The organism is Stenotrophomonas sp. 704A1 (assembly GCF_030549525.1).
Taxonomy (GTDB): Bacteria; Pseudomonadota; Gammaproteobacteria; order Xanthomonadales; family Xanthomonadaceae; genus Stenotrophomonas; species Stenotrophomonas tuberculopleuritidis.
In genome coordinates this window covers 1127619-1181832 of sequence record NZ_CP130831.1, presented here as the reverse complement: position 1 = coordinate 1181832, position 54214 = coordinate 1127619, and the positions used below count along the sequence as shown (strand labels likewise).

Sequence of the window (54214 nt, the reverse complement as noted above, 5' to 3'; positions counted from 1 at the left end):
ATCGAAGGCATAGACCAGCTGGGCCACGCCGGTGTCCGCGGCGAATTCGCAGCGGACGAAGCGGAAGCGGGAAACCTGGTGTTTATCGAAAGCAGTCATGGTGTATCCGGTCAGGCACGCCCCCGCGCAGCAGCGCGGGGCATGTCGGTGGGCGGGTGCAGCGCGCGGAAGGCGGCGATCATTCGATCACGTCCTCGCGCGGCATCGCGCGCTGGTTGTAGGTGTTGGACATCACATAGCCGTAGGCACCGGCATCGGCGATCAGCATCACATCGTCCGGCGCGGTCGACACCGGCAGCTTGCGGCGCTTGCCGAACACATCGCTGGATTCGCAGATCGGGCCGACCACATCGAAGGCGGCCTCGGCATAGCCGCCCTGGCGGCTGAGGTTCTCGATGTCGTGCCAGGCGTCGTACAACGCCGGACGCATCAGCGTGTTCATGCCCGCGTCCAGGCCGACACGGCGCACGCCGTCCTTCTCCACCACCTGGGTGGCGTGGGTCAGCAGCACGCCCGACTCGGCCACCAGGTAGCGTCCCGGCTCGATCGCCAGGCGGAACGCCGGGTGCAGCGCCTTGACCTCGGCCAGGCCCTCGGCCCAGGCCTCCAGGTCGAACGGCTCATCCTCATCGCTGTAGGGAATCGGCAGGCCGCCGCCGATGTCGATGGTCTGCACGCTGCCGATGCGACGGGCGAAACCGGCCAGCTCATCGCACATCAGGCGCCAATGCTGCGCGGTTTCCACGCCGCTGCCGAGGTGCGCGTGCAGACCGACCACGCGGCTGCCCAGTTCGGTGGCAGCGCGCACGAAATCGTCCACGCGGGCAATCGGCAGGCCGAACTTGGAGTCCTTGCCGCCGGTACGGACCTTGGCGTGGTGGCCCTCACCGCGGCCCAGGTCGACGCGCAGCCACAGCTCGCGGTTGCGGAACAGGTCCGGCCAGCGCTGCAGCGCCTCCACGTTGTCCACGGTGACGGTCACGCCGAGCGCGAACGCGGCCTCGTACTCGCTGCGCGGGCAGAAGCTGGGGGTGAACAGCACGCGCTTGGGCGACAGTTCCGGGATTGCCTGGAACACATGCTTCAGTTCGCCGTGCGACACGCACTCCAGGCCGAAGCCCTCCGCTTCCAGCAGCTGCAGGATCGCGGGGTGGCTGTTGGCCTTGATCGCGTAGTAGCGCTGGTCGATCGGCTTGATCGCGGCCAGCGCGCGCGCGCGGGCACGCACGGTCGGCAGGTGATAGACATAGCGCGGTGTACCGGCATCGGCCAGCTGCAGCAGGTGGGCACGCTGGCCCCGCCACCACGGCGTGCCGCGCGGGCGCACGGTGCCGGCAATCTCACGCCAGCGCGGACCGAACACCTCGGTCTCTTCCACCGGCATCGCGCCGCTGTCGATCAGCTCGGCATGCAGGATCGGCAACAGGCCATCGGCATCGGCTTCGTCGATGACGAAGGTCAGGTTCAGGTCGTTGGATGACTGCGAGATCATGTGCACGCGTTCGCGACCGAAGGTGGCCCACACGTCCGACAGCTTGTGCAGCAGCGAACGCATGCCCAGTCCGACCAGGGTGATCGCCGCGCACGGCACGATCACCTTCACCTTGCAGATCTGCGACAGGTCGGCCGACAGCGCGGCCAGCACATCGGTATTGACCAGGTTCTCCGACGGATCCAGCGATACGGTCACGTTGGTTTCGGCCGAACCGATCAGGTCCACCGACAGACCGTGCTTCTTGAACAGCGCGAATACATCGGCCAGGAAGCCGACCTGCTGCCACATGCCGATGCCTTCCATCGACACCAGCACGATGCCGTTGCGGCGGCTGATCGCCTTCACCCCCGGCACCGGCGCGGCATTGCCATCGATGCTGGTACCCGGCAGTTCCGGGCGCTCGGTATCCAGGATGGCCATCGGCACGCCGGCGTCGCGGCATGGCTTGATCGAACGCGGATGCAGCACCTTGGCACCGGTGGTGGCGATTTCCTGCGCTTCGTAATAGTCCAGGCGGGTCAGCAGGCGTGCATCCGGCACGTCCTTCGGATTGGCGCTGAACATGCCCGGCACATCGGTCCAGATTTCCACACGGCTGGCACCCAGCAGCGCGCCGAAGTAGGCGGCCGAGGTATCCGAGCCGCCACGGCCGAGGATGGCGGTGCCACCATCGGCGTGCCGCGAGATGAAGCCCTGGGTGATCAGCATGCGGGTCGGCTGCGCGCGGAAACGCTGCATCCAGTCCGCATCGGCGCGCCACTGGCAGTTCACCGACAGCCGCTGCGACCAGTCACTCTGGTTCGGCTGCGGCGGCATCGCGTCCAGCCACTGGCGGGCATCCATCCAGCCCATGTCCAGGCCCGCCGCACGCAGGTACGCCGCGCCCAGCGTGGACGACAGCAGCTCGCCCTGGCCCAGTACCTCGGCCTGCCACGGCAGTGGCCGGGTGGCGGCGCGTGGATCATCCAGCAGTCCCTGCAGCGCGGCCAGGCGCTCGGCCAGCACGTCGGCGCCCAGCCCCAGTTCCTGCAGGAACGCCTGGTGGCGTTCGACCAGGGCCGCCACGCGGTCCCGGCTGTCGGCGGCGCCATCGGCGATCGCGGTCAGTTCGTTGGTCACCCCGGACAGCGCCGACACCACCACCAGCACACGCGAGCCGGTCTCCTCCGCCCGTTTTTTCGCCAGCGTCCCGATCGTGTCCCAACGGTGGCGACGCGACACCGAGGTGCCGCCGAACTTCAGTACGATCCAGCGATCGACAAGGGGGGAAGCTGACATGGATAGGCTATGTGTAATGTGGGGAAGCCGCCCCTGGGGGCGGAACCTTCGATTCTAAGCCCAATACCCCCGCCAATGGCCGTCTACCGCTACCTCCAGCTCGATGTCTTCGCCCACCGTCCCGCCACCGGCAACCCGCTGGGTGTGGTGCTGGATGCCGATGGACTGACCACCGACCGCATGCAGGCCCTGGCGGCCTGGCTGAACCTGTCCGAGACGGTGTTCTTCCTGCGGCCCACCGCGAGCGATGCGGATTACCACATCCGCATCTTCACCCCCGGCAGCGAACTGCCCTTCGCCGGCCATCCCAGCGTGGGCGCGGCCTGGGCTGCAGTGAGCGGCGGCCTGGCCCGGCCCCGCGACGGCACCCTGCTGCAGCAGTGCGCGGCCGGCCTGCTGCCGGTGCGGGTAAGCGGCACCGCCGAAGCACTGCACATCCAGCTGCAGAGCCCGCCGGCGCGGCGGCTGGCCCGTGCGCCGGGCGCCGTCCCCGAGGCACTGCTGGCGGTGGCCGCCCCCGGCCATGCACCGGAACTGTGGGACAACGGCCCGCGCTGGTGGCTGCTGCCCCTGCGCGATGCCGCGGCCGTCCGCACGCTGCAACCGGACATGGCCGCGCTGCGCGACTGGAGCAACGCCACCGGCGCGCTGGGCGTGGCGGTGTTCGCCGACGAGGTGGGTCCGGACCACACCCGGGTGGTCCGCGCGTTCTGCCCCGCCGACGCGGTGAATGTGCCGGAGGACCCGGTGACCGGCAGTGCCAACGCGCTGATCGGCGCCTGGCTGCTGCAGCATGGCGTGCTGCCCGGCGGCGGCCGCTATGTGGCCAGCCAGGGCCGCGAGGTCGGCCGCGACGGGCGCGTGCACGTGCAGGTCGATGCGCAGGGCACGGTGTGGATCGGCGGCCAGGTACAGGCGGTGATCGACGGGCACATCCACTGGTAGCGCGGGGCCATGTCCGGCGGCCTCGCAGCGCCGCGCTGCGCGCTCGCGTGACATGGCCCCGCGCTACCATTTCCCCATTTCGCTGGAGCTACCCCTGATGTCCGCACGCCGTTTCCTGCAACTGGATGTATTCTCCCCGCGCGCCGGCGCCGGCAATCCGCTGGCGGTGGTGCTGGACGCCGAGGGCCTGGACGACAGCCACATGCAGGCCATCGCCCGTTGGACCCGCCTGCCGGAAACCACCTTCGTGTTCCCGCCGCAGGCGCCAGGCACCAGCTACCGGCTGCGGATGTTCAGCCCGCAGAAGGAAGTGCCGTTTGCCGGCCACCCCAGCGTCGGTACCGCGCATGCCGTGCTGCATGCCGGCCTTGCCGTGCCGCAGGATGGCCTGCTGGTACAGGACGGCATTGCCGGCGCGCTGCCGCTGCAGGTGAGCGGTGAGGGCGAACAGCAGCGGATCGCGATCCGCACGCCGCGCGCACAGCTGGCGGAAACCGCGCAGGCCAGCGATGACCGCCTGCAGGCCGCCCTGCGCGGCTGGCCGCTGGGCGCGCTGCCACCGGCCCGCATGCAGGGCGGGCGCAGCTGGTGGGTGGTAGCAGTCAGCGACGAGGCGGCGCTGCGCACGCTGCAGCCGGATTGGGACGCCATTGCCACGCTGGCCGAATCCACCGACAGCATGGGCGTGTTCGCCTACGCGTTCGCCGACGGCAGCGAAGGGTACGACCTGGCCGTCCGCGCCTTCGTCGGCAACGGCCGGCGTTTCGAGGATGCCGCCTCCGGGGCGGCCAATGCCGTGCTGGCCGCCTGGCTCGACCTGCGCGGTGCGCTGCCGCGCGGCCACCAGCCGTTCGAGGTCAGCCAGGGCCGCGAAGTCGGCCATGATGCCCGGCTGACCCTGCGCGTGGACGAAGAGGGCGAGGTCTGGTCCGGTGGCCAGGTACAGACGGTGATTGCCGGCACCATCGACTGGTAACTGTGCGGCGTGGCAGCGCCGGGCTGTGCCCGGCGTTTTTCCGCTGCGCTCGCCGGGCATGGCCCGGCGCTACCCGCCCTCAAGCCAGCTCGGCTTCCAGGCTGATCGGCACGGCACTCAGCGCCTTGGACACCGGGCAGTTCTGCTTGGCGTCGTCGGCGATCGCACGGAACTGCGCCGCATCGATGCCCGGCACCACGGCCTTCACTTTCAGCCGGATCTGCGACAGCTGCGGACCGCCTTCCATCGACAGATCGACCTTGGCTTCGGTGTCCAGCGAGGTCGGGGTGAAGCCGGCATCGCCGAGCTTGGCCGACAGCGCCATGGTGAAACAGCCCGCGTGCGCGGCGGCGATCAGCTCTTCCGGGTTGGTGCCCTTCTCATCGCCGAAACGGCTGTTGAAGCCGTAACGGGTCTTGTCCAGCAATCCACTCTGCGGCGTGCTCAGCTGGCCCTTGCCCGATTTCAGGTCACCTTCCCAATGTGCGGTAGCGTGTCGCGAGATTCCCATGTCCTGCTCCTGTGGCGATGAACCGTCACCTTGGCATGCACCGCGTTAGTGCTGCGTCGCCCCGTGCTGCGCCGCGCGCCTGTCCCGGGTCATCGGCTGGACACTTCCTCGCCAGCGCCGCAGCTGTTTTTCCCTTGTTTTCAGTCATTTCCGCACGCCGGCCGAGGCATCGGCGAGGTCGGTGCAGTGCACCACGCGCCCCCATCCCGCACTGCCGGCCATGTACTGAATCGGCCTGGATATGAAAAAACATGCACTTTCCGCGCTCCGGGCTATTGGCGGCGCCCGAGAGTTGCCCTACATTGCGCTTGCCGACGGGGTTCGGCGCCGACCAAACAACCAACCGTTCACGGAACAGGAAACCATGGCAAAGACCGCTAAGAAGGCTGCCCCGAAGAAGGCAGTGAAGAAAGTCGCGACGAAGGCAGCCGCCAAGCCGGCCGCTCCGAAGCCGATCAAGGAAGTGCTGACCAAGTCCGGCCTGGTTGCACACATCGCTGAAGCCTCCGGCGTTGTCGCCAAGGACGTCCGCGCTGTGCTGGCCTCGCTGGAAAGCGCCGTCGCCTCCTCGGTCCACAAGAAGGGCGCTGGCTCGTTCACCCTGCCGGGCCTGCTGAAGATCAGCACCGTCAATGTGCCGGCCAAGCCGAAGCGCAAGGGCATCAACCCGTTCACCAAGGAAGAACAGTGGTTCGCTGCCAAGCCGGCCACCACCAAGCTCAAGGTGCGCCCGCTGAAGAAGCTCAAGGACGCTGCGCTCTAAGCGCGCGCCCTGCTTCGGACTGCTGACGGGACGGCTCTGGCCGTCCCGTTTTTTTTTGCGGCGCCTGCAGCGCGCCGCGAGTCCCCGGGGGCGCGCCCATGCCCCGGCCCACGTTGCCTCACCCGGCGCCGCCGCAACACAGCGTTTCCGGCCACCGCGCAATGGTCCGCACAGGCCCGCTGCCATTGGCTGCAACGCGCGTATTCCGGCGCCGGAACGAACCGGGTGGAACACTGCGTGCAGCGCCGGCCGTCGCCGCCGGCCGCTGGCTTGCCTATGGTGGAGACACCCCCTGCCACTACCGCGAGCCCACCCCATGGCCAGCCCGTCCACCCGCTACCGGATCTCGGTGACCCCGATCGAAAAGGACGGGCACCCCTGCACCGGGCGCTGCACCATCGAACTGGAACATCGCGCCAGCCGCGACCTGATGCGGCTGCTGGAAGCGGCGCCACGCACCGCCGGCCTGAGCGGTGATGAGCGCGCCACCCTGGTGGTCGCCACGCAGCTGCTGCGCGACATCGTGCAGCGCCACGCCGACACCGACGGTCACGCGCTTGCGGCGGTGGCCGCACAGGTGCTGCCGGCGCTGGACGCGCTGGAACAGCTGCCGGCATCGCGCTGAGTCCTGCGCAGCCGATACACTGCCGCCTTCCAGGTTGCCTCGGGGAGGAGGCACACATGCGCAGCGCCCTGTGGTGGATGATGCCGTTGACCCTGCTCGGGTGCTCGAACCCGCCCCCTGCGGCCAGCACCGCGCCCAGCGCCGCCGCATCGGTTGCCGAAGCGACGGCTGCACCGGAACTGCAACCGAACCCGGATTCGCCGGCACAGGCGGCAGCCGCAGGCGTTGACCCGCTGTACGCCGCCGTTGCCGCCGGCAGCGAATCACCGGCGACGCTGCTCAACCGCTACATGCTGGATCTGCTCAACCACAACCGTGCCGGCAGCGATGCCGCCTGGGCCTATGCACCGGCCGATCCGCAGCGTGCCGACGACGCGGTACTGCGGCGGCTGCCGGACGTGCGCAGCCTGCGCCTGGACAGCCAGACCCCGCTGGCGCGTGACACCACCCTGCCGCCGCGCCTGCTGGAAGTGCCGGTGAGCGTCCGCGCCGTCACCGCCCAGGGCACCTTCCGCTACCACGGCTGGTACCGGGTGCAGCCCAGCGCCGATGGTCGCGCCTGGCGCATCCAGTCGGCCCAGCTGCAGCCCACGCTGGACTGAACCGCCGTTGCGGCATGCACCCGCGATTCAGCAGGCAAAGCTACTCTGTAGACCTCCCCGATTCCCGTTCCGGTCACCACCATGCGCCTGCGATCCCTGATGACCCGCCTCGCCGCCTCCACCGTGCTGATCGCTGCGGCGATCGGCGCGCAGGCCGCGCCTTCCATTTCCGGCCGCGAACTGTCGGTCGGTGCCAGCGACGTGCAGCAGTATCTGGACGGCAGCTTCCCGCGCACCCAGGATGCCCTGGGCGGACTGATCGCGTTGACCATGAGCCACCCGCAGCTGAGCCTGCCGGCGGGCGAGCGCCTGAACCTGGGCATGGACGTGGCGCTGGCCACCGCCGGCGGCAGCCCCGCCCCACTCGGTACGGTGAAGCTCAGCAGCGGCCTGCGCTATGACGCGCAGACCCAGGGCTTCCACCTGCAGCAACCCAGCGTCGATGATTTCACCCCAGCCAACCAGGGCGGTCGCCTGGACTCGCGCACCCGCGCCCTGCTCAACGCATGGTTGAGCGATTACGCGCAGCGCGAACCGATCTACAAGCTCGACCCGGCCGTGGCCGGCCTGCTTGGCGCCCTGCAGGTAGAGGCCGCGCAGGTGAAGAACGGCAAGCTGGTGGTCACCTTCAACCAGAACCTGGGCAACCTGGTGCCGGCCGGGATTCTCGGCAAGTAAGGCAGCGCCGGGCCATGCCCGGCACTACCGCATTACGCTGCCAGCGCCTTGACCACGGCCTCGCTGAAGGCCGGGATGTCATCCGGCTTGCGGCTGGTGATCAGCGTGCCATCCACCACCACGGCCGCATCGCGCCAGCGCGCGCCAGCGTTGACCAGGTCCTGCTGCAGCGACGGCCACGACGTCACCTCGCGGCCCTTGGCCAGGCCGCTGTTGATCAGCAGCCACGGACCATGGCAGATCGCCGCCACCGGCTTGCCGGCCTCGGCCACGCCGCGGATGAAGCCCAGCGCCGCCTCGTCGGTGCGCAGCGTGTCCGGATTGATGACGCCGCCTGGCAGGACCAGCGCATCGAAGCGCTCGGCGTCGGCCTGGTCCAGCGCCAGGTCCACTGCCACCACCCCTCCCCAGTCCTTGTCCTTCCAGCCCTTGATGGTCGCCTCCTTGGCTGGCGACACGACCGTGACGATCGCCCCCTGCTCTTCCAGCAGGCGCTTGGGTTCGATCAGTTCGGACTGTTCAAAGCCGTGGGTGGCGAGGATGGCAACCTGCTTGCCGGCGATACGTTGTGCCATGTCATGTGCTCCGGGAAAGGGAGCACTCAGGGTCGGCGAAGGGCCATTGAACCGCAGTGACCCGGCCGTGCACGGCAGGTGGAGGCGTACCCCGGTAGCGCCGGGGCATGCCCGGCGGCGTTTGATGTCCCCGCGTTCCGCGCTCGCCGGGCATGGCCCGGCGCTACCCCATCAGCGCTTGGGCTGCAGCATCGTCCCGGTGCACTTGGGCGAGCCGCAGCGGCACTCCCAGATCTTCTTCAGCTTGGCCGTATGGCGCTCGGCCAGGGTGATGCCGTAGTTGTAGGTCAACTCTTCGCCGGCCTTGATATCGCGCAGGGCCTCGATGAAGACCTTGTCGCCCCGGCTGTCACCGTCCTCGTCTTCCTCGATCACGGCCTCGCAGTTCGGATCACAGCTGTGGTTGATCCAGCGCGCGTCGTTGCCCTTGTAGTTGGCATCGATCACCCAGTCGTCGTTGAGGGTGAACAGGAAGGTATGACCACTTTCGACGTCACCGCTGTCGTCGGCGTCGACATCGCCATGGCTGCGCAGCAGGCCCTTGTACTGGATCACGCGCGCGCCCTGCTGGATCGGGGCTACGGCGAACACGCCGTTGCCATGGATGGCGGACTTGCGGGCTTGGATCTTCTTCGGCATCGGCAAGGGACGTTTGAGACGAAAGGAACCCCGATTCTCGCCCATTCCGGGTGATTGCGAAAATCACCCCCATGCCCCAGCATTGGCACCCCCGGCCCGGCCCAAGCGCCCGCTGAATGGCCGGGTTGGATGCCGGCCAATAAAAGCGTACAATTTCAGTCCGCTTTAAGAACCACTCGCATCCCCATGTTGCGCGTCACCAAGCTCACCGACTACGCCACCGTCGTACTGACCGTGCTCGCCGCCCGTCCGGGCGAGGTGCTCAGTGCCACCGAGCTGGCCGAATTCACCGGTCTGGAACCGCCCACTGTCAGCAAGGTGCTCAAGCCCCTGGCCCAGGCCGGTCTGGTCGAAGGCCTGCGCGGTGTGCGCGGTGGCTACCGGCTGACCCGCCCCGCCGTGCAGATCTCGCTGTTCGAAGTGGTCGAGGCCATGGAAGGGCCGCTGGCCCTGACCGAATGCAGCCACGACCATCACCAGTGCGGCATGGCCCCCAAGTGCGGTGCGCGCAGCAGCTGGCGGCTGATCAACGACGTGGTCTCCGAGGCCCTGCGCGATGTCAGCCTGGCGCAGATCCTGCCCCCCCTTCCCCTTGTCGACGAAGAACAGCGCCGCACCATCGCTGTCGACGTCGTCTCCTGATCCGTAGGCAGCCCCCCATGGCCACCGAAACCATCGAAACCGTCGCCAGCGACGACACCCCCAACCGCGAGATCCACGAGCAGCTCGGCCGCAAGTATTCGGCCGGCTTCATCACGGACATCGAATCGGATTCCCTTCCTGCCGGCCTGGACGAGGACACCATCCGCGCCCTCTCGGCCAAGAAGGAAGAGCCGGAATGGATGACCCAGTGGCGCCTGGACGCCTACCGCCACTTCCTGACCATGCCGATGCCGAACTGGGCCAAGCTGCAGATCGCGCCGATCGACCTGCAGGCGCTCAGCTACTACTCCGCGCCGAAGGGTCCGAAGTACGCCTCGCTGGACGACGTGCCGAAGGAACTGCTGGACACCTACGACAAGCTGGGCGTGCCGCTGCACGAGCGCGCCAAGCTGGCCGGCGTGGCGGTGGACGCGGTGTTCGACTCGGTGTCCGTCGGTACCACCTTCCGCAAGGAACTGGCCGAGAAGGGCATCGTGTTCTGCTCGATGTCCGAAGCGATCAAGGAACACCCGGAGCTGGTGCGCCAGTACCTGGGCACGGTGGTGCCGGTGGGCGACAACTACTTCGCCGCGCTCAATTCGGCGGTGTTCTCCGATGGCAGCTTCGTGTTCATTCCCAAGGGCGTGCGCTGCCCGATGGAACTGAGCACCTACTTCCGCATCAACGCCGGCCACACCGGCCAGTTCGAGCGCACGCTGATCATCTGCGAGGACAAGGCGTACGTGTCCTACCTGGAAGGCTGCACCGCGCCGATGCGCGATGAGAACCAGCTGCATGCCGCGGTGGTCGAGCTGGTCGCGCTGGAAGATGCCGAGATCAAGTACTCCACCGTGCAGAACTGGTACCCCGGCGACGAGAACGGCGTCGGCGGCATCTACAACTTCGTCACCAAGCGTGCCGAATGCCGTGGCGCGCGCAGCAAGGTCACCTGGACCCAGGTCGAGACCGGTTCGGCGATCACCTGGAAGTACCCGTCCTGCGTGCTGCTGGGCGACGACTCGGTCGGTGAGTTCCACTCGGTGGCACTGACCCACCACCGCCAGCAGGCCGACACCGGCACCAAGATGATCCACGTCGGCAAGCGCACCAAGAGCAAGATCATCAGCAAGGGCATCAGCGCCGGCCGCGGCCAGAACACCTACCGCGGCCTGGTCAAGGTCGACCGCAATGCCGACGGCGCGCGCAACTACACCCAGTGCGATTCGCTGCTGATCGGCAAGCAGTGCGGCGCCCACACCTTCCCCTACATCGAGGTGAAGAACCCGGGCGCCACCGTCGAGCACGAGGCCACCACCTCGAAGATCTCCGACGACCAGCTGTTCTACTGCCGCGCCCGTGGCATCAGCCAGGAAGACGCGGTGTCGATGATCGTCGACGGCTTCTGCAAGCAGGTGTTCCGCGAGCTGCCGATGGAGTTCGCAGTGGAAGCCAAGAAGCTGCTGGAAGTCTCGCTGGAAGGCTCGGTGGGCTGATCGCCCGCCCTGCCCTCGCACAACGCATTCCTCTTACCGGCGGGCCACGGCCCGCACCACGGAAATCCCCACCATGCTGAAGATCGAAAACCTCCACGCCCGCATCGGCGACAAGGAAATCCTCAAGGGCCTGTCGCTGGACGTGAAGCCCGGCCAGGTGCACGCCATCATGGGCCCCAACGGCGCCGGCAAGTCCACACTGGGCAATGTCCTGGCCGGCCGCGACGGCTACGATGTGACCGAAGGCAGCGTGCAGTTCGACGGCGTCGACCTGCTCGATCAGGACCCGGAAGCGCGCGCCGCTGCCGGCCTGTTCCTGGCGTTCCAGTACCCGGTTGAAATCCCCGGCGTGAACAACACCTACTTCCTGCGCGCCGCGCTGAATGCCCAGCGCAAGGCGCGCGGCGAGGATGAACTGGATTCCATGCAGTTCCTCAAGCTGGTGCGGCAGAAGCTGGCCGTGCTGCACCTGAAGGACGAGCTGCTGCACCGTGGCGTCAACGAAGGCTTCTCCGGCGGTGAGAAGAAGCGCAACGAGATCTTCCAGCTGGCCGTGCTGGAGCCGAAGCTGGCGATCCTGGACGAGACCGATTCGGGCCTGGACATCGACGCGTTGAAGAGCGTGGCCGACGGCGTCAACGCACTGCGCGCGGCCGACCGCTCGTTCCTGGTCATCACCCATTACCAGCGCCTGCTGGACTACATCAAGCCGGACGTGGTGCATGTGCTGGCCGATGGCCGCATCGTCAAGAGCGGCGGCCCGGAACTGGCACTGGAACTGGAAGCGCATGGCTATGACTTCCTGAAGGACCGGGTCGTGCCCGAGGCGGCGGTCTGATGAGCGCCCTGCTCGACTCGATGGCCCAGGCCTTCAACGGCAGCGATGCGCGCCGCGAAGTGCTCGACAGCGTGCTGCGCGACGGCCTGCCCGGCGCACGCAGCGAGACCTGGAAGTACACCTCGCTGCGCCAGCTGGAGCGCCGCGCGTTCGCACCGGCACCGCTGAGCCCGACGCTGCTCGATGCCGCGCTGCTGGACGACATCCCGGCGCCGCGCCTGGTGTTCGTCAACGGCCGCCTCAACGACGCGTTGAGCGACGTGCAGAACCTGCCCGCCGGCGTGCAGCTGGAAACGCTGTCGTCGGCGCTGACCGCAGGCGAGGATGCCGTGCGCTTCCTCGGCCGCCGCTACGAACGCAGCGACGAAGTGTTCGCCCGCCTCAACGCCGCCCTCGCCGATGAAGGCGTGGTGCTGCGCGTGGATGCCGACGTGCAGGTCGAGGTGCCGGTGCAGCTGGTGTTCGCCAGCGTTGCCGCCGACACCGATCTGGCCTGGCACCATCGCCACCTGATCGAACTGCGTACCGGCGCCAGCCTGGGTGTGGTCGAGCACCGCTTCAGCGTGGGCGATTCGGCGCACCTGGACAACACCGTGCTGCACGCCCACGTGGCCCGCGATGCCGTGCTCAAGCACGCCCGCGTGCAGGCTGGCAGCGCGCGCCAGACCACCTTCCTGCGCACCGACGCGGTGCTCGCACGGGACGCGCAGTACCACCGCGTGGACCTGGAACTGGGTGCCGCGCTCAGCCGCCATGAACTGAACGTGCGCCTGGAAGGCGACAATGCCCAGCTGACCGCCAACGGCGTCCTGCTCGGCAACGGCCGTCGGCACGTCGATACCCGCCTGGGCATCGACCATATCGCCCGCGACACCAGCGCCGAGCTGCAGTGGCGCGGCGTGGCCGCCGGCCGCAGCCGCGTGGTGTTCCACGGTGGCATCCAGATCCGCGCCGGCGCCGACGGTACCGATGCCAACCTGTCCAACAAGAACCTGCTGCTGTCGGCCGACGCCGAGATCGATACCCAGCCGACGCTGGTGATCGATGCCGATGAAGTGAAGGCCGCACACGGTGCCACCGTCGGCCAGCTCGACGCCAACGCGCTGTTCTACCTGCGTTCGCGCGGACTGCCGCAGGCCCAGGCGCAGGCGCTGCTGAGCGCCGCGTTCTGCCACGAGCCGCTGAAGGTGCTGCCCGATGCGCTGCGCGAGCAGCTGGCTCGCCGGCTGGACAAGGCACTGGCCGAGGCGGGCGTGGCATGAACCTGTCCACCCCGCGACCGATCGAAGCACGCACCGACGCACCCGACTGGGCGCGCGTGCGCCTGGACTTCCCGCTGTTGATGCGCGAGGTGCACGGCAAGCCGCTGGTGTATTTCGACAACGCCAACACCGGCCAGAAGCCGGTGCAGGTGATCGGCGCGGTGGACGAGTTCTACCGCCGCTACAACGCCAACGTCAGCCGTGCGGTACACGCACTGGGCACCGAAGCCACCGATGCCTACGAAGGCGCGCGCAACACGCTCGCGCGCTTCCTCAACGTGCGCAGCAGTGACCTGGTGCTGTGCAGCGGCACCACCTTCGCGATCAATCTGGTTGCCTATTCCTGGGCGCTGCCGCGCTTGAAGGCCGGCGACGTGATCCTGGTCTCGCGCATGGAACACCACGCCAACATCGTGCCCTGGCAGCTGGTTGCCCAGCGTACCGGCGCGACCATCCGCGTGGCCGAGATCACCCCCGACGGCGCGCTGGACCTGGACGCGCTGCGCGCGGCGATGACTCCCGAGGTCAAGCTGCTGGCCGTGGCCCACGTGTCCAACGTGCTGGGCACCGTGAACCCGGTGCGCGAGATCTGCCGTGAAGCACGCAAGCGTGGCATCGTCACCGTGGTCGATGGCTCGCAGGCCGTGCCGCATCGCAAGGTCGATGTCACCGCCCTCGGTTGCGACTTCTACGCCATCACCGGCCACAAGATGTGCGGCCCGACCGGCACCGGCGCACTGTGGGCGCGCCGCGAACACCTGGACGCGATGCCACCGTTCCTGGGCGGCGGCGAGATGATCAAGGAAGTCAGCTTCGACGGCACCGTCTTCAACGACGCCCCGCACAAGTTCGAAGCCGGCACCCCCAACATCGCCGGTTTCATCGGCCTGGGCGTGGCCGCGCACTACCTGCAGGACATCGGCCTGGAGCACGTGGAAGCACGCGAAGCCGAACTGCTGGCGCACTTCACCGAAGAGCTGCGCAAGGTTGATGGCCTGCGCATCATTGGCGAGGCACCGGAGAAGGCGGCTGTGGTGTCATTCCTGATCGACGGCGCGCACGCGCACGATCTGGCTACCCTGCTGGACCTGGAAGGCGTAGCCGTGCGTTCGGGCCAGCACTGTGCGCATCCGCTGCTGCAGTACTACGGGGTGGCCGCGACCTGCCGTGCGTCGTTGGCGTTCTACAACACGCATGAAGAGATCGAGCGGTTCATGGCTGCATTGACGAAGGTGCGGAAGTTGCTGGGGTGAGGATTCGCCAGAGCCGGGGAAATACGGGAACGCCGCACGGGACTGCGGCGTTTTTTTATGCGCGTGGGACGCAAGCCAGCAGAGGTGAAACTGGGAAATGCAGACTGATGCCAGCAATGGGTCGTTTCATTGTAATGCCAAACCATTCCACCATCAGCGGCCTTGAGACACCGTCTTCTACATGTCAACAAGCATGGATACCCCGGAAGCAATCAAGAAGACGTACATCATCACTCCCCCCCTCAACACCCACCGCTCACCCTGATGGAGCGCCTGTCCTTTGGAAGTGAGGGCGAGCACTGCGATACCACGCAAGCACCTAAGGAACCAGTCAACCTTTATGATTCCGGCTGCAGCAAGCACTTCTGGCCGTTCGCGCTCGATTTTCAGCAACATCCTGTGAGCCGCAAATGCGTTTATCCACATGGCACCCAGAATGATGGAAGCCCAAACGGGGTAACTCTCAACAAGCCATTTCATTTACCTACCCCATTGAGAATTGTGTCATCAAACATCACTTAAACACCCGTGTAAGAGCCTAGACTCGTGCTTGCGCTGAATGTCAAATCCAAGCCCGTGCCGGGGTCAAACTTCAACGCCGCAGATGCGGGACCAGCAGCGAAAGATCCGACTATATCGACTGGGGCATCCACCCCTCCCCACCGAAAACCAACCTTTACAAGATCTGCCGCAGGGAGCCCAGTTAAAGACTTGGATAGCCCGGCCCTCACCCCAACTCCAATCGGAACTATGCCCAAGGCATCCTTTTTGCTTTCCCAATCACGAGTGTAACGAAGTCCTGCTCCATAGGCAGCCACAGCTTCTGTTTCATAGCTCATTTCTGCACCTTGAATGAACAATCCTCTTTTTGCATTCTTTGCGGCGCCCTTTTTGTGAACTCGAACCACCACTGGACACCTGAGCCCCTCCCAAGGTTCCCATCCGTGAGCCGGGAGCCACTCCTACCCCCTTGATCGCGCTTCCGACAGTAGCCACCCGTGGGCTGCGAACCTTTTCATCTGGGGCACGCCCATCCGGATCGGTGAACCTGTAGGGGTTACCGTTTGCATAATAGTAGCGACCGAATGCCACTTCTGTAGCAGAGATGGGATCGACAGACAGAAACGCACTCGTCTCTGGATCGTAATACCGCTGCTCCATGTAACTCAGCCCCGCACCTGAGTCTGTCGCATGCCCCGTATATCCCGGCCCATCCTTCAACAGCCGATTGACTACCGCCCCATACGGCTCATACACCGTACGCTCGATGACATTGCCGCCCGCATCAGTGATCGCCACCGGCGAACCCAGTGCATCGGTGTGGATGTACTCGACGACTTCCTGGCCAGCCGCCGGGGCCACGCAGGCCGCCAGCAGAACCACCGCGAGTACCGCTCGAATCAACAACGAGCTGATTCCCTTCATGTCTTACTCCCAAAGTACGCCGCGGGTGACCGGGAAGCTTGCAGACCACTCGGAACAGCCGCCGGCGTTGCACGCACGTACTCGGTAGTTGCTGGCGCAGTACGTGCCGTTCCTTGATTGCACGTAGGTCTTGGGACCCGCATACAGTGTCTTGCCGCCAGTAGCGGGCGCGAGCTGGTACTCCGTGGCGCCTGCGGAAGCAGACCATCCCACCGTGCATTGGATCTGGTAAGGCCCTGTCTTGCTACTCAGCAATTCGACCAGGAAAATGTGCATTCCGGGCGGTGGTAGCACGACAGAAGCGTTGATGACTTGAACCTGCTGCAGCACGGTAGGCAGAACGCCCCTCAGCCGGTGCATGCAAGGTCGAAATTTAGTTGATGTCCTCGAGATTAAGCAACACCTCTCCGAAGGTCGCACGCTCCACTTCCACCGGCAACCTCAACGACTGCACATCAAGTGGTGCGAATATCTCCCCGAGCAACAGGTCATCGGTCGTTCCAGTCTTCTCTCTATCCTTGAAGGTCCCAGTCACTGACACCCAAGAGTAAGCGTGCTCCTGGAAGATGCGCTCTTGGACGTCCATCGGACCTCTGATCCGGATGGAAGACTCGTCAGTCACCCCCGCCTCGAAAAGCTCCTTGCTTGAACTCAGGACAAACAACGCCCTCGATACACCAAGATAACCCTCGACACGAATTCTGCGACCGTCGAATGCATGAGGATCCTCTGCAAGGGCCCTGAAAGTCGCTCTGCACGCGTTCTGCATTACGCCTCCGCAACTCATCTTGTGCGGAGCTTTATCTTCTGCGGACATTTGACACGCCACCAACTGGCATGCAAGTACCACCACGAAAGCCACGCGTCCAACCTGCTTCATGTGAACACCCCTGAGCTAAAGAGAGCAGCTTTCACCTCAAAACCAGCACATCTAGTGGTCTCGAGTGCGAGCCAGAGCACGCTCATTCCAACCATCTCTCCGCCATCCAAATCAACTCGAAACTTCTCTAATACGGCAAACTCCTCCACCCACATCCGCCTCAACCTTGACATACATATTGTTCGTAAAATACATATCCCCATCGCAAACCAGACTCTTGCCATTCTCAACGTAAAATACAAGGAGAGACGAGTCCATAGTAATCTTGGGATGAACCCTCCTACTCCCACCCGCAGAAATCGATCCCACCCCAATCACACCACCACCAACCTCTAATCTGACATTATAAATCTCCACGCCCCCAGCATTTCTTACGACAACCTCCGGGTCCGAAAACCAGTCACAACCCTGTCCAAAAACAACAAATAGAACAAGATGCAATTTAATTAAGCAGCCCGAATTAATTATCCGCCTAGCGCCAGACATATACTTCAAGCTCATCATTTCCTGCAGCCTCCGAACAAGGAGAAGAACAAACCCCCGATCTTGCAGAAAGATCCCTGCCAATCGCATTGTTATTCAGATCCATCTGCCTGCCTCCGTGCGGACCCTCACCCCAGATTTCGTGATTATCCCCAATCAGTTTCGCGCTCTCGGCACCCATTTCCCTCGCCATCTGGCAACTCCAGGTACAGTGTCGCATTGCATCACCTTGCCCGTAAGACAATCCGGGCAGCCCGCTCAATCTCGCAAGTTCCTTGGCATCTTCCGCCGCGTTGCGTGCCCTCACAGCGTCGACAAACCCTACAAGTTTGATGGCACTACGCGCCTCACTACCCCGACGCTCCGCACTACCCGACTTTACGGCTTCGTCTGAGATGGCCTGATTGGCAGAACTGGAGGGGCGCCGAAGCTTGCAGACCGCTCGGAACAGCCGCCGCCGTTGCATGCACGTACTCGGTAGTTGCTGGCGCAATACGTGCGGTCCTGCTGGACCTGGAAGGCGTGGCCGCGCGTTCGGGCCAGCACTGCGCGTATCCGCTGCTGCAGTGCTACGGGGTGGCGGAGACCTGTCGTGCGTCGTTGGTGTTCTACAACACGCCTGAAGAGATGGAACGGTTCATGGCGGCGTTGACGAAGGTGCGGAAGTTGTTGGGGTGAGTTTTCAGCAGTAGCCGAGGAGCAGAAGAACGCCGCGGGAGACCGCGGCGTTCTTCTTTCTAACGGCTGCCGATGCCTACCTACGGGACGGACAACCCCAAACGTCACCTACACATCACGCACCAGACGAGCAACGACAAGCTTCGCCGACAAGACTCGCAAGCACCTGTCGCCACTCGACGCATTCGCTATAGACCCAAATGAACGCCTTCCATTACACCCATCCGATCTGCATCCACTGGAGCACTTGGGGTTCTGGAAGCACCATCGCGATTCCAACGAAACGTGCCGGTCACCCGCAAGAATTTCTCCTCCCCACCCTCAACCGAAGGAATTTCTCGAAAGGCACCCGGACTTGCTTCTGGATAGGCCACCAATGAACTGAATGAGTTCCTTGCCTCCATTTCATCACGCGAGGGAAAGAGCAAGATCGCGCCGTTGACCTGATCTACCCATGCATGGAAAGAAACCAATCGCCCATCAAATTTTTCTGGCTGCGACAACAGCGCAAACATCGTGGTCATGCATGTTTCAGCTCCCAACGCATTGCCACGAAATTTACAGGCGCTTGGAGCTCCCGCGGATCCCACGTCCTGACTGGATGAAGAACAAGCGCCAAGGATGAAAACTAGCGCAACAACTGCAAACCATCGGTGTCCGGGATACATCATTTCACCTTAAAGAAGTAGTCTTCGACCGCAATTTACGCGCCAGGGCTCGTTCTAGCGTTGACCCTCCGCCTGCGTTACAGGCACGCACGCACTCGATAGTTGCCGGCACAATACGCATTGCCGTTTGCACTCACATAGGCGTTGGGCCCGGTATACAGACGCTTGCCACCGCCACCACTCTCAAGCTGGCACTCGGTGGCGTCGGTCATTTGGCTCCACCCGACCGAGCACTGCACTTGGTAGAGCGCCTTGCGCGTGGTCAGCCATTCGGCCAGATAGAAGTGGGGGCGTCCCTGGCGGAAGTGCCACTGTTACCGTCACGATGCCTGAGTAAGGGCTGCACCCCACGAAGTTGCAGGCACGCGCGCGATAGGCATAACTGCAATCACTCTTCTACTGATTCGAGCAGCGTCCTTCGGTGAAATGCATCAGCAGCTTGGCTTCGCAGGCTTCCAAATAGCCCAAGCCGAGGCTCTGCAAGGGCCCTGAAAGTCGCTCTTCGCGTTCTGCATCGTTCGTCCGCAGCTCATCTTGTGCGGCGCTTTATCTTCTGCAGACATTTGACACGCCGCGAATTGGCATGCAAGCACTACCCCGAAAGCCACGAATCCAACCTGCCTCATGTCAACGCCGCTGAGCGAAGAGAGCAGCTTTCCTCTCAGAACCAGCCCATCTAGTGACCCCGAGTCCGAGTCAGAGCACACTCCGCACAGCCCGTCTGGATCATTGATCTCGTAAGGATTGTTATGGGCACAAGCACAGGCGGCCCCTAATTGGAGAACCCCGCCCCGCAAGGCGGAATCCCAATCCGTTCATGGCGCAATCTCTCAAGATCTGCCTCCATCAATGCACGTGTTGTCTCCGGCGGATCAAGACGCAAGCCTTCCTCCAGGATCTGCATCGCACGCTTACAATCTCCCCCGCCTTGCTCCAGGGACAGAAAAAGGGCCAATCGCTGCATTGAACTGACGTCCATTCGCGCGACCCCCTCCTCAAGCCAGTAACGATATCGCTCCATATCGCCACGCGTCGAATAGTGCCATTCGAGCCTTAGCCGAGCCTCCGCGCTCCCATCTTCAGCCATCGAAATCTGACGTTTCAAATCTTCTTCGGAAAGGACCAAACTTTGCGCTTCTTCAGACTTCTCATCTCGGTAGAAGCGATCGTCCTGGGGCCCTCCGCTCCCGCAGCCAGCGAGCAGCAAAGACAAAGCTATAGAATGCAAAAGATATTTCATTAAACACATCCCCGCCGACACCACTCTCCAGCTAGAAGCGAGTGACATATCCCGCTGACAGTTGATCGACGAACGAGCCCCAACCACCATCATGCGGCACCGCCGTCTTTAACGCGAAAAATGAAATGCATAACTCAAGAAATGACTGATGAATCAACAGATACATCGTCGTAATCAAGAGATGCAAACTCAGAGACCGACATCTTTCCCTGAATGCGCAGCAAGCCAATGTAGGCGACCTTAGCCAAGAGTGATTCATAATCATTCGAACTGAGCACCGTCCTGAGCCACTCCTCTATTGAAGCTGCATCAAGCCTCCCCCGAAGCACCGCAGAAACAAGCGATTCAACCATCAACCTCCGATTATCATCAACAGACTCCTGCCCCACCGTAATAATTCCAATAAAACAACCAAGAATCAGCGAATCCGCCCAACGCAACCCGCCTATGAAGATGGCTCTCTCCCGAATCTCCGGATCACAATGAAACAACGACCTCGACACCAACATGTAGCTTGGGGAGTCGGGGTCATCTGTGAGAATCCCGGAAATCCTGTAGAGCCTATCTAGCAGCAAGCCATCTTCCACCACCAAGCGCCTCCTTCATCTTCGCTATTTTTTCATCCGCCTTGTCAAGCGTTCGCTGGATCCTAACACGCTGCCCCTTAGAAAGACTCGGATTATTCAAACTTCCCCTCAAGCTTTTTGCGGCGGAGCTCAGCCCCTTCAATGAGTTTTGCATCTCGGTCACATGATCAAAGCCGATCTCAATCCCGCGAAGCTCTTTAGCAGCCCCATCAAAGTCGTGAGGCTTCGCATTATCATCAACAATGTTATTTGTCTTCTTAATAGCCTGATGCTGAGATCGAGTGAGCGACGCAACGCGACTAGCAATATTGATAAATGCGCTCTTAGCACCACCGATGACAGCTGCAGTCGCTGCTGGAATACGACTGGCAGCCAGAACTGAAACTCCCGCAGCGACTCCGGCCGCTCTTGCCTCCTGGCGAGACCGTCGCTCATCCAGCCCCATCTCGCCGTTTATGACTGCCAGGTCATCTCTCATCATCTGGCATGTGGATACGCTCTCACAACGACCGTCTGGGTCTACATGACTATACGGATTTCCAAGGGCATACTTATAACGATTGAAATTGGGAGACGTATGCCCATTAGCCTCAACCGGATCCGCACTTATGAAAGATGCAATAGCCGGGTCGTAGTACCGCTGCTGCATACTCAGCCCCGTACCCAAGTCCGTCACATGCCCGGTATACCCCGGCCCATCCTTGAGCGGTCGATTGACTACCGCTCCATACGGCTCATACACCGTACGCTCGATGACATTCCCGCCTGCATCGGTGATTGCCACTGGTGAGCCCAGCGCGTCAGTGTGGATGTATTCCACCACTTCCTGGGCCGCAGCCGACGCAGCACCGGCCATCGTCGCCACAACAAGAAGCACCGCGCGAATCAGTAGAGAAGTGATTCCATTCCTGGCTCAATCCCAGTTCAGTACGCCGTGCGTGGCGGGATGGTCGGCTGACCATGGCGAACAACCGCCTGCATTGCCGGCACGCACGCGGTAGTCACCAGCACTGTAAGCGTTGCCGTTGGCGCTCACATAAGCCTTTGGCCCCGTATACAAACGCTTGCCATCGCCGCCGCTCTCAAGCTGGAACTCCGTGGCATCGGCCACCTGGTTCCAACCCATCGAGCACTGCACCTGATAGGGCGGCTTGCGCGTGGTCAACCATTCGGCCAGATGGAAGCTTGGCGTGCCTGGCGGAAGTGCGACTACAACCATCGCAATGCCTGAGTAGCGGCTACACCCGGCGAAGTTTCAGGCTATCGCCCGGTAGGCATAACTGCCTTTTCCACGGCTGGCACCAAAGCTGTTCGCGCCGCCGTTATGCACCACAGTCCAGCCGCCGCCGTTGGCGCTCTCCTAATCTCTCGGCGGCAGTCGACATTCAGAATTCGACCTCTTTGCAATAACTGCAACGCAGTCACCCACGGACAGCCCACAAGTGTCCGCCGACACAAAAATTCCTCGGTAATTGTTCAAAACGAAATAGCTTCTCAGCTTTTCATTCCCCTCCTGATCGAATGACTGCCGAACATCAATCAAATGGACCTCACATATTTGCTCCCTCGATGCACCTCCGGCGACAGAACTGGAGCGGAGCGCCGCAGCGTATTGATTTGCCCTTGCACTGCTCGGGAGATGATTGACAACCCCACCCGAACTCGCCACTTCCCTAGTACACGCAACAAGGCCAGCCAGGCAAATCGCTGCAAAAATTACGACTATTGATCTTCGAATGCGATCGGCATACTGGACTTTACTCACCAATATATGCTCCTTTGGCTTAATGCAATAAATTCAGACTTCGCCGCATAGTTTCACCATTTTTTTCGAAACAACCGAAGCACATTGACCTTCTCCGACATCACATGTGGATGCATCCATGAACCTCCCCTCTCCATCCATCAATACATAGAAAAGCCTCCTCCTTCTCGTTCCTTCCCGGGACAGCTCAAGCTGCGACACCACCAACTCCGCCTTTACTTCGACACCGCCATCCACAGAGCGCGAACGAATGACGTCATCCACTTCAGCAAAGATTTTCTGAGATGATGAACTGTCATGATCTTGATTGATAACCTGCAAATGGCAGCCGCGCTGCTGACCGCAGGAAGAAAGAAGAAAAATTGATATGACGGAGGCCAGTGAAGTTGAAATATTCATCGGAATACCCGGTTGGTTATTTTCCTGAAAACTGCTTGTCGATGCGTTTTGCATCAAGCGGCCCCTCAACCCTAAAAACCCCCTTGAAATCGCTCAACCGATGTCTCGATGTCGTGTCATTACTCAGCATCGCGTCCTCATCCCTCGCAGTAATTCGCGTACCATTTCGATCAGGCATATGATCGGAAGAGTACCCCTCCATGGGGCTCGATGTACGCCCATCTCGGGACGACAACCCCAAACGCCACCTGCACAGGCAAACGCAAAATCGGCGCTCAAATGCCGCCTTTGGCGTACAGCCGTTTCACGAGCGCAAAGTCTATACAGCGAATTCGAGGCATTGGCGCCTGCGACGCAGTCCCAAGTCGATCACAGGGAAAAAACGAGCACGCCATCCAGGCCGCTATTCAGATAAGGCGGAGGACTTCAATGGCGCGAGGAGACCCTTCACAAAATGATCGAGGCCAACAACATCCTCAGCATCACCAATCAAATCACGCCTCATGAGCTCCTCGACGCATTCAACACCACCAAGACGAGTAATCACGCGCCGGAGGAACTCGACACTCCCGGCAAACAGAGTCACGTCCTGATCGAGCCTTACAACCCAAGAACTCTGGGACGAAAAAATATAGTGATCATGCATAAAATTTCCATCCTCCATCCAGTGAGACCTTAATCCTTTCAGCCCACCTTCAATCCTCACTGGCATCCCTCCTTCTGCATATGCAGAGCATCGAATCGCGCAGAGCGCGACATTAGCAGCATCCTCTGACACCGCACTCAGCCAAGCACTCCAAACGTCATCAGGGGAAAAATCCTCGTGCATATTCCGATCAAATGCCATGCCCGCCCAGTCATTCCGGACAAATGGCACGTCAGGAGGCGTCGCAGTTGAAATGGAACTGGCAATAAAATCAGGCCAAACGCATATGTTATTCATGGCTTCTTTGGATACCGCACGGTGATGGGAATTTTACTACCGGTAACATACACCCTAATCGTATCCGTACCTTTAGGCACCAATCCATCCGGGTATGGGCGCGTACTATCGTGACGATTCGCGCTCCCGCCTCCGGGTAATTTAAGGTTCCGATCATCGCCGGTAACACCAGGAGCGTCCTTCATCCCGTTCCAGTCAGCGTCCCCTCCGTCAGGATCGCCACCAAGCTCACCTTTCTTTCCCGCCTCGCCCGGCGCAGGCCCTTTACCTCTGGTGAGATCATCAACAATAGCCTTATCAGGCGATGCGCCAGAGTTCGCTTGGCTCTGTTTGACAACTCCTCGAATCCCAGCCTCAAGCCGACGCCCCATATCCGCACGTTGCTGGGGGGTGGTAAGTACATAGTAGCCAGTCGCCAGGACTACGACTGGAACGATGAACTCAAATGCCAAGGCGGCCGACCGCCCATCGGGATCTGTAAATTTATAGGGGCTTTGATTTGCGTACCAGTACCTATTTTGCCCCCCATGATGAGAGTATGCAGCGATTGGATCAACGCTAAGGAAAACGCCCAGTTCAGAGTCGTAATACCGCTGCTCCATGTAACTCAGCCCGGTCCCCGAGTCCGTCACATGCCCGGTGTACCCAGGACCATCCTTCAACGCCCGACTGACCACCGCCCCATACGGCTCATACACCGTACGCTCGATGACATTGCCGCCCGCATCAGTGATCGCCACCGGCGAACCTAGTGCATCGGTGTGGATGTACTCGACGACTTCCTGGCCGGCCGCCGGGGCCACGCAGGCCGCCAGCAGAACCACCGCGAGTACCGCTCGAATCAACAACGAGCTGATTCCATTCATGTCTTACTCCCAAAGTACGCCGCGGGTGACCGGGAAGCTTGCAGACCACTCGGAGCAGCCGCCGGCGTTGCACGCACGTCGTTGGCGTTCTACAACACGCCTGAAGTGATCGAACGGTTCATGGCAGCGTTGACGAAGGTGCGGAAATTGTTTGGGTGAGTTTTCGGCAGGAGCCGAGGAGCACAAAAACGCCGCGGGAGACCGCGGCGTTCTTCCTTCTAACGGCTGCCGATGCCTACCTACGAGACGGACAACCCCAAACGTCACCTACACATCACGCACCAGACGAGCAACGACAAGCTTCGCCGACAAGACTCCCAAGCACCTGTCGCCACTCGACGCATTCGCTATAGACCCAAATGAACGCCTTCCATTACACCCATCCGGTCTGCATCCACTGGAGCACTTGGGGTTCTGGAAGCACCATCGCGATTCCAACGAAACGTGCCGGTCACCCGCAAGAATTTCTCCTCCCCACCCTCAACCGAAGAAATTTCTCGAAATGCACCCGGACTTGATTCCGGATAGGCAACCAATGAGCTGAATGAGTCCCTTGCGTCCATTTCATCACGTGAGGGAAAGAGCAAGATCGCGCCATTCACCTGATCTACCCATGCATGGAAGGAAACCAATCGCCCATCAAATTTTTCTGGCTGCGACAACAGCGCAAACATCGTGGTCATGCATGTTTCAGCTCCCAACGCGTTGCCACGAAATTTGCAGGTGCTTGGAGCTCCCGCGGATCCCACGTCCTGACTGGATGAAGAACAAGCACCAAGGAGGAGAACTAGCGCAACAACTGCAAGCCATCGGTGTCCAGGAGCCATCATTCACCCTAAAGAAGTAGTCTCCCGCCTGCATCGAACCACGGTCGACCCGATCAGGCGGCGCCCACTCCGGCAGACGACCACGCGTGTTCATCACGGTGGGCGGGCATGGCGCCAGTTATGAACGAAACATGAAGATCATGTCAACAAGACGTAGTGGACACATTCGGCAAAGGTGGCGCGAGCGGCTGCCTCCCCAGCTGCCCCCACCCCGCCTAGAATGCCCCCCATGAGCCCTCTGACCTTCCGCGCCGCCACGTCGGCTGACATCCCCGCCCTGATCACCCTGGTCACCTCGGCCTACCGTGGCGACGCCAGCCGCGTCGGCTGGACCACCGAAGCCGACCTGCTGGACGGCGCCCGCATCGACGCGGAAGGCATCCAGGGTGACCTGGACCGCCCGCGCTCGACCATCCTGCTGGCCGAACGAGACGGCCAGCTGGTGGCCTGCGCCCACGTCGCCGATGTCGACGGCAAGGGGTACTTCGGCATGTTCTCGGTCGATCCGGCCCAGCAGGGTGGCGGCGTCGGCAAGCAGCTGATGGACGCCGCCGAAGCCCACGCCGCCCGCGAATGGGCAGTGCCGGTGATGCAGATGACGGTCATCGACGTGCGCGATGAACTGATCGCCTTCTACGAGCGCCGCGGTTACCAGCGCACCGGCATCAAGAAGCCGTTCCCGTATGGCGACGAGCGTTTCGGCATCCCCAAGCGTGACGACCTGCGCTTCGAGATCCTGCAGAAGCCGCTGGCCGGAGCCGTCGCGTGAGCGAGGCCTGGACCTTCGTCTGCGCCGGCGCCGAACTGCTGCCGGGTGAAATGAAGAGCGTGTTCGATGAGGTTACCGGCACTCCGATCGTGGTGTTCAACCTCGACGGCGAACTGTATGCCCTGGAAGACCAGTGCACGCATGAAGAGTTCGAGCTGTCCTCCGGCGAGTTCAATACCGCCGAGGGCAGCGTCGAATGCGTGCTGCATGGCGCGCGCTTCGATGTGCGCGATGGTCGTGCCCTGTGTGCACCGGCCTACACCGCGGTGCCCAAGTTCCCGGTCAAGCGCGAGCACGACGCGATCTGGACCCGCGACGACCGCGACTGAGATCCGCAGCATCCGCCCCAGGGGGTGGAGCTGCCGGCCGCGCCTGAAGGGCCATCCAGGGCCGCTGCGGGCCGCCCGGAGCCACCCGACGCGGACGTAGATGCGAATCATTATCGTTGGTGTTATGCTCAGTAACATCTTCGTCACGACTCCGCCTGCGCCATGGCTTCGCCCGCGCCTACCGTCCTGCTGTGCCAGCTCGCCCGTCGGGGTTGGCCACTGCTCGTGGCCGCGCTGCTGACACTGTGGCTGGGCTGGTCGGCGTTGCAGGAAGGCCGGGGCACGCCGACAGGTGATGGGCCTGGCGCCTACGCCCAGGATGCCGCGCCGTCTTCCCCGCCCCATGCGCTGCCGCACGAGCACGCGATGCAGCGCGCGGAATCCGAGCCGGAACGAAGCCGGGGCGACAAACCGCCGGCCCTGCGGCGGCTGTGCCTGCAGCGCCCGCAACATCGCCCCGCAGACGCGCCGACCCCGGTGCTGCCGGTTCCGCCGGTAGCCGTGACCGTTCGACGCCAACCGCCGTCGCACGCACCGCCGGCGCTGCTCGCCTGACCTGATGCTGCGCCCTGCGCAGCTGCATCCGCGCATCCCCCCTGGTTTCCGTCCTGTTGCCGCGCAGTCCCGCGCCGGCGGCCCCTCCCTGTTCCTTTTCTGCAGACGCCCATGAACCCGATCAAGAGCCGCAAGCACGCTTCGCCGCTTCGTACCCTGCCGTTGGCCACCGCCAGCCTCGCTGCCGGCCTCGGCCTGGCCGCGCTGCCCGTGCTGGCCCACGCCGAAGCCACCGACAACGCCCGCACCCTGGACAAGGTCGACGTGCACGCCGTCCGCGGCTACAAGGCCGACAAGGTCGCTTCGCCGAAGTTCACCCAGCGCCTGCAGGACACGCCGCAGACCATCCAGATCATCACCAGCGACCTGTTCAACCAGCAGGGCGCCACCACCCTGACCGAGGCGCTGCGCAACAGCCCCGGCGTCGGCACCTTCTATGCCGGCGAGAACGGCAACACCACCACCGGCGACGCGCTGTTCATGCGCGGCTTCGACACCTCCAACAGCCTGTTCGTCGATGGCGTGCGCGACCTGGGCTCGATCTCGCGCGATGTGTTCAACATCGAACAGGTGGAAGTGACCAAGGGCCCGGCCGGCACCGACAATGGCCGTTCGGCGCCAACCGGTGCGATCAACTTGGTCAGCAAGCAGGCCACGCTGCAGGACGCGACCTCGGCCAGCGTTTCGCTGGGCAGCGACCAGCAGCGACGCGCTACCGGTGACTGGAACCAGTCGCTGGGTGCGACCAGCGCGCTGCGCATCAACGGCATGTGGCAGGACAGCGACCAGCCCGGCCGCGACCATGTGCAGAACAAGCGCTGGGGCATTGCGCCATCGCTGGCCTTCGGCCTGGGCACGGCCACGCGCTACTACCTCAACCTGCTGTACGTGAAGCAGGACAACGTGCCCGATGGCGGCGTGCCGACCCTGGGCCTGCCCGGCTGGACCGCGCAGCCGACCCTGGAAGCACTGGCCGGTCATCCGGTGAACCCGGAGAACTTCTACGGTACGCGTGCAGATCACGATGACGTGACCGCGAAGATGGCCACGTTCCGCTTCGAGCACGACTTCAGCGACACCCTGCGCCTGACCAACACCGCGCGTTGGGGCCGTACCGAACAGGACTACCTGCTGACGGCCTTCATGGGTACCGGCGTCCGCGGTGCGAATGGCCGCCCGACCGGCAACATCAGCTACACCAATCCGGCCGATCTCTCGACCTACACGATCGCCCGCAGCCTGCCGACCTTCAAGGACCAGCGCAACACCATCCTCACCGACCAGTTGAACCTGCGCGCCGACTTCAACACCGGCAGCGTCGGCCATGCGCTGAGCACCGGCCTGGAGTTCACCCGCGAAGAGCTGGACAGCTACGGGCAGGCCGTCACCGGCGGCACCACCTGGCCGGCAGCGAATCTGTACAACCCCGACTGGAACGTGGGTGGCCTGAGCTGGGCGCACAATGGTGCCGATGCCCACGGCAGGACCACCACGTCGTCGGCCTACCTGTTCGACACCCTGTCCTTCGGTGAAAGCTTCCTGCTGACCGCCGGCGTGCGTGCCGACCACTACAAGACCGAATATGCCAGCGCCTCGGTGTGTGGCGGGCGCGGTGGCCCGGTGTGCGGCAGCAACCCGACCGGCACGGTGCTGCGCAATCCGACCCTGGAGGCGTCGGACACGCTGCTGAACTGGAAGCTCGGTGCGCTCTACAAGGTCGGCGATACGGTCAGCGTGTATGCCAACTACGCGATCTCGCAGCAGCCTCCGGGTGGCGCCAACTTCCAGCTGAGCAGTTCGGCCAGCAGCGCCGACAATCCCAAACTGGACCCGCAGAAGGCCAAGACCTTCGAAGTGGGCAGCAAGTGGGCGTTCCTGGATGACGCGCTGGCAGTGAACCTGGCGCTGTTCCAGACCGACGTGGACAACGAGATCAACACCACCGTGCTTGACGAGGCCGGCAACCCGACCCAGACCGGCAGCAAGCGGGTCAAGGGCGTGGAGCTGTCCGCGGTCGGCCGCCTGACCGACAACTGGTCGGTCAGCGCTGGCTACAGCCACCTCGACACCGAAGTGAAGGAAGGCGCCAAGGTCGCCGCCGATGGCACCACCAACCTGACCTACACCCCGGCCGACACGTTCACCGGCTGGACCAGCTACACCCTGCCGTTCGGCCTGACCATCGGCGGCGGCGTGCGCTATGCCGGTGGCATGCACCGGGGCACCGACGGCGCCGTGGGCACCCCGTCATTCACCAAGTCCTACGTGGTCTACGACGCCGTGGTGTCCTGGGCGATCAACGACACCATCTCGCTGCGCTTGAACGGCTACAACCTGTTCGACAAGGCGTACGTGGCCAGCATCAACAAGAGCGGCTACCGTTACACCCCGGGCGCCCCGCGCACCTTCCTGCTCAGCGCGGACATCCGCTTCTGATGCCATGGCGCGGGGGAGCCCGTCTCCCCCGCGCGTCGATGAGGTACCGCCATGCTGCTGCACATCCCCAACGTGCTCACGACCGAAGAAGTGGTGCAGCTCCGCCAGCGGCTGGACGCTGCCGACTGGACCGATGGCCGCGAGACCGTCGGAGCGCAGGGCGCACAGGTCAAGCACAACCAGCAGCTGCCGGACGCATCGACGGTGAAAGCGGAACTGGGCCTGGCAGTGTTGGCGGCCCTCAAGCGCGCTCCGTTGTTCTTTGCCGCCGCGTTGCCGCTGAAGATCCTGCCTCCCCGCTTCAACCGATACCGCGGCGGCGGCACCTATGGCTACCACGTCGATGGCGCGGTGATGGGGCTGGGCAATGGCGAGCAGCTGCGCTCGGACATCTCCTGCACCCTGTTCCTGTCCGAGCCCGACGGGTACGACGGCGGTGAACTGATCATCAGCGATACCTACGGCGAACACGAAGTGAAGCTGCCGGCCGGCGACCTGATCGTGTACCCCTCCAGCAGCCTGCACCAGGTCAACCCGGTCACCCGTGGCACCCGCCTGGCCTCGTTCTTCTGGGTGCAGAGCATGATCCGCGACGACGCGCAGCGCCGCCTGCTGTGGGAGATGGACACGTCGATCGAACGTCTGCGCCAGACCGGCGGCGACGCCGGGGCGGTGCTGCAGCTGACCGGCGTGTACCACAACCTGCTGCGGCGCTGGAGCGAGGTCTGAGCGCTCCGGCCCGGCCCTGCGTCAATTTGGCAATCATTCTCATTTGCAACCGCTAACGGGTCTCATTACAATCACGCCCCGTTAACGCCGGCGTTTCGACCGGCGCTCCCCGGGGTTCCTGCTTGCGCCGCCCGTTCCGCCCTCGCCCGCTTCGGCTCGCACCGCTCGGCACCGCCATGCGCGGTCGTCGGCCTGCGCTGGCCAGCCTGCTGGCGTGGGTGGCGATGCTGGGACTGCTGCTGGGCACCCTGCCGCTGCTGCCGATGGCACACACCGGCAGCATCCAGGCCGTGCAGCCACCGCTGGAAGAACGTGGCGGCGAACGCCCCGTCCACGAAGAAGCCCCCGCCAAGCTGCGGCGCTGTGCGTCCACGCCCTGCAAGGCACCCCACGCACCGCCGCCGCCGCTGCTGCTGGCCAGCCACTGGCTGCGCAGCGAGCTGGATCTCATCCCCACTGCGCCGGCTCCGTGCGGCGCGCGCCCGGACTGGCCGCTCGCCGCCCCGGACATGCCCTGGGCCGACGCGCCCGGGCGTCGCCAGCAACGCGGCCAGGCGCCGCCGCTCGCCTGATCCACGGCCTGCCGTGACCGCCTGCGCGGTCGCTGCTGCACGCCGCTGCCCGCTTCATCCCTGCCGCCCCTGACCGGGCCTTCCCTGCCGCTGTCCCGCGTCTTCCGCGCCGGGCAACGCGCGGCTTCATCTTTCCCGAGGAAACTGCCATGGCCCAGCGCCATCGTGTTCGCGTGTCCCTGTCCCGCTCCCTGCTGACCAGCGCCGTGCTGGTCGCCGTCGCCTCTCCCGCCGTCGCCTACGGCGACGCCGCCGCACCGCAGACCCTGGACACGGTGGTGGTCACCGCGTCCGGCTTCGAACAGAAGGTGGTCGATGCACCGGCCAGCATCAGCGTGGTCAGCCGCGAGGAACTGAGCAAGCGCCCCTATACCAACCTGGTCGATGCGCTGCGCGACGTCGAAGGCATCGACGTCGGACTGGAAGCCAGTGACAAGAACGGCCGTGCCACCATTTCGATGCGCGGCCTGCCCTCCGAATACACCCTGGTGCTGATCGACGGCCGTCGGCAGAGCAACGTCGGCCAGCTCTATCCGAACAATTTCGGCGGCGGCCAGTTCGCCTACCTGCCGCCACTGGATGCCATCGAGCGCATCGAAGTGGTGCGCGGGCCGATGTCCACGCTGTACGGTTCGGATGCGATGGGCGGGGTGATCAACATCATCACCCGGCGCAACCAGGACAGCTGGCACGGCGCACTCACCCAGGGCTTCACCGTGCAGCAGGACGACCAGTTCGGCGATGCGCGCACCACCGATCTCTACCTCAGCGGACCGCTGGTCAAGGACCGTATCGGCCTGGCGGTGCGCGGCAGCTACTACGATGCCAAGGCCTCCAATCCGGAATGGGAGGCGCTGACCCTGCCGGACGGCAGCCTGTGGGAACGCAGCATCGGCTTCGGTGGCGGCGGCAAGTCGGTGGCCAACACCAACTGGAACAGCGGCGTGCGCCTGAACCTGCATGTCAACGACGACCACGAACTGTGGCTGGACTACGACGTGTCGCGGCAGAAGTACGACAACAGCGAAGGCCAGACCGGCACGCTGGACAGCCTGGCCAGCCTGTGGCGCGTGGGCAATGCGGTCATCCCCAACCCGAACGGCAGCGGCACCGTGACCCGCCGCGTGGTGCAGCCGCGCGTGGGCTACACCGCCTACCAGCGCTACGAGCGCGACCAGCTGTCGCTGACCCACCAAGGCCGCTACAGCTTCGGCACCTGGCAGACCTCGCTGACCCACAGCAAGAGCAGCAACCTCGGCCGCTCGCTGCCGCTGACCCTGGACGAGCGTGCCGACCTGCAGACGCTGTGGAACGATGTCTGCCGCCGCACCGGCGCCGCCAACAACTGTGCCGCCGGCCGCAACAACGGCCTGGGCGCACTCAACGCCAGTGAACAGGCGCGGCTGCAGGCGTTCCTGCCGCGTCCGCTGCGCACCATGGAGCTGGAGGGCTACGTGCTCGACACGATGCTCGATCTGGACGTCGGCACGCACAAGCTGACCGTCGGTGGCCAGTACAACGACACCGACATGATCGACGGCGTGTTCGGCATGGATGGCGCCGGTTACCGCAGCAACACCCAGCAGAAGCACCGCATGTGGGCACTGTTCGCCGAGGACAACTGGTCGCTGACCGACACCCTCACCGCCACCTTCGGCCTGCGCTACGACGACCACAACGTGTTCGGCAGCCATCTCAGCCCGCGCGGCTACCTGGTGTGGAATGCCAGCGACGCCTGGACCTTCAAGGGCGGCGTCAGCACCGGCTACAAGACTCCGCGTCCGGACCAGCTGTTCCCGGGCATCACCGGCTTCGGTGGCCAGGGCGTGCTGCCGCTGGTGGGCTCGCCCAACCTGAAGCCGGAAACCAGCACCAACTACGAGCTGGCGGCCTACTACGAAGGCCAGCGCTGGGGCTTCAACGTCACCGGCTTCTTCAACAGGTTCAAGGACAAGATCGCCAGCGGCGGCACCTTCCCCAACTGCGAAGTGGCACCGGCCGGCAGCGGCTACTGCGTGGACATCGGGCCGGGCTGGGCATCGCTGGGCTACAGCACCTTCACCCAGAGCGTGAACATCGACGAGGCCGAAACCCGTGGCGCCGAACTGGCGGCGCACGTCGACCTGCTCGCCAACCTGCAGCTGCGCGGCAACTACACCTGGACCCGGAGCGAGCAGACCAGCGGTGCCGACAAGGGACGCCCGATCGCCGGCACCACGCCGGCAAAGCACATGGCCAACGCCAGCCTCAACTGGCAGATCAGCGAGGCCGTCAGCCTGTCGCTGATCGGTGAGGGCCGCTACGACCGCTATCGCGACACGCTGCTGGACGCCAACGGTGTCAGCCACACCCGCTACTACGAGGACTACACGATCTTCCACCTCGGCGGCAGCTGGGAGGCCACGCCGTGGCTGACGGTCAATGCACGGGTCAACAACCTGTTCGACAAGGATTTCGTCTCTCAGTCATGCCTGCTGCTCAATCCCAGCGAGTACAGCTGCGTGGATGACTACGCCACCAAGGACCAGCGCCGCAGCTACTGGATCTCGTTGAACGCGAAGTTCTGACGGCAGGGCCTCGCCCGCCTGGAGGCCGACCCGGGTCGGCCTCGTTTCCCCCTGCGGATGCGGATCGACCGGAACCGTGCCGACTACGGTCGGCACCGGATACAGAACGACACGCAATTGCGAGCAATTCTCATCAATGATGTAATGAATAGCCTTCAAACACGTCGATCCGTGCCGTGAGCCGTTCCGCCTCCTCCACCGTGCAGCAGCAACAGAGCCGCGGCTTCTGGCTGCGTACGCTGCATCAGTGGCACTGGATCAGCTCGGCGGTCTGCCTGATCGGCATGCTGCTGTTCGCGGTAACCGGCATCACGCTGAACCACGCGGCAAAGATCGAGGCAACACCGCAGGTGCGGAACCAGCAGCTGGCACTGCCGGCCGATCTGCTCGGCCAACTGGGCTCGCGCGAGGACGGCAACGCGCCGCTGCCGCGTCCGGCCCGGCAGTGGCTGGATCAACAGCTGGGCATCGCCATCGGCGGCCGTGCCGCGGAGTGGTCGGCCGAGGAGATCTACCTGTCGCTGCCACGCCCCGGCGGCGACGCCTGGCTGAGCATCGACCGCGAAACCGGCGCAGTGGAATACGAATCCACGTCGCGCGGCGCGGTGTCCTACCTCAACGACCTGCACAAGGGCCGCAACGCCGGGCCGGCGTGGGGCTGGTTCCTGGACCTGTTCGCCGTGGCCTGCCTGGTGTTCTGCATCACCGGCCTGTTCCTGCTGCACCTGCATGCGCGGCAGCGCCGCATGACCTGGCCGCTGGTCGGCCTGGGCCTGATGATTCCGCTGCTGATCGCCCTGCTGCTGATCCACTGACGTCCCCCGTGATTTCCATTCGTTCTTCCGGAGCCGCCCCATGCGCGTCACCCTGACCATCGCCCTCAGCGGCCTGCTGGCCACCTCCCCGGCCTATGCGGCAACGCTCGACATCAACGTCGAAGTGCCCAAGCTCAACGTGGCCGAGTACCACCGCCCCTATGTGGCGGTGTGGCTGGAAGGGGCCGACCAGAAGGTCGCCGCCAACCTGTCGGTCTGGTACCAGCAGACCAGCAACAGCGAAGGCCACGGCACCAAGTGGCTGCCCGATCTGCGCCAGTGGTGGCGCAAGAGCGGCCGCACCCTGCAGGTGCCGGTGGACGGCGTGACCGGCCCGACCCGACCGGCCGGCAAGCACGCGCTGTCGTTCAACGACAAGCAGCCGGCACTGAAGCAGCTGGCCCCCGGCAACTACACCCTGGTGGTGGAAGCGGTGCGCGAAGTCGGCGGCCGCGAACTGCTGAAGATCCCCTTCACCTGGCCGGCCACCGCCGCGCAGAACGGCCGTGCGCAGGGCGCCACCGAGCTGGGCCTGGTCACCCTGTCCGCCAGGCCCTGATCGTTCGTCCGGGCCGGTGCCCTTCCACTGGAAGGGCTCTGGCCTTATCCATCACCCCTGGAGTCTTCCGCATGAAGCGCACGCTCGTCCTCGCCGCCGCTCTGGCCGCTGCCCTTCCGTTCTCCGCCCTGGCCCACAAGGCCTGGCTGTTGCCCTCGCAGACCGTGGTGGCCGGCAATGCGCCGTGGATCACCGTAGACGGTGCGGTCTCCAACGACCTGTTCTATTTCAACCACGTGCCGCTGCGCCTGGAATCGGTGCTGATCACCGCTCCCGATGGCAGCACCGTGCAGGCGCAGAACGCCGCCACCGGCAAGTACCGCAGCGTGTTCGACGTCGAACTGAAGCAGCAGGGGACCTACCGCATCGCTTCGGTCAACGACGGCCTGTTCGCCACCTACGAGCAGAACGGCGAGCGCAAGCGCTGGCGCGGCACGGCCGCCACCTTCGGCGAGCTGCCCAAGGATGCGAAGAAGCTGGAAGTGAGCCAGTCGATCGGCCGCGTGGAAACCTTCGTCACCAACGGCGCGCCCAACGACACCGCGCTGAAGCCGACCAACCGCGGCATCGAGCTGGTCGCCGTGGGTCACCCGAACGACCTGTTCGCCGGCGAGGAAGCCACCTTCCGCGTGCTGGTCGATGGCAAGCCGAGCGCCGGCCTGGCGTTCGAGATCGTGCGTGGCGGCACCCGCTACCGCAATGCGCAGGACGAGCTGAAGCTGACCAGCGATGCCAAGGGCGAGATCAGGGTGACCTGGCCGGAAGCTGGCATGTACTGGCTGGAAACCGCCACCGAAGACAACAAGACCTCGGTCAAGCAGGCCTCCAAGCGTCGCCTCAGCTACGTCGCCACGCTGGAAGTGCTGCCGCAGTGAACGCAGCGCCGCGATGCCGGGCCCGCCCCGGCATCGTGACCTGCCCGGCCCGCTCATGATCGATCCTTCATCCGACATCGCCCGCCTCGGTGGCACCACCATGGGCACCACCTGGAGCGTGTCGCTGGTCGTGCCGCGCCAGCGTGACCTGCATCCGCTGCACGCCGGCATCCAGGCGCGGCTGGATGACGTGGTCGCGCAGATGAGCACCTGGGAGGCCGGTTCGGATCTGAGCCGCTACAACCGCGCCGAGGCCGGCCGATGGTGCGCGCTGCCTGCCGAAACGCGCCAGGTCCTGGCCTGTGCGCAGGCCATCGCCGCCGCCAGTGACGGTGCCTTCGATCCCACCGTCGGCCCCCTGGTTGCACTGTGGGGCTTCGGTGCACACGCCGGCGAACGCCACCTGCCCGACGCCGTCACCCTGCAGGCCACGCGCGAGCGCTGCGGTTGGCAGCGCCTGCAGTGGCAGGAAGGTGCGCTGTTGCAGCCGGGCGGGCTGGAACTGGATCTCTCGGCGATCGCCAAGGGCTTCGGCGTCGATCACGTCGCCAGCTGGCTGCGCGCGCAGGGCATCGCCGCGGCGCTGATCGAAGTCGGTGGCGAGCTGGCCGGCTACGGCCGCAAACCGGATGGCCAGCCGTGGCGCGTGCTGGTGGAATCCGCACCGGAAGAAGACGCACACAGCGCTACCCCGCCTCGCGTGCTGGCGCTGGACGGCAGGGCGGTTGCCACCTCCGGTGATCGCTGGCACCAGTACCAGGCCGGGGGCGAGACCTACAGCCACAGTCTCGACCCGCGTACCGGCAGACCGGTGCGCCAGGTTGCAGCGGCGGTCACGGTGGTCGCCGACGACGCCATGCACGCCGATGCCTGGGCCACTGCGCTGACCGTACTCGGCCGCGAGCACGGCATGGCGCTGGCCGAGCGCGAAGGACTGGCCGCGCGCTACCTGCAGCGCACAGCCGATGGCCCACGCGAGTTCCTCAGCAGCGCCTTCCAGCAGCTGCTCGACGGACAGGACGCATGAGCCGGCGTCCGTCGCGCGCGTGGCTCGGCAACGGCCTGGCCCTGCTCCTGCTGGCGCTGATCGGCTGGGCGCTGCTGCGCCTGCATCTGGGCGATGCCTGGTGGCACGGCGCGCCGCCGGTACGCCAGACCCGGATCGCCGTGCTCGCCACGGTGCTGTACGCAGTGGCCTGCGCTGCGCTGTGGTGGCGCGGCCGGCCGCGCGATGATGCGGCATCCAGTGATACCGCGCCGATCCTGCTGGTCTGGTCGAGCCAGACCGGCTTTGCCCGCGAACTGGCCGAACGCAGTGCCGAGGCCCTGCGCGGTGCCGGTGTGCCGGTGCGTGTGCGCGGACTGCATGCGGTGGATGCAGCGCTGCTGGCCGCCAGCCAGCGTGCATTGTTCATCGCCAGCACCACCGGTGAGGGCGACCCGCCCGACCATGCCCTGCCGTTCCTGCGCGGGGTGATGGCCACGCCCCCGCCGCTGCAGCACCTGCACTACGGCGTGCTCGCGCTGGGCGACCGCAGCTACGGCCACTTCTGTGGATTCGGCCATCAGCTGGACGCCTGGCTGCGGCAGCACGGCGCGCATCCGCTGTTCGATGCGATCGAAGTCGACAACGCCGATCCGGCGGCGCTGCGCCATTGGCAGCAGTTGCTGGGGCAACTCGGCGGTGGCGCCAGCGAACTGCCCGACTGGAGTCCGGCCGAGTATCAGCCGTGGACGCTGCTGCAGCGTGAGCATCTGAATCCCGGCAGCCCCGGCGGCCCGGTGTACTGGCTGCGCCTGCAGCCGCCGCCCGGCGTCGATGGGCAGTGGCAGGCCGGCGACATCGCCGAGATCGGCCCGCAGCATCCCCGCCACAGCGCGCGTGCCTGGCTCGAAGCACAGGGCTTCGATGCCGACACCGTGCTGGATGACGGACAGCCCCTGCTGGCCCGCATCGAGCGCTCGCACCTGCCCTCACTGGTGCCGCCCGGGGATCTGCCGGCGTTGCTGGCAACCCTGCAGGCACTGCCACACCGCGAGTACTCCATCGCCTCGGTGATGGCCGACGGCACGGTGGACATCGTGCTGCGCCGCCAGCTGCGTGCCGATGGCACACCCGGCATCGGCAGTGGCTGGCTGTGTGACCACGCCGCCATCGGCGAAGCAGTGCAGCTGCGGCTGCGCCGCAACGACAATTTCCATGGTGTGGGCGCCGACGTGCCGCTGCTGCTGATCGGCAACGGGACCGGCATCGCCGGACTGCGCGCGCACCTGCATGAGCGCGCACGCATGGGCGCGCGTCGTACCTGGCTGCTGTTCGGCGAGCGCACCGTCGCGCACGATTTCCACTTCGGCAGCGAGCTGCAGGCGATGTGGCTGGAGGGCACGATGGCGCGGCTGGATGCGGTGTTCAGCCGCGATGGCGGCGCGCACCGCTATGTGCAGGACCGCCTGCTCGCCGAAGCGGCCACGCTGCGGCAATGGGTGGATGAAGGCGCGACGATCCTGGTCTGCGGCAGCCTGCAGGGCATGGCGCCTGCGGTGGATGCAGTGATCGAGCAGGTGCTTGGCAGCGCGGGCAAGGAGGCCCTGCTGGTGGCCGGCCGCTACCGGCGCGATGTGTACTGAGCGGCAGCGGTAGCGGTCACCGCATCCACGCCCTGCGTGGAGACGCCCACCGGCGCCAGCAGATCATCCCGCTGCCGCGCTGACCCGGATTGCCAGCAGCTCGCCGCCGCCCTGCAGGGCGTGCCGTTGCCGCGCGCCCGCCGCCAGCCAGGCGCTGTCGCCGGCCTGCAACGCCGGCAGGCCACTGTCGGCGGCAAACTCGGCGTAGCCGGCCAGCAGATGCAGCGCCCAGGCCACCCCCGGTTCGCAGAAGAACAACATCGGCCCGACCAGCGGCCGGTGCAGCAGTTCGGCCTGCAGCACATCGCGCTTCCACATCAGGTTGAAATCGTGGGTAGGGCCATCGACCAGTTCGCCGTGCAGGGCCTGCTCACCGGCAAAGCGCACCCGGCCATGCGGCGGCAGCACCTCGGCCACGCGCCCATCGGCGAAACGCAGCCGCACCCCGTCGCCCTGCAGCAGCACCAGTTCGCGGTCCACCCCGGGAAACGCGGAAAACGCAGCGTCCTGCTCGATCTCGGCCACCGACAGGCGCAGCGCCCAGTCGTCGCCCTGCGCAGGCAGCCGCAGGATCTCGCGGGTCCAGCCCAGTCCGTTGCGCCAGCGCTCACGGCGGTAATCCAGGTGGGAAATCACCTGGCTCGGGGTCTGCAGCAGGGCATCGATGTTCATGCACGCATTGCAGCACGTCCGCTGCGGATGCATCAACGCGCGGCGACACCACCGGACGTGCCACAGTCGCCACCGAGCAGCTGCGAATGCTTCAGCCACTCCTGGTCGGGATAGTAGGCGAACACCATCGTGCCGCCGCGCAGTGCGTCGATCAGCGGCCTGGCCACCGACAGCCGCACGGCCGGGCAGCCGAGGCTGCGCCCCAGGCGCCCCTGCAGCTGCGCGGCCGATGGATTCACGTAGGGCGCGCCATGGATGACGATGGCGCGCTCACGGGCGCGATCGTTGAAGCCCGGCTCCAGGCCCGCCAGGCGCAACGAGTACCCGTTGCCGCCCATGTAGGTCTCCTGCGCGGTGAACGCGCCCAGGCTGGACATGAAACTGCCCTCCCGGTTGGAGAAATGTTCGGTGCGGTTGTTGCCGCTGTTGCGGCCATGCGCGACCCATTCCTCGAACAGCAGCCGCTGCCGGGCGAGGTCGAATACCCACATCCGCGGTTCGGTCGACGGCCGCGAATAGTCGATCACGCTCAGCCGCTCCGCGCTGACCCCCAGTTCAGGCCGCCGCAGCGCGCAACGCATCGCGTGCGCGGCCAACCGCAGCACCCGGCGGTCGGCGTTGGGCGCGGTGCGCGCCAGCTGCGCCGCCAGGTCGTCGGCACTGACGGTGGCCAGCGGGGCCTGCGCCGCGGCAGGCACGGCGGCAGCGGTTGCCAGCAGGCCGGCGGCGGCCAGCCGGTGGATGCGGAATGCGGACATGACGGGGTGGAAGGGGCTCAGGAACCTTTCAAGGTGGACGCGGGCGGCTCCGATTCCAAGACCGGCTGCATTCCTGATTCAGCCGGGCTTGGGCGCACCGCCGGCAGCGACGTCACCAGCAGGGTCGTCCCCGGCACCAGCACACGGTACAGCTGGTGGGCGAAATCGGCCGGCAGCGCCATCGGCAGCGACGGCGTGGCGAGCAGGTCCGGCGTGGCCTGGGCCCGGTCCTGTCCCAGCAGCGGGTACGCCGTCCACTGGTGCAGGCGCTGCTGGGTGTCCAGTGGACTGGGGGTATCGCTGTAGCCCTGCCCCATCACGAACAGGGTGGTGCCCTGGAACGCCGGCAGCGCATCGGCCTTCAGCGGTGATTCGCCGATCATCACGCCATCGCGCAGCACGTACAGGCGCTGGTCGTGCAGGCTGACCAGGATGCCGACCTGCCCACTGGGCGCCGCCGCGTCGTCCCACCAGGCCTTGTCCGGCGGGGCGCCCTCGGCTTCCGGCAGCGCCTGGCCGCGTGCATTGACCGGGGCCAGCACGGCCGGATAGGCCAGCGTCATCGGCGCGCTCTTGGCATCGGCCACGACCACCGTATCGCCGCGCTGGGTTTCGCTGAACAGCTTCTGCGCAAACGCCTGCGGCAGGCGTACGCAGCCATGCGAGGCGGGGTGCCCGGGCAGGCTGCCGCCATGCAGCGCGATGCCGTCCCAGGTCAGCCGCTGCATGTACGGCATCGGCGCGCTGTTGTACAGGTTGGACCGGTGGTCCTTGTCCTTCTGCAGGATGGTGAACACGCCGGTCGGCGTTTCATGCCCGGTCTTGCCTGAGCTGATCGTGCTCAGGCCGATGGCGATGCCGTTGCGGTACACGTAGGCCCGCTGCTCATCCAGGCTGACCACCAGCACGATCGGTCCGGCCGGCGAAACTTCCGGATGCCACAGGTATTCGCCCGGCTTGAGGTCGGTCGGGCCACGCACCTCGGCGGTCGGGGCAGCGGTGGATGCGGGCGGCGTCGCTGCCTGTACCGCCCATGGCAGGGCAAGGGCAACAGCGAGCATCAGGAGCGATCGGGGCAGGTGCATCCAGCGGGTTCCAGTCCATGCGAAGGCCTCCAAGCTACACCATCGGTGCGTGGTGGCCGCGCCAAAAGAAATTGCCCGGCGACACAGCCATGTGTCGTACCGGGCAATCGTCACGTCCCTGTCGGCCTGCTGCCACCCCCTCGCGTCCTGCGAAGCGGGGGCGGCGTTGCATCCTGCACGCGGCCGCGTCTGTCCTGTTTGTATCTCAGCCCCTTCCACAGGTCTGTGATGCCACCATCCTGGTGATTGGTGCCGCCTCCCTGCGACGGTCGGTGGTTACGGCATCCTGTCCGCAACCGGTGAACCGGCTTCCTGCTGGTCCCGACGATTCCTGCTGTCAGCGCCTGGGTACGGTTCGCACCGGTACCGATCCGGGTACCGGATCCGCGGGCAACGCTCTGTTGCCGACGGTGATCCGCTGTCGATTCCGTTCGACGATCGATGTCCCTATCCCCTTCACCTGCGTCAGGTCCTCAACGCGGTGAAACGGGCCGTGTCTGCGCCGGTGCTCGACGATCGCCGCGGCCTTGGTGGCCCCGACCATCGTCAATCCCTGCTGCAGCGCCCGGGCATCGGCCCGGTTGATGTCGATCTGCTCGGCGGCCTGGGCCCCCGTGATCCACATTCCCAGCACCAGCACCCTTGACACGACACACCAAGGCACGACGTGTATCTCCTTGTGGTTCTGACCGTCCCGTCCGGCAATCCCGTCGGTCGCAACAGTGTCCGTCACCACATGTACACAGCGTATCGGTTTCACGGATTTCTAAAAGCCAGCCAAATACCCGACGTGATGTAGGAAAAACCCTACCCTCGGTGCAGGCGTAGAATGGCCGGATCAGCCATGCAACCGGAGTTTCAGATGGACAGCGCCAAGCTCGGCCAATTCGTCAATGACAAGTGGGACAGCGAAATCGTCCCGCAGTTGGTCGACTACATCCGCATTCCCAACAAGTCGCCGATGTTCGACGCCAACTGGGTGCAGAACGGCTACATGGAGCAGGCGGTCACCCTGATGGAGAACTGGGCCAAGGCCCAGGATCTGCCCGGCCTGAAGGTCGAGGTGGTGCGCCTGGAAGGCCGTACCCCGCTGATCCTGCTGGAAATTCCGGCCACCGGCGCCGAAACCGGCGACGACACCATCCTGCTCTACGGACACCTGGACAAGCAGCCGGAAATGACCGGCTGGGACGAGGACCTCGGCCCCTGGACCCCGGTCCTGCGCGGCGACAAGCTGTATGGCCGCGGCGGCGCCGACGACGGCTATGCGATCTTCGGCTCGCTGGCCGCGGTGCTGGCGCTGCAGGCCCAGGGCCTGCCGCACGCCCGCTGCGTGGTGCTGATCGAAGCCTGTGAAGAATCGGGCAGCTACGACCTGCCGGCCTACGTCGACCACCTGGCCGACCGCATCGGCAAGCCGTCGCTGGTGGTCTGCCTGGATTCGGGCTGCGCCAACTACGACCAGCTGTGGTGCACCACCTCGCTGCGCGGCCTGACCGGCGGCAACTTCACCGTGAAGGTGCTCAACGAAGGCGTCCACTCCGGCGATGCCTCCGGCGTGGTGCCGTCCAGCTTCCGCCTGCTGCGCCAGTTGCTGTCGCGGATCGAGGACCAGGACACCGGCCGCATCCTGATCGACGGCATGAACGTGGAGATCCCGGCCGAGCGCCTGCAGCAGGCCAAGCGTGCCGCCGAGGTGGTCGATACCGAGATCTTCGAGAAGTTTCCGATGGTCGATGGCCTGCGTCCGATGAACGAGGACCTGACCGAGCTGGTGCTCAACCGCACCTGGCGCCCGGCCCTGTCGGTGACCGGCATTGGTGGCATGCCGCCGCTGGAGTCGGCCGGCAACGTGCTGCGCCCGCAGACCTCGGTGAAGCTGTCGCTGCGCCTGCCGCCGACGGCCGACGGCAAGACCTGCGGCGAACTGCTGAAGGAAGCGCTGCTGCGCGACCCGCCGAACGGCGCGCAGGTCACCCTGGACCTGGAAAAGGCCTCCACCGGCTGGAACGCCCCGGCGATGGCGCCGTGGCTGACCGAGGCCATCGACGATGCCAGCCAGACCTTCTTCGGCAAGCCGGCGATGTACATGGGCGAAGGCGGCTCGATCCCGTTCATGGGCATGCTCGGCGAGAAGTTCCCCGGCGCCCAGTTCATGATCACCGGCGTGCTCGGCCCGCACTCCAACGCGCACGGCCCGAACGAGTTCCTGCACATCCCGATGGGCAAGAAGGTCACCGCGTGTGTGTCCAAGGTGATCAGCGAGCATTACGCGGCCAGCCTGCGTGGCGAGACCAGCGGTTCGCCGGTCGCCGCCGACAGTGGCACCCGCCACGGCAACCACGGCTGCTGCTGATCCGGCACACCGTGACGGACGCAGCCCGGCCTTGCTAGGCTGCGTCCACCCCTGGCGGAAATCGCGCGCATGAATGGTCTGTTCGGCAGCACCAGCTGGCTCTACATCATCCTGGTCGGCTTCCTGGTCGGCCTGCTCGGGCGCTTCTTCATGCCCGGCAACAACCGCATGGGCTGCCTGCTGACCATCGTGCTGGGCATCGTCGGCGCGCTGCTGGCCGGCTGGTTCGGTCAGTACATGGGCTGGTACGCCGCAGGCGAACCGGCCGGCTTCCTCGGCGCCGTGCTCGGCGCGGTGGCCGTGCTGGCGGTGCTGCGCCTGTTCAGCGGCCGCCGCTGAGACCCGTCTCCCTTTCCTTCCCGCTCCCGACGTCGGCGCGTTCCGCGCGCCCGGATCTGCCTGCATGACCGAACCTGCTTCCGATCCCCAGCGCAGCGCGCAGCGCCTGCAGTGGGCCCGTACCCAGCTTGACGACGGCACCGCCGTGGTCGAACGCGCCTCGGTCGACGCCGGCATGCGCAGCTACTGGCGCACCACCAGCACGCGCGGCAGCCACATCGTGATGGATGCCCCGCCGGGGCTGGAAGATCCCACCGCCTGGCTTCGCATGCGCGGCCTGCTGCACGACCACGGCCTGCGCGTGCCCGCACTGCTGGCGCAGGACCTGCAGGCCGGCTTCCTGCTGCTGGAAGACCTGGGCGGCCCGACGCTGGCGAAGATCCTCGACGAACGCAATGCCGACGCGTGGTTCAGCCGCGCCATCGATCAGCTGCTGCGCCTGCAGGTGATTCCGGTGCCGGCCGACTTCGGCCACTTCGGTGAAGCGCTGCTGCAGCGCGACGCGGGCCTGTTCGACGAATGGTTCCTGCAACGCCATCTTGGCCTTGAACTGGACAGCGGCGAGATCGAAGGCCTGCAGCGGGTGCACCGTCAGCTGATGGACAACGCGCTGGGCCAGGCCCAGCTGATGACCCACCGCGACTTCATGCCGCGCAACCTGATGCCGGTCGACGACGGCCCGGCCGTGCTGGATTTCCAGGACCTGGTGCGCGGCCCGATCGCCTACGACGCGGTGAGCCTGTTCAAGGACGCCTTCCTGAGCTGGCCGCTGCAGCGTGTGGACGCGTGGCTGGCGCAGTACCACGAGCGTGCGCGCGACGCCGGCCTGCCGGTGCCCGACCGCGCCACCTTCCTGCGCGATGCCGACTGGATGGGCATCCAGCGCCACCTGAAGATCCTCGGCCTGTTCTGCCGCCTGCGCTACCGCGACAACAAGGGCCACTACCTGGACGACGCGCCGCGCTTCATCAGCTATCTGGAAGAGGTGCTGCCGCGCTATCGCGAACTGGCACCGCTGCAGCAGCTGCTGGAACACCGCATCAGGCCGGCGCTGGCCGAACTGGGCGCGCCGATGCGCGTGCTGCGCTGAAGGACAAGCGATGAAAGCCCTGATCTTCGCCGCCGGTCTGGGCGAGCGCATGCGCCCGCTGACCCTGCACACGCCCAAGCCGCTGCTGGCGGTGGCCGGCAAACCGCTGATCGTCTGGCACCTGGAGCGATTGGCCGCGCTCGGCATTGGCGAGGTCGTGATCAACACTGCGTGGCTGGCCGAGCAGTTCCCGGCCACGCTGGGCGATGGCAGCCGGTGGGGTCTGCGCCTGCACTTCCTGCACGAAGGCGGGGCTCCGCTGGAAACCGGCGGCGGCATCCTCAACGCGCTGCCGGTGCTGGGCGACGATCCCTTCCTGGTCGTCAACGGCGATATCTGGACCGACTTCGATTTCGCCACCCTGCCGCGCGAGCCGCAGGGACAGGCACATCTGGTGCTGGTAGACAATCCTGCACAGCACCCCGACGGTGACTACCGCCTGGATGCCCAGGGCCTGCTGCATCACGACCGCGCAGGGCCGTGCCTGACCTACGCCGGCATCGGCGTGTACCGCCCCTCGATCGTGGCCGACTGGCGCGCGGTGATCGGCGATGCGCCGGGCAGCGAGCGGCTGCCGCCGAAGTTCTCGGTGGTGCCGCTGCAGAAGCATTTCATGGCGCAGGGGATGATGACCGGGCAGCACCATCGCGGGCGCTGGACCGACGTCGGCACCGTGGATCGCCTGCGTGCGCTGGATGCGGAGTTGGCAGCGAACGGCTGAGCCCCTCGTGGCTGGAGCGGTAGAGTCGACTGTCAGTCGACTGCAACAGCCGCGCTTGGCCGGGCGGGATGGGTACGCGGGGGACGCCGTGAATCCATCCATGGAGGCTTGTCCGCGGCATCCATGCCGCAGACACCCCCGCGTACCCACCCCGCCCGGCCTCTGACAATTTCCGTGCGCGTCCAGCCACGGAAAAGAAAAAGAAAAGCAAAAGCGGATCGCTTCGCTGCGCTCGCTCGTCTGTGTCGACCAAGGTCGACACCTACCAAGCGCGGAGCACATCCGATCCAAGGTCAATCCCAAGGCCAACGGCCAACTGTCTAAGGCGGGGCGCTGTGGGTGCGCGGGACCGCAGGCGCCATGGATGGCGCCTACGAGCCCCCATGGACGGGTTTACGGCGTGTCCCGCGCACCCACAGCGCCCTGCCTCCCCCAGGAAGCCAGCACTTGATTTTGACGTTGCTCTGGCTTGCAGCGGGTGCAGGGCGCAGCCCTGCAAAGAAACACCCCAACCTCAGTAGCGGGGACGGCCTTCTTCCAGCACCTGGCGCAGGAACGGCACGGTGATCCGCCGCTTCGCCGCCAGCGACTCCCGGTCCAACCAGTCCAGCAGCGTGATCAGTCCCCCCAGCTCGCGGCCGGTGTGCGACAGCAGCCATTCGATGGCCGCCTCATCGATCGCCAGGCCACGGCGCAGCGCGCGCTCGCGCAGCACCGCCGCGCGGCCTTCCTCGTCCAGCGGCTGCAGCAGCACGCGCACGCACTGGCCCAGCCGCGAACGCAGGTCCGGCAACACCAGCCCCAGCTCGCCCGGCGACCTCTGTGCGGTGTACAGCACCGTCACCCCGGCCGCGCGTGCACGGTTGTGGAAATCGAACACCGCGATCTCGTCTTCGCGGTTGCCGGCGACCGCATCCAGGCCATCCAGCGCCACCAGCTCGCGCTGCTCCAGCCCTTCCAGCGCGCCCCGCACCCGGCCCGCCACGCTGGGCAGCGGCACGTAGGTGGGCAGGCGCCCGGCCTGCTCGGCGCTGGAGCACATTGCCAGCGCCTGGTGGGTCTTGCCCGTTCCCGCCGCGCCTTCCAGGTAGACCCAGTCGTGGCTGGCACCCACCGCGATGGCACGCAGCTGCGCCAGCGCGCCATCCGGCGCACCGATGAAGGTCTCCAGGCGCTGGTCCCGCGGGTAATGCAGGGCCAGCGGAAGTTGCGGCACACCTGTCACTTCGGGTCCGGGCCGTTCTCGTAGGGGTCGAGGATGATATGGGGCTGGTCGACCACGCCATCAAGCACGATGGCCGGCTTTTCGCCGACGTACAGCTCACTCTGGCGGTAACGCTGGTGTGCGTAGCGCAGCAGCACGTTGCTTACCGCGGCCACCGGCAGGGCCAGCAGCATGCCGAGGAAGCCGAACAGCTGTCCCCCTGCCATCACCGCGAAGATCACCGCCACCGGATGCAGGCCGATCTTGTCGCCGACGATGCGCGGGGTCAGCACGTAGCTCTCCAGCAGCTGGCCCACGGTGAACACCACGCCGACCAGGATCAGCAGCTTCAGGTCGAACCCCTGTGCCTGCACCAGCGCGGCCACGACCGCCATCAGGACGCCCGTGGTCGCCCCCAGGTACGGAATGAAGCTGATCAGGCCGGCGATCAGGCCGATCAGCAGCCCCAGCTTGAGGCCGACCAGCGACAGGCCGCCGGCATAGATCACGCCCAGTGCCAGCATCACCAGGAACTGGCCACGGATGAACGCGCCCAGTACCTCGTTCGACTCCCGCGCCAGGCTGGTGATCGTGCCGATCTGGTTGCGCGGAATGACCGACGCGACGCGCTCGACCAGCTTGTCCCAGTCGCGCAGGAAATAGAACGCGAGGATCGGCAGCAGCAGGATGTTGACCACCCAGGTCACCACCGTGAAGCCCGAGCGCGACACATAGCCCATGAACGTCTTGGCGAACCCGCCGGCCTGCTGCCAGTGACTGCGCACCCAGTCGATCAACCGGTCCGGGTCCATCCACTGCATCACTTCCAGCCCGGTCTTCTGCTCGAACCAGGGAATGCCCTTTTCCATCAGCCAGGCCTGTGCCTGCGGTGCAGCCGCGATCAGGGTGGTGATCTGACGCTCGATCATCGGCACCAGCACCAGCAGCAATGCGGTGATCACCAGCACCATCGCCACGAACACCAGCACCACGCCGGTCATCCGCGAACGGCCGGTGGCCTCGATGCGGTCCACCAGCGGATCACCCAGCCACGCCAGCGCCAGGGCCAGCACGAACGGGGTCAGGATCGGCGCCAGCAGCCACACCACCCAGCCGATCAGCCCGGCCAGCAGGATGTACTTCAGCCGGCGCAGGAACTGCGCGATTTCTGCCTCGGGCGAGAGGATCATCGCAGGCGGTACTCGTTGCTCACCGGCGCCGGTGCCGGCGCCCCGGTCGTATCGTCGATCGGTGCGGGCAGGGCCGGCAGGGTTGCCGACGGCACCAGCACGCCGTTGTCACCGAGCATGCGGTTGAAGCCAGCCAGGCCGGTGGTCATCTCCAGGTTCAGCTCCAGGTGGTCGGCCGTCGCGCGCAGCGGCGTGACGTTGCGCACCACCGGTACTTCGCGCAGGCCCGCGGCCAGGCGCAGGTATTCCTCGGCACTGTTGATGCCGGTCACCACCACCCGGTAGGTACCGGCCTGCCCCGTGGCCGCGCCGGCCTTGGCATAGCGCTTGACCAGCGCGTCGGCGGCGCCATCGGCACCGGCGGCCATCGCGCGCATGGCGTTGGCATCCTTGCTGGTCCACTTGTTCAGCTCACGGCCGTTGTCGACGAACACCCAGTCCGCCTGCCAGCCGCCATTGGCCCGGTATAGCTTGCCGATCAGCTGCATCGGCGGCGCATAGCGTGCCGAAGCCCGTGCCACCGCCGCGCTGTCCTGGCGCCAGATCGCGCCGGCCAGGGCCTGCTCGGCCGCGCCGCCACTGGGCAGGCCAAGCTTGAAGCCCCGCTCGATGGCGCGGTTCAGCAGCGGCCGCGCGGCATTGGCCTGCTGCACGCTGACCAGGCGCGGGCCACTGCCATCGTCCACCGCCAGCCACACCACCGGCTTCGGCCGCGGCTGCGGCCACAGCGGCAGGCCCAGCGCCGACACCAGCGCATCCACGTCCTCCTCGCGGAAGCGCGCGACCAGCAGGGTACGGAAGCTGGGGGCACCGCTGGCACCAACGCTCTGGTCCTGCTTGTAGTCGTAGCTGGCCACGTAATCCTTGGCGTTGCGCAGGGCCTGGACCACGCCGGGGCGGGACATGACGCTGCGATCGCCGGACAACTTGCCCAGTACCACGCTCAACGCGCGCGCCAGCGCACCGTTGCGGTCAGCCTCGGCTTGGCTGTTGACGGGCACTTCGGCCTCGTACGCACCACTGGCAGTGGCAACATCACCCTCGGTTCGCATGCCGCTCTGGGCCATCGTGGCCACCGGCAGGCACAGCGCAAGGAGCAGGGTCAAAAACAGGCTGCGGCGCATCAGGACATCCATTGGCTCGACGTATCCGGGGGGAATTGTTGCCCGAATACGGCCTGTGCGCCAATGCGGCCTGTTAAAATCGGCGATTCAACCCCTGCCAGCGCCGACGCCCGTGACCAACACCCCGTCTTCCGCCCCCTCCCCCCTCACCTACCGTGATGCGGGTGTCGACATCGACGCCGGCAACGAACTGGTCGAGCGGATCAAGCCCCTGGTCAAGCGCAGCTTCCGTCCGGAGGTGATGGGCGGCCTGGGTGGCTTCGGCGCCCTGTTCGACCTGTCCAACAAGTACCGCGAGCCGGTGCTGGTGTCGGGCACCGACGGCGTCGGTACCAAGCTGAAGCTGGCCCACCAGCTGAACCGCCACGATACGATCGGCATCGACCTGGTCGCCATGTGCGTGAACGACGTGCTGGTGCAGGGCGCCGAACCGCTGTTCTTCCTGGACTACTTCGCCACCGGCAAGCTGGACATCGATACCGCCGCGGCGGTCGTGGGCGGTATCGCCAACGGCTGCACCGAGGCCGGCTGCGCGCTGATCGGTGGCGAAACCGCTGAAATGCCCGACATGTACGCCCCGGGCGAATACGACCTGGCCGGGTTCACCGTCGCGGCGGTGGAGAAGAGCGAACTGAAGGATGGCGCCCATGTCGCGGCCGGTGACGTGCTGATCGGCATCGCCTCCTCCGGCCCGCACTCCAACGGCTACTCGCTGGTGCGCCGCATCTACGACCGCGCCGGTCGCCCGGCCGAGCTGGAGCTGGACGGCGGTGTGAAGCTGGTCGACGCGCTGATGGCGCCGACCCGCCTGTACGTCAAGCCGATCCTGGCGCTGCTGAAGTCGCACGGCGAGGCCATCCATGGCATGGCCCACATCACCGGTGGCGGCCTGACCGAGAACATCATCCGCGTGGTGCCCGACGGCCTCGGCCTGGACATCCAGGCCTCGTCGTGGACCCTGCCGCCGGTGTTCCAGTGGCTGCAGAAGGAAGGCGCGGTGGCCGACAGCGAAATGTGGCGCACCTTCAACTGCGGTATCGGTTTCGTGCTGATCGTCGCTGCGGACCAGGTGGCTGCCGTGTCCGACGCCGTCACCGCGCAGGGCCTGGAGCACTGGACCATCGGCCAGGTGGTCACCGCCCAGGGCGACGAGCGCGTGCGCATCGCCTGACCCCCGGCTCACCGGATCAGAGGAACCCGCATGGATGCCCTTCCCCCCTCGCCCGCCGCACCGGTGCCGCCCCCGGCCCCGGTCGCGCCGGTGCTGAGCCAGCAGGACGCCGACCACCTGCGCCTGCTGTCGATCTTCCACTACGTGGTGGCCGGTCTCGCGGCGGTGTTCGCCCTGATCTTCGTGTTCCACATCGTGATGGGCATCGCCGTGCTCAACGGCGCCCTGCCGATGAGCTCCAACGGCCACCCCAGCTCGCCGCAGGAACAACAGCTTGCGGGCTGGGTGTTCATCATCATGGGCGGCGGCGTGGTGTCCTGCGGCCTGGTGCTGGCCGGCGTCATCGCCTATGCCGGGCATTGCCTGAAGCAGCGGCGTCGCTACCTGCTGTGCATGATCGTGGCCGGCCTGTCGTGCCTGTTCACCCCCTTCGGTACGGTGCTGGGCGTGTTCACCCTGATCGTGCTGCTGCGCCCGCAGGTCAAGGCCGCGTTCGAAGCTGATCTCCCCTCCCGCCGCTGAGAGACCGATGACGTCCGTCCCGCCTCCGTTGAACGCACCGCGCGGCTGGACCGCCGACCAGATCGGCGGACACCTGCACAGGCTCAGGATCCTGTTCTACGTCTACGGCAGCCTGCAGGTGCTGCTGGCGCTTTTCCTGCTGTTGGCCGCCGCCGGTGGCTATGTCAGTGAAAGCAACAGCACCGATCCGAATGCATCGCCGGCCCTGCTGGCCGCCATCTTCGCCGGTATCGCCGTGTCCATCGCGGCGCTGGGCACCCTCAGCCTGACTGCCGCGCGCCGGTTGGGGCAGCGCCGGCAGCGTACCCTGTGCCTGGTCGCCTCCGGTGCGGCCTTCCTGGGGGGCGCGCTGGGCATCGCCCTGGGCGTGTACGCGCTGATCGTGCTGCTGCGCTCCGAGGTGGTCGCCAGCTTCGCCGGACCAGGCAGCGCGGTCGTCGCATGACCGCCCGCATCGCCGTACTGGCCTCCGGCCGTGGCAGCAACCTGCAGGCGATCCTCGACGCCATTGCCGATGGCCGCCTGGCGGCCGACGTGGTGGGCGTGTTCTCCGACCGCCCCGATGCCGCCGCCCTGCAACGGGTAGCCGCCAGCCAGCGCTGGTCACAGGCACCCAGGACCTTCGCCGACCGCGCCGCCTACGAGCAGGCGCTGGGCGATGCCCTGCAGGCCGTGGCACCGGACTGGATCGTCTGCGCCGGCTACATGCGCATCCTCGGCGCCGACTTCGTGCAGCGCTTCAACGGCCGGCTGGTCAACATCCACCCCTCGCTGCTGCCGCTGCACAAGGGCCTGCACACCCACGCCCGCGCGCTGGAAGCCGGGAACACCGAACACGGCGCCAGCGTGCACCTGGTCGTGCCGGAACTGGACGCCGGCGCGGTGCTGGCGCAGGTGCGGGTGCCGGTCCTGCCCGGCGATGACGCCGAGACGTTGGCCGAGCGTGTCCTGGCCGTAGAGCACCCGTTGCTGATCGCCACCCTGCAGCTGCTCTGCGCCGGCCGCCTGGCTGAACGGGAAGGACAACCGACATTCGACGGTCACCCCCTGTTTAGCCCGTTGGCCCTAGATTCCGCCGGAAACCTGAACCGGTAACCCCTGTGCACACGCCCCGCTGACTGCGGGGCTGGCATCCTGCCCCCTCCTGCGGTTCCTGCCCGCCATGAAGACCACGACTTTGTTGCGCAACGCCCTGCTGCTGCCGTTTGCCGTGCTCGCCTGTGCAGCCTGGGGCCAGGCCCAGCCGCCGGCCCCGACCACGCCGGCCGTGCCGGTCCCGGCCGAGCCCGCCGCACCGCCCGTACCGGCCCTGCCCGCCCTGGCCTGGGAGCCGCCGCCGCTGCAGCCGTTCAGCGCCACCTACCAGGCGTTCTACAAGGGCAAGGAGGCAGGCGACGCCACCATGCAGGTCACCCACACCGGCGGCAGCCAGTGGCGGGTGGACATGCAGGTCGTCGGCCGCCGTGGCTTCGCCAGTGTGCTTGGGCTGAACATCGAGCAGAGCACGGTGTTCGAGGAGCGCAGCGGCGTGTATGCGCCACTCAGCCAGAGCACGGTGCGCAAGGGCCTGTTCCTGGGCAAGAAGGCAGTCGGCACCTACAACTGGCAGGCCGGTACCGCGCAGTGGAGCGGCGACGTCAAGAAGGACCGCGCGCAGCCCATCCCGCTGCAGGCCGGCGACCAGAGCGCCCTGCTGATCAACCTGGCGATCATGCGCGATGCCCGCCCGGGCGCGACCATGCGCTATCGCTACGTCGACATGGGCAAGGTGCGCCAGCATGACTACCAGGCGGCCCCGCAGACCGAGAACGTCGAGGTCGGCGACCTGTCCTACAACGCGCTGCGGGTGTACCGCACCAACGGCGGCAACAATGAAACCATTCTCTGGATCGCCAACGGTGTCCCCACCCCGGTGCGCATCCTGCAACGCGAAGACGGCGAGGATCGCGTCGATCTGCGCCTGATCGAATACCAAGGAGTCTGAGCATGAACACCCTGTCCCGCCCCCTGACCTGGATCGCCGCCGCCGCGCTGTCGGTCACCAGCCTGCCGGCCATGGCCCTGCAGCCGTTCAAGGCCGACTACCTGGCCAGCTACATGGGCATGCAGGCCAACGGCAGCATGACCCTGGCCAGCGAAGGCGCGAACAAGTGGCGCTACAGCCTGCAGGTCAAGAACCAGCTGGCCGACCTGAGCCAGAGCACGGTGTTCGAGGAAGTGCGCGGTCAACTGCGCCCGCTCAGCAGCCATGACCGTTCCGCGCTGCTGGTGAAGAAGCGCAACGTCGACGCCAGCTACAACTGGACCAGCAACCAGGCCACCTGGAGCGGTGACATCAAGCCCGAGCGCCGCGGCCCGGTGGCGTTGAAGGCCGGCGACATGGATGCGCTGCTGATCAATCTGGCCATCGCCCGCGATCTGGCTGCCGGCAAGCCGCTGACCTATCGCATGGTCGACGAAGGCCGGATCAAGAACATGACCTACCGGGTGGTGGGCAAGGAAGCGATCACGGTCGGCGGCAAGAGCTACGAGGCCACCAAGGTGTCGCGCGTCGATGGCAACAAGGAACTGATCGCCTGGATCGTGAAGGACTTCCCGGTGCCGGCGCGCATGCTGCAGCGGGAAAGCGGGCGTGACGCGCTGGACCTGACCATCAAGGCGATGAACTGACCGCCGCGCTGCGCGCTCGCCGGGCATGGCCCGGCGCTACCGAAACAAAACGCCCGCTTCGGCGGGCGTTCTGTTATTTCTTCGCTTCTTCGGCCGGCTTGAACTCGGTGCGGCAGTCCACCCGGATCTGCTCGCCGGTGGCACGACGGACGAAGGTGCGGCAATGCCGGTTGCCGTCCTGGCTGTCGTTGACCGCCACGGCATAGAACGACTGGATGATCTCGTCACGGGTGACCGTGCCGTCGCCGTTCCAGTCCATGTCCTTCTGCTCGATGCCCTGGGTAATGGCGATGTTGGCGTACCAGGCATAGCCCAGCCACGCCAGCACGATCAGCACCAGCACCAGCAGCGCCTTGCGGCGGCGGCTGAACCTGCCGCGCAGGATCATGGCACGCGCCGGATGGTGGCGCCGAGCGAAGACAGCTTCTCTTCGATGTTCTCGTAGCCACGGTCGAGGTGGTAGATGCGGTCGATGGTGGTGTCGCCATCAGCCATCAGGCCGGCCAGGATCAGCGACGCCGATGCGCGCAGATCAGTGGCCATCACCGGCGCACCGCTCAGGCGTTCGTGGCCGCGGACAATGGCGGTGTGGCCTTCCACCTGGATGTCCGCACCGAGCCGCAGCAGCTCGTTGACGTGCATGAAACGGTTCTCGAAGATCGTTTCATTGATCACGCCCACGCCGTCGGCCACGCAGTTGAGCGCCATGAACTGCGCCTGCATGTCGGTGGGGAACGCCGGGTACGGCGCGGTGGTCAGGTTGACCGCCTTCGGCCGCTTGCCCTGCATGTCCAGGGTGATGCTGTCGTCGGTGGTCTGGATGCTGGCGCCGGCTTCGATCAGCTTGGACAGCACCGCGTCCATCGTGTTCGGGCGCGCACGGTTGACGGTGACCTTGCCGCCGGTCATCGCCGCGGCCACCAGGAAGGTGCCGGTCTCGATGCGGTCGGGCAGCACTTCGTGGCGGCCACCGGACAGGCGCTCGACACCTTCGATCACCAGGCGGGCGGTGCCCAGGCCTTCGATCTTCGCGCCCAGCGCGATCAGGCAATGCGCCAGATCGGTCACTTCCGGTTCCATCGCGCAGTTGTCGAGGATGGTGGTGCCTTCAGCCAGCACCGCACCCATCAGCACGTTCTCGG

The 54214-nt window shown here is 65.6% G+C and carries 61 protein-coding genes and 1 pseudogene (2 of these 62 only partly in view); 34 read left to right on the top strand and 28 right to left on the bottom strand.

Annotated features, from left to right (window positions below):
- Positions 1-99: the 5' end (the start) of a UDP-N-acetyl-alpha-D-muramoyl-L-alanyl-L-glutamate epimerase gene (murL, locus tag Q5Z10_RS05485; RefSeq protein WP_303638251.1), read on the bottom strand. The gene continues 1254 nt to the left of window position 1, outside the view; the window shows 99 of its 1353 coding nt (coding positions 1-99); the start codon lies at positions 97-99; its stop codon lies off the left edge, out of view.
- Between the two features lie 79 nt (positions 100-178).
- Positions 179-2773, bottom strand: coding sequence for a bifunctional aspartate kinase/diaminopimelate decarboxylase (locus Q5Z10_RS05480; RefSeq protein ID WP_303638250.1), 2595 nt, complete (start codon positions 2771-2773; stop codon positions 179-181).
- 75 nt (positions 2774-2848) lie between these two features.
- On the opposite strand from Q5Z10_RS05480, the gene Q5Z10_RS05475 reads away from it, so the two are divergent.
- Together Q5Z10_RS05475 and Q5Z10_RS05470 are read left to right on the top strand one after the other, a co-directional pair.
- Complete coding sequence (locus Q5Z10_RS05475; protein ID WP_303638249.1) at positions 2849-3718, top strand: PhzF family phenazine biosynthesis protein; 870 nt, start codon at positions 2849-2851, stop codon at positions 3716-3718.
- A gap of 97 nt (positions 3719-3815) precedes the next feature.
- The gene (locus tag Q5Z10_RS05470) at positions 3816-4694 is read left to right on the top strand and encodes a PhzF family phenazine biosynthesis protein (protein WP_303638248.1); all 879 of its coding nucleotides are present in this window, start codon (positions 3816-3818) and stop codon (positions 4692-4694) included.
- 79 nt (positions 4695-4773) lie between these two features.
- Here Q5Z10_RS05470 and Q5Z10_RS05465 read toward each other — a convergent pair whose 3' ends face one another.
- Positions 4774-5205: an OsmC family protein gene (locus Q5Z10_RS05465; RefSeq protein ID WP_303638247.1), complete on the bottom strand. Its 432-nt coding sequence runs from the start codon at positions 5203-5205 to the stop codon at positions 4774-4776.
- A 364-nt stretch (positions 5206-5569) separates the two neighbouring features.
- Between Q5Z10_RS05465 and Q5Z10_RS05460 the strand changes: the two genes are divergently transcribed.
- From Q5Z10_RS05460 to Q5Z10_RS05445, 4 genes are all read left to right on the top strand, one after another.
- Positions 5570-5968 carry an HU family DNA-binding protein gene (locus Q5Z10_RS05460; RefSeq protein WP_108748848.1) on the top strand — a complete coding sequence of 133 codons (399 nt, stop codon included), beginning with the start codon at positions 5570-5572 and terminating at the stop codon, positions 5966-5968.
- A 316-nt stretch (positions 5969-6284) separates the two neighbouring features.
- Positions 6285-6593, top strand: a complete 309-nt coding sequence (locus Q5Z10_RS05455) for a DUF3861 family protein (RefSeq protein WP_303638246.1) — start codon at positions 6285-6287, stop codon at positions 6591-6593.
- Between the two features lie 56 nt (positions 6594-6649).
- Entirely contained in the window at positions 6650-7195 is a 546-nt protein-coding gene (locus tag Q5Z10_RS05450; RefSeq protein ID WP_303638245.1) for a hypothetical protein, read from the top strand.
- An 81-nt stretch (positions 7196-7276) separates the two neighbouring features.
- Positions 7277-7873 (top strand): YceB family lipoprotein, encoded by a 597-nt coding sequence (locus Q5Z10_RS05445; protein ID WP_303638244.1) that lies wholly within the window; start codon positions 7277-7279, stop codon positions 7871-7873.
- A gap of 32 nt (positions 7874-7905) precedes the next feature.
- Here Q5Z10_RS05445 and Q5Z10_RS05440 read toward each other — a convergent pair whose 3' ends face one another.
- Positions 7906-8448 (bottom strand): type 1 glutamine amidotransferase domain-containing protein, encoded by a 543-nt coding sequence (locus Q5Z10_RS05440; RefSeq protein WP_303638243.1) that lies wholly within the window; start codon positions 8446-8448, stop codon positions 7906-7908.
- 171 nt (positions 8449-8619) lie between these two features.
- The gene (locus Q5Z10_RS05435) at positions 8620-9087 is read right to left on the bottom strand and encodes an SET domain-containing protein (RefSeq protein ID WP_303638242.1); all 468 of its coding nucleotides are present in this window, start codon (positions 9085-9087) and stop codon (positions 8620-8622) included.
- A 186-nt stretch (positions 9088-9273) separates the two neighbouring features.
- On the opposite strand from Q5Z10_RS05435, the gene Q5Z10_RS05430 reads away from it, so the two are divergent.
- From Q5Z10_RS05430 to Q5Z10_RS05410, 5 genes are all read left to right on the top strand, one after another.
- The gene (locus Q5Z10_RS05430; RefSeq protein WP_303638241.1) at positions 9274-9729 is read left to right on the top strand and encodes an SUF system Fe-S cluster assembly regulator; all 456 of its coding nucleotides are present in this window, start codon (positions 9274-9276) and stop codon (positions 9727-9729) included.
- Positions 9730-9746: 17 nt separating this feature from the next.
- A complete protein-coding gene (sufB, locus tag Q5Z10_RS05425) occupies positions 9747-11222 on the top strand; it encodes a Fe-S cluster assembly protein SufB (RefSeq protein WP_117309728.1) in 1476 nt (491 codons plus the stop codon).
- A 73-nt stretch (positions 11223-11295) separates the two neighbouring features.
- The gene (sufC, locus tag Q5Z10_RS05420; RefSeq protein WP_303638240.1) at positions 11296-12060 is read left to right on the top strand and encodes a Fe-S cluster assembly ATPase SufC; all 765 of its coding nucleotides are present in this window, start codon (positions 11296-11298) and stop codon (positions 12058-12060) included.
- Positions 12060-13322, top strand: coding sequence for a Fe-S cluster assembly protein SufD (gene sufD / locus Q5Z10_RS05415; protein WP_303638239.1), 1263 nt, complete (start codon positions 12060-12062; stop codon positions 13320-13322). Before sufC ends, sufD begins: the two co-directional genes overlap by 1 nt.
- Positions 13319-14575 (top strand): cysteine desulfurase, encoded by a 1257-nt coding sequence (locus tag Q5Z10_RS05410; protein ID WP_303638238.1) that lies wholly within the window; start codon positions 13319-13321, stop codon positions 14573-14575. Before sufD ends, Q5Z10_RS05410 begins: the two co-directional genes overlap by 4 nt.
- Positions 14576-14752: 177 nt before the next feature.
- Here the strand turns inward: Q5Z10_RS05410 and Q5Z10_RS05405 are convergent, their stop codons facing one another.
- From Q5Z10_RS05405 to Q5Z10_RS21390, 5 genes are all read right to left on the bottom strand, one after another.
- Positions 14753-15055: a hypothetical protein gene (locus Q5Z10_RS05405; RefSeq protein ID WP_303638237.1), complete on the bottom strand. Its 303-nt coding sequence runs from the start codon at positions 15053-15055 to the stop codon at positions 14753-14755.
- A gap of 348 nt (positions 15056-15403) precedes the next feature.
- On the bottom strand, positions 15404-16000 hold the full coding sequence (locus Q5Z10_RS05400) for an RHS repeat domain-containing protein (RefSeq protein ID WP_303638236.1): 597 nt from the start codon (positions 15998-16000) through the stop codon (positions 15404-15406).
- Positions 16001-16373: 373 nt separating this feature from the next.
- Complete coding sequence (locus Q5Z10_RS05395) at positions 16374-16880, bottom strand: hypothetical protein (protein ID WP_303638235.1); 507 nt, start codon at positions 16878-16880, stop codon at positions 16374-16376.
- A gap of 111 nt (positions 16881-16991) precedes the next feature.
- On the bottom strand, positions 16992-17381 hold the full coding sequence (locus Q5Z10_RS05390; RefSeq protein WP_303638234.1) for a hypothetical protein: 390 nt from the start codon (positions 17379-17381) through the stop codon (positions 16992-16994).
- Entirely contained in the window at positions 17353-17829 is a 477-nt protein-coding gene (locus tag Q5Z10_RS21390; protein ID WP_442758939.1) for a DUF6973 domain-containing protein, read from the bottom strand. The genes Q5Z10_RS05390 and Q5Z10_RS21390 overlap by 29 nt, the downstream gene beginning before the upstream one ends.
- A 32-nt stretch (positions 17830-17861) precedes the next feature.
- Between Q5Z10_RS21390 and Q5Z10_RS05385 the strand changes: the two are divergent.
- A pseudogene (locus Q5Z10_RS05385) lies at positions 17862-18041 on the top strand (aminotransferase class V-fold PLP-dependent enzyme); the annotation flags it as partial.
- 188 nt (positions 18042-18229) lie between these two features.
- Here the strand turns inward: Q5Z10_RS05385 and Q5Z10_RS05380 are convergent.
- From Q5Z10_RS05380 to Q5Z10_RS05340, 9 genes are all read right to left on the bottom strand, one after another.
- A complete protein-coding gene (locus tag Q5Z10_RS05380; RefSeq protein WP_303638233.1) occupies positions 18230-18565 on the bottom strand; it encodes a hypothetical protein in 336 nt (111 codons plus the stop codon).
- A gap of 916 nt (positions 18566-19481) precedes the next feature.
- Positions 19482-19949, bottom strand: a complete 468-nt coding sequence (locus Q5Z10_RS05375; RefSeq protein ID WP_303638232.1) for a hypothetical protein — start codon at positions 19947-19949, stop codon at positions 19482-19484.
- A gap of 134 nt (positions 19950-20083) precedes the next feature.
- On the bottom strand, positions 20084-20536 hold the full coding sequence (locus tag Q5Z10_RS05370; protein WP_303638231.1) for a hypothetical protein: 453 nt from the start codon (positions 20534-20536) through the stop codon (positions 20084-20086).
- Positions 20511-21413 carry a polymorphic toxin type 28 domain-containing protein gene (locus tag Q5Z10_RS05365; RefSeq protein WP_303638230.1) on the bottom strand — a complete coding sequence of 301 codons (903 nt, stop codon included), beginning with the start codon at positions 21411-21413 and terminating at the stop codon, positions 20511-20513. Before Q5Z10_RS05365 ends, Q5Z10_RS05370 begins: the two co-directional genes overlap by 26 nt.
- A gap of 36 nt (positions 21414-21449) precedes the next feature.
- A complete protein-coding gene (locus Q5Z10_RS05360) occupies positions 21450-21755 on the bottom strand; it encodes a hypothetical protein (protein ID WP_303638229.1) in 306 nt (101 codons plus the stop codon).
- Between the two features lie 579 nt (positions 21756-22334).
- Positions 22335-22754: a hypothetical protein gene (locus Q5Z10_RS05355; protein WP_303638228.1), complete on the bottom strand. Its 420-nt coding sequence runs from the start codon at positions 22752-22754 to the stop codon at positions 22335-22337.
- A 349-nt stretch (positions 22755-23103) separates the two neighbouring features.
- On the bottom strand, positions 23104-23643 hold the full coding sequence (locus tag Q5Z10_RS05350) for a hypothetical protein (RefSeq protein ID WP_303638227.1): 540 nt from the start codon (positions 23641-23643) through the stop codon (positions 23104-23106).
- Complete coding sequence (locus Q5Z10_RS05345) at positions 23640-24509, bottom strand: RHS repeat-associated core domain-containing protein (protein WP_303638226.1); 870 nt, start codon at positions 24507-24509, stop codon at positions 23640-23642. Before Q5Z10_RS05345 ends, Q5Z10_RS05350 begins: the two co-directional genes overlap by 4 nt.
- Before the next feature lie 347 nt (positions 24510-24856).
- The gene (locus tag Q5Z10_RS05340; RefSeq protein WP_303638225.1) at positions 24857-25192 is read right to left on the bottom strand and encodes a hypothetical protein; all 336 of its coding nucleotides are present in this window, start codon (positions 25190-25192) and stop codon (positions 24857-24859) included.
- 373 nt (positions 25193-25565) lie between these two features.
- Between Q5Z10_RS05340 and Q5Z10_RS05335 the strand changes: the two genes are divergently transcribed.
- The 12 genes from Q5Z10_RS05335 (at position 25566) to Q5Z10_RS05280 (ending at position 38170) form a co-directional block, all read left to right on the top strand.
- A complete protein-coding gene (locus Q5Z10_RS05335) occupies positions 25566-26105 on the top strand; it encodes a GNAT family N-acetyltransferase (protein ID WP_303638224.1) in 540 nt (179 codons plus the stop codon).
- Positions 26102-26434, top strand: a complete 333-nt coding sequence (locus tag Q5Z10_RS05330; protein WP_025873985.1) for a non-heme iron oxygenase ferredoxin subunit — start codon at positions 26102-26104, stop codon at positions 26432-26434. Before Q5Z10_RS05335 ends, Q5Z10_RS05330 begins: the two co-directional genes overlap by 4 nt.
- A gap of 225 nt (positions 26435-26659) precedes the next feature.
- On the top strand, positions 26660-26989 hold the full coding sequence (locus tag Q5Z10_RS05325) for a hypothetical protein (protein WP_303638223.1): 330 nt from the start codon (positions 26660-26662) through the stop codon (positions 26987-26989).
- Positions 26990-27100: 111 nt separating this feature from the next.
- Positions 27101-29425, top strand: coding sequence for a catecholate siderophore receptor Fiu (locus tag Q5Z10_RS05320; protein ID WP_303638222.1), 2325 nt, complete (start codon positions 27101-27103; stop codon positions 29423-29425).
- Between the two features lie 51 nt (positions 29426-29476).
- A complete protein-coding gene (locus Q5Z10_RS05315) occupies positions 29477-30154 on the top strand; it encodes a Fe2+-dependent dioxygenase (RefSeq protein WP_303638221.1) in 678 nt (225 codons plus the stop codon).
- A 176-nt stretch (positions 30155-30330) separates the two neighbouring features.
- Positions 30331-30726: a hypothetical protein gene (locus Q5Z10_RS05310; protein ID WP_303638220.1), complete on the top strand. Its 396-nt coding sequence runs from the start codon at positions 30331-30333 to the stop codon at positions 30724-30726.
- Between the two features lie 149 nt (positions 30727-30875).
- On the top strand, positions 30876-33293 hold the full coding sequence (locus Q5Z10_RS05305; RefSeq protein ID WP_303638219.1) for a TonB-dependent receptor domain-containing protein: 2418 nt from the start codon (positions 30876-30878) through the stop codon (positions 33291-33293).
- Between the two features lie 176 nt (positions 33294-33469).
- Entirely contained in the window at positions 33470-34108 is a 639-nt protein-coding gene (locus tag Q5Z10_RS05300; protein ID WP_303638218.1) for a PepSY-associated TM helix domain-containing protein, read from the top strand.
- A 40-nt stretch (positions 34109-34148) separates the two neighbouring features.
- Positions 34149-34667: a DUF2271 domain-containing protein gene (locus Q5Z10_RS05295; protein ID WP_303638217.1), complete on the top strand. Its 519-nt coding sequence runs from the start codon at positions 34149-34151 to the stop codon at positions 34665-34667.
- A gap of 71 nt (positions 34668-34738) precedes the next feature.
- A complete protein-coding gene (locus tag Q5Z10_RS05290) occupies positions 34739-35542 on the top strand; it encodes a DUF4198 domain-containing protein (RefSeq protein WP_303638216.1) in 804 nt (267 codons plus the stop codon).
- A gap of 55 nt (positions 35543-35597) precedes the next feature.
- Complete coding sequence (locus Q5Z10_RS05285) at positions 35598-36569, top strand: FAD:protein FMN transferase (RefSeq protein WP_303638215.1); 972 nt, start codon at positions 35598-35600, stop codon at positions 36567-36569.
- Positions 36566-38170, top strand: coding sequence for a sulfite reductase subunit alpha (locus Q5Z10_RS05280; protein WP_303638214.1), 1605 nt, complete (start codon positions 36566-36568; stop codon positions 38168-38170). The genes Q5Z10_RS05285 and Q5Z10_RS05280 overlap by 4 nt, the downstream gene beginning before the upstream one ends.
- A gap of 63 nt (positions 38171-38233) precedes the next feature.
- Here Q5Z10_RS05280 and Q5Z10_RS05275 read toward each other — a convergent pair whose 3' ends face one another.
- From Q5Z10_RS05275 to Q5Z10_RS05260, 4 genes are all read right to left on the bottom strand, one after another.
- Entirely contained in the window at positions 38234-38842 is a 609-nt protein-coding gene (locus tag Q5Z10_RS05275; protein ID WP_303638213.1) for a HutD/Ves family protein, read from the bottom strand.
- Positions 38843-38874: 32 nt separating this feature from the next.
- Positions 38875-39600, bottom strand: coding sequence for a murein L,D-transpeptidase catalytic domain family protein (locus tag Q5Z10_RS05270; protein ID WP_303638212.1), 726 nt, complete (start codon positions 39598-39600; stop codon positions 38875-38877).
- Positions 39601-39617: 17 nt separating this feature from the next.
- On the bottom strand, positions 39618-40661 hold the full coding sequence (locus tag Q5Z10_RS05265; RefSeq protein WP_303638211.1) for a L,D-transpeptidase: 1044 nt from the start codon (positions 40659-40661) through the stop codon (positions 39618-39620).
- A gap of 361 nt (positions 40662-41022) precedes the next feature.
- Positions 41023-41310, bottom strand: a complete 288-nt coding sequence (locus Q5Z10_RS05260) for a ComEA family DNA-binding protein (protein WP_303638210.1) — start codon at positions 41308-41310, stop codon at positions 41023-41025.
- Between the two features lie 237 nt (positions 41311-41547).
- Between Q5Z10_RS05260 and Q5Z10_RS05255 the strand changes: the two genes are divergently transcribed.
- The 4 genes from Q5Z10_RS05255 to murU all read left to right on the top strand — a co-directional run bounded on the left by Q5Z10_RS05255 (position 41548) and on the right by murU (position 45191).
- Positions 41548-43041 carry a M20 family metallopeptidase gene (locus Q5Z10_RS05255; RefSeq protein WP_303639140.1) on the top strand — a complete coding sequence of 498 codons (1494 nt, stop codon included), beginning with the start codon at positions 41548-41550 and terminating at the stop codon, positions 43039-43041.
- A gap of 69 nt (positions 43042-43110) precedes the next feature.
- Positions 43111-43380, top strand: coding sequence for a GlsB/YeaQ/YmgE family stress response membrane protein (locus tag Q5Z10_RS05250; RefSeq protein WP_303638209.1), 270 nt, complete (start codon positions 43111-43113; stop codon positions 43378-43380).
- 64 nt (positions 43381-43444) lie between these two features.
- Positions 43445-44470 (top strand): aminoglycoside phosphotransferase family protein, encoded by a 1026-nt coding sequence (locus Q5Z10_RS05245; RefSeq protein ID WP_303638208.1) that lies wholly within the window; start codon positions 43445-43447, stop codon positions 44468-44470.
- Positions 44471-44480: 10 nt separating this feature from the next.
- The gene (murU, locus tag Q5Z10_RS05240) at positions 44481-45191 is read left to right on the top strand and encodes an N-acetylmuramate alpha-1-phosphate uridylyltransferase MurU (protein ID WP_303638207.1); all 711 of its coding nucleotides are present in this window, start codon (positions 44481-44483) and stop codon (positions 45189-45191) included.
- 514 nt (positions 45192-45705) lie between these two features.
- Here the strand turns inward: murU and hda are convergent.
- The 3 genes from hda to Q5Z10_RS05225 are packed head-to-tail and all read right to left on the bottom strand — an operon-like array spanning position 45706 to position 48709.
- Entirely contained in the window at positions 45706-46416 is a 711-nt protein-coding gene (hda, locus tag Q5Z10_RS05235) for a DnaA regulatory inactivator Hda (RefSeq protein ID WP_303638206.1), read from the bottom strand.
- Positions 46413-47585: an AI-2E family transporter gene (locus Q5Z10_RS05230; RefSeq protein ID WP_303638205.1), complete on the bottom strand. Its 1173-nt coding sequence runs from the start codon at positions 47583-47585 to the stop codon at positions 46413-46415. Before Q5Z10_RS05230 ends, hda begins: the two co-directional genes overlap by 4 nt.
- A complete protein-coding gene (locus Q5Z10_RS05225; RefSeq protein ID WP_303638204.1) occupies positions 47582-48709 on the bottom strand; it encodes a DUF2066 domain-containing protein in 1128 nt (375 codons plus the stop codon). The genes Q5Z10_RS05230 and Q5Z10_RS05225 overlap by 4 nt, the downstream gene beginning before the upstream one ends.
- 112 nt (positions 48710-48821) lie before the next feature.
- On the opposite strand from Q5Z10_RS05225, the gene purM reads away from it, so the two are divergent.
- The 6 genes from purM (at position 48822) to Q5Z10_RS05195 (ending at position 53072) form a co-directional block, all read left to right on the top strand.
- Positions 48822-49880: a phosphoribosylformylglycinamidine cyclo-ligase gene (gene purM / locus Q5Z10_RS05220; RefSeq protein ID WP_303638203.1), complete on the top strand. Its 1059-nt coding sequence runs from the start codon at positions 48822-48824 to the stop codon at positions 49878-49880.
- Positions 49881-49910: 30 nt separating this feature from the next.
- Entirely contained in the window at positions 49911-50402 is a 492-nt protein-coding gene (locus Q5Z10_RS05215; RefSeq protein WP_303638202.1) for a hypothetical protein, read from the top strand.
- A 7-nt stretch (positions 50403-50409) separates the two neighbouring features.
- On the top strand, positions 50410-50847 hold the full coding sequence (locus tag Q5Z10_RS05210; protein ID WP_303638201.1) for a hypothetical protein: 438 nt from the start codon (positions 50410-50412) through the stop codon (positions 50845-50847).
- Positions 50844-51497, top strand: a complete 654-nt coding sequence (purN, locus tag Q5Z10_RS05205; RefSeq protein ID WP_303638200.1) for a phosphoribosylglycinamide formyltransferase — start codon at positions 50844-50846, stop codon at positions 51495-51497. The genes Q5Z10_RS05210 and purN overlap by 4 nt, the downstream gene beginning before the upstream one ends.
- Before the next feature lie 67 nt (positions 51498-51564).
- Complete coding sequence (locus Q5Z10_RS05200; protein ID WP_303638199.1) at positions 51565-52386, top strand: DUF3108 domain-containing protein; 822 nt, start codon at positions 51565-51567, stop codon at positions 52384-52386.
- Positions 52387-52388: 2 nt separating this feature from the next.
- The gene (locus Q5Z10_RS05195) at positions 52389-53072 is read left to right on the top strand and encodes a DUF3108 domain-containing protein (RefSeq protein WP_303638198.1); all 684 of its coding nucleotides are present in this window, start codon (positions 52389-52391) and stop codon (positions 53070-53072) included.
- Between the two features lie 73 nt (positions 53073-53145).
- Here the strand turns inward: Q5Z10_RS05195 and Q5Z10_RS05190 are convergent, their stop codons facing one another.
- The gene (locus Q5Z10_RS05190; RefSeq protein WP_303638197.1) at positions 53146-53460 is read right to left on the bottom strand and encodes an EF-hand domain-containing protein; all 315 of its coding nucleotides are present in this window, start codon (positions 53458-53460) and stop codon (positions 53146-53148) included.
- Positions 53457-54214 carry the 3' portion of a UDP-N-acetylglucosamine 1-carboxyvinyltransferase gene (gene murA / locus Q5Z10_RS05185; RefSeq protein ID WP_303638196.1) on the bottom strand. The gene runs 514 nt beyond the window's last position, so only the last 758 of its 1272 coding nucleotides appear in the window; its start codon lies off the right edge, out of view; the stop codon is at positions 53457-53459. The genes Q5Z10_RS05190 and murA overlap by 4 nt, the downstream gene beginning before the upstream one ends.

What these genes read in the sequence shown, in the direction of transcription:
- Q5Z10_RS05480 (WP_303638250.1), bottom strand. Translation starts at nt 2,773, where the DNA reads ATGTCAGCTTCCCCCCTTGTCGATCGCTGGATCGTACTGAAGTTCGGC.
- Q5Z10_RS05475 (WP_303638249.1), top strand. Translation starts at nt 2,849, where the DNA reads ATGGCCGTCTACCGCTACCTCCAGCTCGATGTCTTCGCCCACCGTCCC.
- Q5Z10_RS05470 (WP_303638248.1), top strand. Translation starts at nt 3,816, where the DNA reads ATGTCCGCACGCCGTTTCCTGCAACTGGATGTATTCTCCCCGCGCGCC.
- Q5Z10_RS05465 (WP_303638247.1), bottom strand. Translation starts at nt 5,205, where the DNA reads ATGGGAATCTCGCGACACGCTACCGCACATTGGGAAGGTGACCTGAAA.
- Q5Z10_RS05460 (WP_108748848.1), top strand. Translation starts at nt 5,570, where the DNA reads ATGGCAAAGACCGCTAAGAAGGCTGCCCCGAAGAAGGCAGTGAAGAAA.
- Q5Z10_RS05455 (WP_303638246.1), top strand. Translation starts at nt 6,285, where the DNA reads ATGGCCAGCCCGTCCACCCGCTACCGGATCTCGGTGACCCCGATCGAA.
- Q5Z10_RS05450 (WP_303638245.1), top strand. Translation starts at nt 6,650, where the DNA reads ATGCGCAGCGCCCTGTGGTGGATGATGCCGTTGACCCTGCTCGGGTGC.
- Q5Z10_RS05445 (WP_303638244.1), top strand. Translation starts at nt 7,277, where the DNA reads ATGCGCCTGCGATCCCTGATGACCCGCCTCGCCGCCTCCACCGTGCTG.
- Q5Z10_RS05440 (WP_303638243.1), bottom strand. Translation starts at nt 8,448, where the DNA reads ATGGCACAACGTATCGCCGGCAAGCAGGTTGCCATCCTCGCCACCCAC.
- Q5Z10_RS05435 (WP_303638242.1), bottom strand. Translation starts at nt 9,087, where the DNA reads ATGCCGAAGAAGATCCAAGCCCGCAAGTCCGCCATCCATGGCAACGGC.
- Q5Z10_RS05430 (WP_303638241.1), top strand. Translation starts at nt 9,274, where the DNA reads ATGTTGCGCGTCACCAAGCTCACCGACTACGCCACCGTCGTACTGACC.
- sufB (WP_117309728.1), top strand. Translation starts at nt 9,747, where the DNA reads ATGGCCACCGAAACCATCGAAACCGTCGCCAGCGACGACACCCCCAAC.
- sufC (WP_303638240.1), top strand. Translation starts at nt 11,296, where the DNA reads ATGCTGAAGATCGAAAACCTCCACGCCCGCATCGGCGACAAGGAAATC.
- sufD (WP_303638239.1), top strand. Translation starts at nt 12,060, where the DNA reads ATGAGCGCCCTGCTCGACTCGATGGCCCAGGCCTTCAACGGCAGCGAT.
- Q5Z10_RS05410 (WP_303638238.1), top strand. Translation starts at nt 13,319, where the DNA reads ATGAACCTGTCCACCCCGCGACCGATCGAAGCACGCACCGACGCACCC.
- Q5Z10_RS05405 (WP_303638237.1), bottom strand. Translation starts at nt 15,055, where the DNA reads ATGAAATGGCTTGTTGAGAGTTACCCCGTTTGGGCTTCCATCATTCTG.
- Q5Z10_RS05400 (WP_303638236.1), bottom strand. Translation starts at nt 16,000, where the DNA reads ATGAAGGGAATCAGCTCGTTGTTGATTCGAGCGGTACTCGCGGTGGTT.
- Q5Z10_RS05395 (WP_303638235.1), bottom strand. Translation starts at nt 16,880, where the DNA reads ATGAAGCAGGTTGGACGCGTGGCTTTCGTGGTGGTACTTGCATGCCAG.
- Q5Z10_RS05390 (WP_303638234.1), bottom strand. Translation starts at nt 17,381, where the DNA reads ATGAGCTTGAAGTATATGTCTGGCGCTAGGCGGATAATTAATTCGGGC.
- Q5Z10_RS21390 (WP_442758939.1), bottom strand. Translation starts at nt 17,829, where the DNA reads ATGCAACGGCGGCGGCTGTTCCGAGCGGTCTGCAAGCTTCGGCGCCCC.
- Q5Z10_RS05380 (WP_303638233.1), bottom strand. Translation starts at nt 18,565, where the DNA reads ATGACCACGATGTTTGCGCTGTTGTCGCAGCCAGAAAAATTTGATGGG.
- Q5Z10_RS05375 (WP_303638232.1), bottom strand. Translation starts at nt 19,949, where the DNA reads ATGAAATATCTTTTGCATTCTATAGCTTTGTCTTTGCTGCTCGCTGGC.
- Q5Z10_RS05360 (WP_303638229.1), bottom strand. Translation starts at nt 21,755, where the DNA reads ATGGTTGTAGTCGCACTTCCGCCAGGCACGCCAAGCTTCCATCTGGCC.
- Q5Z10_RS05355 (WP_303638228.1), bottom strand. Translation starts at nt 22,754, where the DNA reads ATGCAAAACGCATCGACAAGCAGTTTTCAGGAAAATAACCAACCGGGT.
- Q5Z10_RS05350 (WP_303638227.1), bottom strand. Translation starts at nt 23,643, where the DNA reads ATGAATAACATATGCGTTTGGCCTGATTTTATTGCCAGTTCCATTTCA.
- Q5Z10_RS05345 (WP_303638226.1), bottom strand. Translation starts at nt 24,509, where the DNA reads ATGAATGGAATCAGCTCGTTGTTGATTCGAGCGGTACTCGCGGTGGTT.
- Q5Z10_RS05340 (WP_303638225.1), bottom strand. Translation starts at nt 25,192, where the DNA reads ATGACCACGATGTTTGCGCTGTTGTCGCAGCCAGAAAAATTTGATGGG.
- Q5Z10_RS05335 (WP_303638224.1), top strand. Translation starts at nt 25,566, where the DNA reads ATGAGCCCTCTGACCTTCCGCGCCGCCACGTCGGCTGACATCCCCGCC.
- Q5Z10_RS05320 (WP_303638222.1), top strand. Translation starts at nt 27,101, where the DNA reads ATGAACCCGATCAAGAGCCGCAAGCACGCTTCGCCGCTTCGTACCCTG.
- Q5Z10_RS05315 (WP_303638221.1), top strand. Translation starts at nt 29,477, where the DNA reads ATGCTGCTGCACATCCCCAACGTGCTCACGACCGAAGAAGTGGTGCAG.
- Q5Z10_RS05310 (WP_303638220.1), top strand. Translation starts at nt 30,331, where the DNA reads ATGCGCGGTCGTCGGCCTGCGCTGGCCAGCCTGCTGGCGTGGGTGGCG.
- Q5Z10_RS05305 (WP_303638219.1), top strand. Translation starts at nt 30,876, where the DNA reads ATGGCCCAGCGCCATCGTGTTCGCGTGTCCCTGTCCCGCTCCCTGCTG.
- Q5Z10_RS05295 (WP_303638217.1), top strand. Translation starts at nt 34,149, where the DNA reads ATGCGCGTCACCCTGACCATCGCCCTCAGCGGCCTGCTGGCCACCTCC.
- Q5Z10_RS05290 (WP_303638216.1), top strand. Translation starts at nt 34,739, where the DNA reads ATGAAGCGCACGCTCGTCCTCGCCGCCGCTCTGGCCGCTGCCCTTCCG.
- Q5Z10_RS05285 (WP_303638215.1), top strand. Translation starts at nt 35,598, where the DNA reads ATGATCGATCCTTCATCCGACATCGCCCGCCTCGGTGGCACCACCATG.
- Q5Z10_RS05280 (WP_303638214.1), top strand. Translation starts at nt 36,566, where the DNA reads ATGAGCCGGCGTCCGTCGCGCGCGTGGCTCGGCAACGGCCTGGCCCTG.
- Q5Z10_RS05275 (WP_303638213.1), bottom strand. Translation starts at nt 38,842, where the DNA reads ATGAACATCGATGCCCTGCTGCAGACCCCGAGCCAGGTGATTTCCCAC.
- Q5Z10_RS05270 (WP_303638212.1), bottom strand. Translation starts at nt 39,600, where the DNA reads ATGTCCGCATTCCGCATCCACCGGCTGGCCGCCGCCGGCCTGCTGGCA.
- Q5Z10_RS05265 (WP_303638211.1), bottom strand. Translation starts at nt 40,661, where the DNA reads ATGCTCGCTGTTGCCCTTGCCCTGCCATGGGCGGTACAGGCAGCGACG.
- Q5Z10_RS05260 (WP_303638210.1), bottom strand. Translation starts at nt 41,310, where the DNA reads ATGTGGATCACGGGGGCCCAGGCCGCCGAGCAGATCGACATCAACCGG.
- Q5Z10_RS05255 (WP_303639140.1), top strand. Translation starts at nt 41,548, where the DNA reads ATGGACAGCGCCAAGCTCGGCCAATTCGTCAATGACAAGTGGGACAGC.
- Q5Z10_RS05250 (WP_303638209.1), top strand. Translation starts at nt 43,111, where the DNA reads ATGAATGGTCTGTTCGGCAGCACCAGCTGGCTCTACATCATCCTGGTC.
- Q5Z10_RS05245 (WP_303638208.1), top strand. Translation starts at nt 43,445, where the DNA reads ATGACCGAACCTGCTTCCGATCCCCAGCGCAGCGCGCAGCGCCTGCAG.
- murU (WP_303638207.1), top strand. Translation starts at nt 44,481, where the DNA reads ATGAAAGCCCTGATCTTCGCCGCCGGTCTGGGCGAGCGCATGCGCCCG.
- Q5Z10_RS05230 (WP_303638205.1), bottom strand. Translation starts at nt 47,585, where the DNA reads ATGATCCTCTCGCCCGAGGCAGAAATCGCGCAGTTCCTGCGCCGGCTG.
- Q5Z10_RS05225 (WP_303638204.1), bottom strand. Translation starts at nt 48,709, where the DNA reads ATGCGCCGCAGCCTGTTTTTGACCCTGCTCCTTGCGCTGTGCCTGCCG.
- Q5Z10_RS05215 (WP_303638202.1), top strand. Translation starts at nt 49,911, where the DNA reads ATGGATGCCCTTCCCCCCTCGCCCGCCGCACCGGTGCCGCCCCCGGCC.
- Q5Z10_RS05210 (WP_303638201.1), top strand. Translation starts at nt 50,410, where the DNA reads ATGACGTCCGTCCCGCCTCCGTTGAACGCACCGCGCGGCTGGACCGCC.
- purN (WP_303638200.1), top strand. Translation starts at nt 50,844, where the DNA reads ATGACCGCCCGCATCGCCGTACTGGCCTCCGGCCGTGGCAGCAACCTG.
- Q5Z10_RS05200 (WP_303638199.1), top strand. Translation starts at nt 51,565, where the DNA reads ATGAAGACCACGACTTTGTTGCGCAACGCCCTGCTGCTGCCGTTTGCC.
- Q5Z10_RS05195 (WP_303638198.1), top strand. Translation starts at nt 52,389, where the DNA reads ATGAACACCCTGTCCCGCCCCCTGACCTGGATCGCCGCCGCCGCGCTG.
- Q5Z10_RS05190 (WP_303638197.1), bottom strand. Translation starts at nt 53,460, where the DNA reads ATGATCCTGCGCGGCAGGTTCAGCCGCCGCCGCAAGGCGCTGCTGGTG.